This is a genomic window from Mycobacterium lehmannii (genome assembly GCF_002245535.1).
Classification (GTDB): domain Bacteria; phylum Actinomycetota; class Actinomycetes; order Mycobacteriales; family Mycobacteriaceae; genus Mycobacterium; species Mycobacterium lehmannii.
In genome coordinates this window covers 1-57671 of sequence record NZ_NKCN01000020.1, presented here as the reverse complement: position 1 = coordinate 57671, position 57671 = coordinate 1, and the positions used below count along the sequence as shown (strand labels likewise).

The window sequence follows — 57671 nt, the reverse complement described above, 5'->3', positions numbered from 1 at the left end:
CGGCGCTATGCCCTAAGCTCCGCCGCCGCCACAACCTCCACCGCCACAGCCGCCGCCACCGCAACCTCCGCCGTCCCAGCCGCCACCGGAGTCGGTGTAGCCGAGACCGGCTGCCGCCGCAGTTCCCGCCGCCCAACGCTTTCGACGCCGTTGCGCCTTTGTCATCCGCCTGTTGCGCAGACTGTGGAGATCCCCCATCTCCCTGCGGTATCGGTCCCCCGCCGACTCAGCGCGGCGCTGGCCGACGCGACTAGCTACGAGCAAGATCACCGCCGCGCCAACGAGGATCACCGCCACCAACGAGACGGTGATCACTACCACCGCTGTACTCATAGAGGGATGCTACGCCGCGCCCGGTCCCCGAGATGCTCTCGATTTGGTGTGGATTCGGTGAGGAACACCATCCGCCAGAGTGGCGGCCCGGCCACCGCTTATGTTCAACGGCCCACGCCGCGCCTACAGTGATTCTGTGCTGCGGTCACGCAGGAGTGACTCCGATCGGCTATATGCCGCCGTCGCCCGGCTCGAGTTGCCCGAGGCGGTGTTCAAGACGTGCCCGTGGCAACCGCGTGAGCTCATAGCGGTCGGTCTGCGGCAGTGGCTGCGATGTTGCGCGCCTGCGCTACGTGACGACCAGGTGATCGGGATGCCCTCCCGCGCCGTCGACGAGGCATGGCACGGTCTGATCCTCTGCACCGCAAGGTATTCGACGTTCTGCACGGATGCATACGGCCGATTTCTACACCACCACCCCGACGGTGGTGCGCCCCCGAATGCTCTTGTCGACCCGCCGGGCGAACAGCTCCGCAGAACCGTCGTCGCGTGGTCGATGGTGGCGATGCCGGGCGAGAAGTGCGTCCTGTGGGATCTCGACGAGCGTGTCGGGGTGGACAAGCCATGGGGCGTCGATGCCGCCCTGGTCAGCACGGTCGAGTCGGCAGTGACCAATCGAAGCTGAGGTGAGACCAGCGGTGGCGGAGGGATTTGAACCCCCGGACGGTGTTAGCCGTCTCTCGCTTTCAAGGCGAGTGCATTAGGCCGCTCTGCCACGCCACCGCCGACAAGAGTACGGGGCGGCTCACACCGTCGCGACGGCGAATCCCCTCAGACGCGGCCGAGCTTGGCGTTCATCGACCCGTTCTTGAGCCCGACGCTGATCCGCCTGCAGTTCTCACCGATCGCCGCGACCTGGGGCCGCGACAGCCGGTCGAGAAAGTGCGCCCGCACGCTCTCGCCGTAGGTGACCATCGCGTCGCGTACCGCGGTCCGCCCCTCGTCGGTGATGCTGGCGAGCACGCCACGGCCGTCGTCGGGACTGGCTCCCCGGCGAACCAGGCCCTGCATCTCCAGGCGGCGGATCTGCCGGGTGACCCGGCTCGGCAACGACATCAAGCCCTCGGCGAGATCGCCCATGCGGGCCGATCCCGTCGGTGACTTGTCCAGGATGTCGAGCAGTCTGACGTCGTTGAGCGTCAGATGATGCTTATCCACCAGCGACCGATTCAAGGTCGCATACAGCCGGAGCGCGGCATCCAAAAAATTTTGCCAGGACCGCTGCTCCGCGATGTCCAGCCCCGGCATATCCCCCGCGGTACGACCCGCAATAATCCCCTCCATGCGGCCATAGTAAACGGCCATCACATTGCTGGCGACTAATTCGTGAGACTGTCGACGCAGGCTAGTAGCGTTATCGGGATGCATGCAATCGTCGCCGGCCCGGAGGGCCGATTGACCTGGCAAGAGGTTCCCGACATCACGCCGGACGAGGGCGAAATTCTGATCAAGGTCGCCTCTGCCGGCATCAATCGGGCCGACCTTTTGCAGGCCGTGGGCAAATACCCGCCGCCGCCGGGCGCCAGCGAAACCCTCGGCCTCGAAGTCTCGGGAACGGTCGCGGCGGTCGGCGAGAAGGCCTCCGATTGGACGGCCGGACAACAGGTCTGCGCGTTGCTGGCGGGCGGGGGCTACGCCGAGTATGTGGCTGTGCCGGCCGGGCAGGTGATGGCGGTTCCGGAGTCTGTGCCGCTGCACGAAGCTGCCGGTTTACCCGAGGTGGCCTGCACCGTGTGGTCGAACCTGGTGATGACCGCGGGCTTGACGGCGGGCCAGCTCGTCCTCATACACGGGGGTGCCAGCGGCATCGGCACCCACGCGATCCAGGTGGCCCGCGCGCTCGGCTGCCGCGTGGCGGTAACCGCCGGGTCCGCCCACAAGCTGGACCTGTGCGCCGAGCTCGGGGCCGAGGTGACGATCAACTACCGCGACGAGGACTTCGTCGAACGCGTCAGGGCCGAGGGCGGCGCCGACGTGATCCTCGACATCATGGGCGCGGCCTACCTCGACCGCAACATCGATGCGCTCGCCAACGACGGTCGGGTGGTGATCATCGGGATGCAGGGCGGTGTGAAGGCCGAACTCAACATCGGCAAGCTGCTCGGCAAGCGCGCGGGCGTCATCGCCACCGCTCTTCGCGCGCGCCCGGTGAGCGGCAAGGGGAGCAAGAGCGACGTCGTCGCCGCGGTGGTGGCCAACGTGTGGCCGATGATCGAACGCGGTGAGGTGGGCCCGATCATCGGTGCGGAGTACCCGGTGCAGGAAGCCGGGGCGGCGCACGAGCTTCTGCAGTCGGGCGAGGTATCGGGGAAAGTGCTTCTGCGCGTAGCGGATTAGCGCGGCCGTCAGCCCAGCGAAGCGAGCGCGCGCACCAGCTGATCGACCTCGGCGGTGGTCGTGTAGTGCGCCAGTCCGACCGTCACCGCGCCGCCGATGTCGTTGACGCCGATGACGTCCAGCACGCGCGAACTCGCATTCGATATCGCCAGGATGCCGTTGTCGGCCAGGCGCTGAACCACCCGCTCGGCGGGCACGCCGTTGACCGCGAAACTGAGCACGGGGATTCGCGATTCGGGCGCACCGATGACCATCACCGTCGACAGCGATCGCAGCGAGATCAGCAGATAGTCGAAAAGCCGGCTCATATAGGCGTTCGCGGAGTGCATCGAGATCGCGAGGCGTTCGCGGCGCGTACCGCGCGCGTTCTCGTCCAGGGACGCAAGGTACTCGATGCTGGCCACCACTCCGGCCAGCAGACCGAACTGGTGCGCGCCGACTTCGAGCCGCGCCGCTCCGCTTGCGTCCGGATCCAGCGATACCGAACCGAAGGAGTCGATGAGCGAGGGATCGCGAAAGACCAGGGCTCCGATGGGCGGACCGCCCCACGCCAATGCGTTGACCGCCACCACGTCCGCGTCGATCTCGTCGATGTCGATCAACTGGTAGGGCGCGGCCGCGGAGTGGTCGACGACCACCAGTGCGCCCTGATCGTGTGCCAGTTTCGTCACCGCGCGCAGGTCGGTCACGGTACCCAAAGTCGAAGAGGCAGAAGTGATTGCGACCAAGCGGGTCGGCTTGGTGACCAGGCTCTCCCATTGCCAGCTGGGCAGTTCGCCGGTCTCGATGTCGACCTCTGCCCACTTGACCTTGGCGCCATAGCGATTCGCGGCGCGCAGCCATGGCGCGATGTTCGCCTCGTCATCCAGACGGGTGACCACCACTTCGTAGCCGAGGCCGACACGCGACGACGACGCGTCCGCCAGCGAGGTCAGCAGGATCGCCCGGTCGGCGCCCAGAACCACACCGCGCGGATCGGCGTTGACCAGATCGGCCACGGCCAGCCGGGCGGCCTCCAGCACTGCGGCGCTGCGCTGCGCCGAGGGGTGCGGACCGACCGGGGTGGCCATCGACCCGCGGAACGCCGTGGACACCGCGCGGCCGACGGTGTCGGGCAACAACATGCCGTGCTGGGCGTCGAAACGCACCCACCCGTCGCCCAGAGAAGGGTGCAAACCGCGCACCCGGGCGACGTCGTATGCCATGCCAGCCCACCTTCGAGCATCCGTGAGTTCGCGAACCCACACGATTCTGGCCGATACTCGGCCCGACCCGCCATGTCGGACTGGGTCTGCTGGGCAGCCATACTAGTCCAGTGACCTTGGCGTTCGGAGTGCTAAACCCGTTGTCGTTGCTGCTCACGCCCGCCACTCCGCCAGAAGGCCGTGTCGAGTTAACTTGCCTGCATATTCGCGACGGTGGCCGCCGGTGAAGCCGTTTGCTGAGTTGCCGAAGTTGTTCGAGCGACCGGTTTGCGGTCACCGACCGGGGTTCGCCTGTGCGCAGCGTGGGGACCGCCCCGCGCACGACCCGACTAGTGTCGCTAGTTGGTTCGCGGTCGAAGGCAACGCGAGGCTTGCGCGACGAATGCCGTGGAGATTAGAGGGAACGCAGGGAGTATGACCGACGACGACAACATCGAGATCATCAGCGGAGCCGACACCGGAGCCGAGACCGACGAGGAAAAGGACGGCAGGTCGCTGACCGACCTCGTCGAGCAACCGGCGAAGGTGATGCGGATCGGCACCATGATCAAGCAGCTCCTCGAGGAGGTGCGCGCAGCTCCGCTCGACGAGGCCAGCCGCAATCGGCTCCGGGAGATCCACCGCACGAGCATCACCGAACTCGAGGACGGCCTGGCCCCCGAGTTGCGCGACGAGCTCGAGCGGCTCACGCTGCCGTTCACCGAAGAGGCCGTACCCTCGGACGCCGAGCTGCGCATCGCGCAGGCCCAGCTGGTGGGCTGGCTGGAGGGCCTGTTTCACGGCATCCAGACCGCGCTGTTCGCCCAGCAGATGGCGGCGCGACAGCAGCTGGAGCAGATGCGGGGCCAAGGCGCGCTGCCACCGGGAGTGGCGATACGCGGCGGCGGTCCGTCGCATCCGGGGACCGGGCAGTACCTGTAGGGGCATGCGTTGGTCCCACATATCGAGACCCGCAACGCGTGGGTGGAGTTCCCGATCTTCGATGCGAAGTCACGCTCGCTGAAGAAGGCCTTCCTCGGTAAGGCCGGCGGCGCGATCGGGCGCAACGACTCCAACGTCGTGGTCATCGAGGCGCTGCGGGACATCACCATGTCGCTGGAACTCGGCGACCGGGTGGGTCTGGTGGGGCACAACGGTGCGGGCAAGTCGACGCTGCTGCGCCTGCTGTCGGGTATCTACGAGCCCACCCGGGGGGTGGCGACCGTGAGCGGCCGGGTGGCGCCGGTGTTCGACCTCGGCGTCGGGATGGACCCGGAGATCTCCGGCTTCGAGAACATCATCATCCGCGGCCTGTTCCTGGGACAGACGCGCAAGCAGATGATGGCCAAGATCGACGAGATCGCCGAGTTCACCGAGCTCGGGGACTACCTGTCGATGCCGTTGCGCACCTACTCCACCGGTATGCGCGTGCGTCTGGCGATGGGCGTGGTGACCAGCATCGACCCCGAGATCCTGCTGCTCGACGAGGGTATCGGCGCGGTCGACGCCGAGTTCCTGAAGAAGGCGCAGACCCGGTTGGCCGAACTCGTCGCGCGCTCCGGGATCCTGGTGTTCGCCAGCCACTCCAATGAGTTTCTGGCCCGGCTGTGCAACACCGCGATGTGGATCGACCACGGCACGATCAAGATGACCGGCGGCATCGAGGACGTCGTGCGGGCCTATGAGGGCGAGGACGCCGCCCGGCATGTCAGGGAAGTGCTCGAAGAGACGCGCCAGGGATGACGGCCGACGAGGGCTTGCCCGAGGAGCCGACCAGCCCCGTCATCTGCGCGGTGGTGGTCACCCATCGTCGTCCCGACGACCTGGCGAAGTCACTGGAGTCGGTGGCGGCCCAGACCCGCGCGCCCGACCACCTGATCGTCGTCGACAACGACGACGATTACCGCGTCGCCGAACTGGTTGCCGGACAACCCATCCCCACCACCTATCTCGGATCACGCCGGAACCTGGGCGGTGCGGGCGGTTTCGCGTTGGGCATGCTGCATGCTCTGGCGCTCGGCGCGGACTGGGTGTGGTTGGCCGACGACGACGGCCGCCCGGCCGACTCGGAGGTGCTGGGCACGCTGATCGCATGCGCCGCGCGCCACGGACTTGCCGAGGTGTCGCCGATGGTCTGCGACATGAACGATCCCGGGCGGCTGGCCTTCCCCCTGCGTCGCGGACTGGTGTGGCGTCGCCGTGTCGACGAGTTACGCACCGAGTCCGCTTCAGTGGGGGCACCTCCCGCTTGCGGGGGACTGTTGCCGGGCATCGCATCACTGTTCAACGGTGCGCTGTTCGCCGCGTCGACGCTGGAGGCGACCGGCGTGCCCGATCTGCGCCTGTTCGTGCGCGGCGACGAGACCGAAATACACCGCAGGCTGGTGCGCTCCGGGTTACCGTTCGGCACCTGCCTCGACGCGGTGTACCTGCATCCGCAGGGCGGTGACGAGTTCAAACCGATCCTCGGCGGCCGAATGCACACGCAGTTTCCGGAAAACGCTGCCAAGCGCTTCTATACCTACCGCAACCGCGGATATCTGCTGTCCCAGCCCGGGCTGCGTCGTCTGCAGTTGCAGGAGTGGGCGCGCTTCGGTTGGTTTTTCCTGGTGTCGCGCCGCGACCCCGCCGGGTTGATGGAGTGGATTCGGTTGCGGCGCATGGGCCGCAAGGAGAGGTTCGGGAGGCTTCAGCCGTGACGTTCACCGATGCCGCTGCGCAGTCGAAGACCATGCGCCGGGCCTGGGGCGACCTGGTTGCCGGCTTCGGCAAGCACGAACTGTGGTTGCACCTCGGCTGGCAGGACATCAAACAGCGCTACCGCCGCTCGGTTCTCGGCCCGTTCTGGATCACGATCGCCACCGGTGCCACCGCTGTCGCCATGGGGCTGCTCTACTCGAAACTGTTCAAACTCGAGCTGTCCGAACATCTTCCGTACGTCACCCTCGGTCTGATCGTGTGGAACCTGATCAACGCGGCGATCCTGGAGGGCGCCGACGTGTTCGTCGCCAACGAGGGTCTGATCAAACAGTTGCCGACTCCGCTGTCGGTGCACGTCTACCGGTTGGTGTGGCGACAGATGATCCTGTTCGCCCACAACATGATCATCTTCGTGATCATCGCGATGATCTATCCCAAGCCGTGGAAGTGGACGGACCTGGCGGTCATCCCGGCGCTGGGTCTGATCGTGCTCAACTGCATCTGGGTGGCGTTGTGCTTCGGCATCCTGGCCACCCGCTACCGCGACATCAGCCCGCTGCTCGTCAGCCTGGTGCAGTTGCTGTTCTTCATGACCCCGATCATCTGGAACGAGTCCACCCTGCGACAGCAGGGCGCCGAGCAGTACACCAAGATCGTCGAGCTCAATCCGCTGCTGCACTATCTCGACATCGTGCGGGCCCCGCTGCTCGGCGCCGACCAGGAACTGCGCCACTGGGTGGTGGTGATCGTGCTGACCGTGGTCGGCTGGACCTTCGCGGCGTTCGCCATGCGGCAGTACCGCGGCCGTGTCGCCTACTGGGTGTAGCTTCCTCGCCGCGGAACTCAGGCGTCGCTCGCGACCGTTATGCGGATATGAGCATCCCGCCATATCAGCCGCCGTCGTCCACGCCGTCCGCACCGACGAGCACGCTGACCTGCCCGAAGTGCGCGGGCTCGATGCGGACCTACGAACGCAACGGCATCCACTTGGAGCAGTGTGACACCTGTCGCGGCATCTTCCTCGACTTCGGCGAACTCGAGTCGCTGACTCAGATGGAGAACCGGTTCGTGCAGGCCGCACCGCCTCCGCCACCTGCCCAGCCGGGATACGGATATGGCCCGGGCTGGGGCCATCGCGGCAACAAGTACTACCGTAAACAGGGGTTCGGCCGGCTGTTCTTCTCGAGCTAGCCCATCCGCGCGCAGGCCGCCACCAACAGTTCGTCGTCAGGATGGTGGGCCGCCGCCTGCACCACGGCCGCGCGCGCGTACGCGTCGAGCACCGGCCACGGGTCTCCATCGGGCAGCGCGGGGCCGCCTGCGGCGCGATAGGCATCGACGAAGCTGTGCCAGTCGGCGTCCGGGATCAGTCCTGCCGCCCAGAATCCGGCCGGTCGAGCCAGGTCCCACGCCGGATCGCCGGCACCCAGGTCGTCGACGTCGAGAAGAATCCAGGGCCCGTCTGCGTGCGGGCGCGCGAGTTGACCCAGATGCCAGTCGCCGTGCACCAACGTGTGCGGACGGTCCGGTGAGCCCGGTCGCCACACCGCGTCGGGCAGGGCGGCCGCGGCCCGTCGCACCGTCGGATCGCCGTCGGAGCGCAGCACGTCGACCGCGCGCCGCAGCCGTTGCGGCCAGCCGTGCGGGGGCACTCGCGACGACCATGGCTCCCGGTGCAGCCGGGCCAGCAGCTGTCCGGCTTCCGACCACGGCACCGACTCTGGTTGCGGGGCAAGGGGTTGCACGCGCGGCCACCGACTGCGCCAGCGCGCTGCGACCGGCTCGGGAACCGTCGACAGCGGCGAGAGAAGGCAATCCGAGCCCGCAGCGATGCCGAGTCGGACCGTCAGTGCCCGCGGATTGGTACCCGGCCGGTGCAGCTTGTAGACGACGTCGCCGTCGACGACGATCTCTGCACCGGACCGGGTCTGCACACCTGAAACCTAGCGACGTGACGGCTGCACATGCCGCTAAGCTGCCCGGGTGGCCGAGCCCCCGATGCAGCCGACCCTGAGCCTGGGCACCCAGATCTGGCGGTTCATCGTCACCGGTGGTTTCTCCGCGATCGTCGACTTCGGCCTGTACGTCGCCCTGCTCGCCGCCGGTCTGCACGTCAACGTAGCCAAGACGCTCAGCTTCATCGCGGGCACCACCACGGCATATCTGATCAACCGCCGGTGGACCTTTCAGGCGCCGCCGAGCACCGCGCGGTTCATCGCGGTGTGTGCGCTCTATGCGGTGACCTACGCCGCGCAGGTCGGCATCAACTACGTGCTGTACGTGGCGTGGGACGACAAACCGTGGCGGGTGCCGGTCGCGTTCGTCATCGCCCAGGGCACGGCGACGGTGATCAATTTCGTCGTCCAGCGTGCGGTCATCTTCCGCCTGCACTGACGCGACACCGCTGCCGGCCGCGTGATATCCAGCGGTCATGGCGCCGGCTGTCCGCACGGTACCCTCGTCACGATGTCCGAGAACTTACCGACGACCTCGCGTGCCCTGACCGGCTTCGGTCGCACGGCACCGTCGGTCGCTCAGGTGCTGAGCACGCCGGACGTCGACGTGATCGCCGCTGCGGTCCGTGAGGCCGCCGACCGCAGCGCATCCAGCCCGTCGTTCCTGCACCGGGGCGTCCTCGCCCGCGGCCTGGGTCGCTCCTACGGCGATCAGGCATGCAACGGCGGTGGCCTGGTCGTGGACATGACCGCGCTGCACAAGGTCCACTCGATCAGCGCCGAGACGGCCGTGGCCGACGTCGATGCGGGCGTCAGCCTCGACCACCTGATGAAGGCCGCGCTGCCGTTCGGGCTGTGGGTACCGGTGCTGCCGGGCACGCGGCAGGTCACCGTCGGCGGCGCGATCGCCTCCGACATCCACGGCAAGAACCACCACAGTGCAGGCAGCTTCGGCAATCACGTGCTGTCGATGGACCTGCTGATGGCCGACAGCGAGGTTCGTACCCTCACCCCCGACGGGCCGGACGCCGAACTGTTCTGGGCGACGGTCGGCGGTAACGGGCTCACCGGGATCGTGGTGCGCGCCCGAATCGCGATGACGCGCACGGAAACCGCGTACTTCATCGCCGACGGTGTGTCCACCAGCGACCTGGACGAGACCGTCGCCGTGCACCTCGATGGCAGCGAGGACCGCTACACCTACTCCAGCGCGTGGTTCGACCTGATCAGCCCGCCGCCGAAACTCGGAAGGGCCGCGATCAGCCGTGGCAGCCTCGCGACGCTCGATCAGCTTCCTCCGAAGCTGGCCAAGGATCCGCTGAAGTTCGATGCGCCACAACTACTTTCGGTGCCGGATATCTTCCCGGTCAGCGCCATGAACAAGCTCTCGTTCATGGCGATCGGCGAGGTGTACTACCGGCTCGGCGGCACCTACACCGGCAAGATCATGAACTTGTCGCAGTTTTACCACATGCTGGATCTGGTCAGCGGGTGGAACAACGCTTACGGCCCAGCGGGTTTCGCGCAGCACCAGTTCCTGGTTCCGCCCGATGCGCTCGAGGAGTTCAAGTCCATCATCCGCTGGATTCAGACGCGCGGGCACTATTCGGCACTGAACGTGTTCAAACTGTTCGGTCCCGGTAACCGCGCGCCGCTGAGCTTTCCGATGGCGGGATGGAACGTGGCGATGGACTTCCCGAACAAGCCCGGTGTCAACGAATTCCTCAACGAGCTCGATGAGCGGGTCATGGAGTTCGGCGGCCGGGTGTACACCGCGAAGGACTCCCGGGTCAGCGCGGAGCGGTTCCACAAGATGTATCCGAGGATCGACGAGTGGATTGCCGTGCGCCGCAAGGCCGACCCGAACGGCGTCTTCGCATCCGACATGGCACGACGCTTGGAGCTCCTGTAGATGGTTCTCGACGCTGTAGGTAACCCCCAGACCATCCTGCTGCTCGGCGGGACATCGGAGATCGGGCTGGCGATCTGCGAGCGCTACCTGCGCAACGCGCATGCCCGCATCATCCTTGCGGACCTGCCGAATCACCCCCGCAAGGACGAGGCGATCGCGGCGATGACGGCCGCGGGGGCCAAGTCCGTCGAATGGATCGACTTCGACGGCGCCGACACCGCCGGGCATCGCGCCGTGATCGACAAGGCCTGGGGCGGCGATGATGTCGATGTCGCGATCGTCGCCTTCGGGCTGCTCGGCGACGCCGAGGAGCTGTGGCAGAACCAGTCCAAGGCCGTGCAGGTCGCCCAGATCAACTACACCGCAGCGGTTTCGGTCGGCGTGCTGATCGGCGAGAAGATGCGCGCCCAGGGCTTCGGGCAGATCATCGCGATGAGTTCAGCGGCCGGTGAGCGGGTGCGGCGGTCGAACTTCGTGTACGGGTCGACCAAGGCCGGCTTGGACGGTTTCTACCTCGGCCTCGGAGAGGCGTTGCGGGAGCACGGAGTTCGAGTGTTGGTGATCCGGCCCGGTCAGGTGCGCACCACGACCACCATCGAGCACTGGAAGGCCACCGGCGCGAAGGAAGCGCCGTTCACCGTCGACAAGGAAGACGTCGCCGAACTGGCCGTCACGGCGGCAGCCAAAGGCAAGGAACTGGTATGGGCGCCGGGAGCGTTCCGGTACGTGATGATGGTGTTGCGCCACATCCCGCGGCCGATCTTCCGCAAGCTACCCATCTGATGCGCGGCGGCGCGCGGGCCCTGCCGATCAAGGTCGCCGGCCAGATGGTGGCGGCCGCCGCGGTGGCGATCGTCGTCGCGGTGGTCTCGCTGGCCGCGATCGCGCGCGTGGAGTGGCCCGCCTACAACTCGTCCAATCAACTGCACGCGCTGACCACGGTGGGCCAGTTCGCCTGTCTGGCAGGGTTGTTGGTGAGCGGATGGGTCTGGCGGCGCGGCCGGCAGCTGCTCGCGAAGGTGGGGGCGACGCTGTTCCTGTCGGCGTTCTCGGTGGTGACGCTGGCGATGCCGCTCGGTGCGACGAGGCTGTATTTGTACGGCATCTCGGTCGATCAGCAGTTCCGCACCGAGTACCTCACCCGGCTCGCCGACAGCGCCGCGCTGCGCGATATGACCTACATGGGTCTGCCGCCGTTCTATCCACCGGGCTGGTTCTGGATCGGGGGCCGCCTGGCCGCGCTGACCGGAACTCCGGCGTGGGAGATGTTCAAACCGTGGGCGATCATGTCGATCACCGCCGCGATCGCGGTGGCGTTCGTGTTGTGGGCAGCCATGATTCGCTTCGAGTACGCGCTCATCGTGACCACCGCCACCGCCGCGGCCACGCTCGCATACTCACCGGCCGAGCCCTACGCCGCGATCATCTGCGTACTGCTGCCGCCGGTGTTCGTGCTCGCGTGGTCAGGTCTGCGCGGGGGTGACCCGGATGGGGTGGCGGGCGGGAGGACGCGAGCCGGCTGGCCCGCCGTCATCGGCACCGGCCTCTTCCTCGGCGGCGCCGCGCTGTCCTACACGCTGCTGTTCGCCTACGCGGCATTCACATTGGCGATCATGGGGGTGCTTCTGGCCGTCGCGCGCAGACGCATCGAACCGCTGCTGCGGCTGGTGGTCATCGCGGTCATCTCGGGCGCCATCGCGCTGATCGGCTGGGCGCCGTACCTTCTGGCGGCGTTCTCCGGCGAGCCCGCCGACTCCGGTACCGCGCAGCACTATCTGCCGACCGACGGCGCGCAGCTGGAGTTCCCGATGCTGCACTTCACACTGCTGGGAGCGCTGTGCATGCTCGGCACGCTGTGGCTGGTCTGGCGCGCGCGCTCCTCCACCAGGGCCGGCGCTCTGGCGATCGCGGTGCTCGCCGTCTACGCCTGGTCGCTGCTGTCGATGCTGACCACGCTGGTGGGCACCACATTGTTGTCGTTCCGACTGAATCCGACGCTGACCGTGCTGCTGACGGCCGCAGGTGCCTTCGGCTTCATCGAGGTCACCCGGGCCGTCGCGGCGCGGGTGCGACCCGAGAACGCGCGCCGCGTCGTCGCCGCGGCGGCCACGCTGGGCGCCATCGGCGCCGTCACCTACAGCCAGGACATCCCCGACGTGCTGCGGTCCGACATCGTGGTCGCCTATACCGATACCGACGGCTACGGTCAGCGCGCGGACCGGCGACCGCCCGGCGCCGAGCGCTACTACCGCGAGATCGACGCCAGGATCACCGAGGTGACCGGTCGTCCCCGTGACGAGACCGTCGTGCTGACCGCCGACTACAGCTTCCTGTCTTATTACCCCTATTACGGCTTTCAGGGCTTGACCTCGCACTACGCCAACCCCCTCGCGCAGTTCGAGAAGCGTGCCGAGGCCATCGAGAGCTGGGCCACGCTGACCGACGCCGACCAGTTCATCGAGGCACTCGACACGCTGCCGTGGGAGCCGCCGACGGTGTTTCTGATGCGCCGCGGCGCCGACGACACCTATACGTTGCGGTTGGCCTCCGACGTATATCCGAACCAGCCCAATGTGCGCCGCTACCACGTCGCCCTCGACGAGGCGTTGTTCGACGACCCCCGCTTCGAGGTCTCCAGCATCGGACCGTTCGTGTTGGCGATCCGCAAGCCCAATTAAGATCGAACCCCGTGGTCGGTGAAGCCGGTGTCGGGTCGAACCATCGGACGGTGCGGCTCATCGCCATCGTCGCGGGGTTGCTCGGCGCACTGCTGGCCATCGCGACGCCGTTGATGCCGGTCACGCAGACCACCGCCGAATTGAACTGGCCGCAGAACGGCGTGCTGCGCAGCGTGGACGCCCCGCTCATCGGCTACGTCGCGACCGACCTGGAGATCTCAGTGCCGTGTCGCGCGGCGGCCGGCCTGACCGGTCCCGGTAGCCAGGGCCGCACGGTGCTGTTGTCGACCGTGCCCAAACAGGCACCCAAGGCCATCGACCGCGGCCTGCTCATCGAGCGGGTCAACGACGACCTGCTGGTGATCGTGCGCAACACCCCAGTAGTCAGCGCGCCGCTGGATCAGGTGCTCAGCCCGCAGTGCCAACGGCTGACCTTCACCGCGCACGCCGACAAGGTGACCGGCGAGTTCGTCGGCCTAGTCCAGGGTCCGGGACGGATTCCGAACGACGACCCCGGTGAACCGCTGCGCGGTGAGCGCGGCGGCTACGACTTCCGCCCCCAGATCGTCGGCGTCTTCACCGACCTCAGCGGTCCGGCGCCCCCGGGTCTGGAGTTCTCCGCGACGCTCGACACCCGCTACAGCACGTCGCCGACGCTGCTCAAAACCCTGGCGATGATCATCGGGGTGGCGATGACCGTCATCGCCCTGGTCGCGCTTCATCTTCTCGACATCGCCGACGGCCGCGGCGTCAGACGGTTCCTGCCCCCGCGGTGGTGGACGCTGCGACCGCTCGACGGCGTCGTGACCGCGGTGCTGGTGTGGTGGCACTTCGTCGGCGCCAACACCGCCGACGACGGCTACATCCTGACGATGGCGCGGGTCTCCGAGCACGCCGGCTACATGGCGAACTACTACCGGTGGTTCGGCACGCCGGAGGCGCCCTTCGGCTGGTACTACGACCTGCTGGCGCTGTGGGCCCACGTCAGCACGCACAGCGTGTGGATGCGCCTGCCGACGCTGGTGATGGCGCTGGCGTGCTGGTGGGTCATCAGCCGTGAGGTGATCCCGCGCCTGGGCCACGCCGCGAAGAAGACACCTGCGGCGGCGTGGACGGCGGCGGGCCTGTTCCTGGCGTTCTGGCTGCCGCTGAACAACGGGCTGCGCCCCGAACCGATCATCGCGCTCGGCATCCTTCTCACCTGGTGCTCGGTCGAGCGGGGTGTGGCCACCAGCAGGCTGCTGCCCGTGGCGATCGCGATCATCATCGGTGCGCTCACGCTGTTCTCCGGGCCGACGGGCATCGCCGCCGTGGGCGCACTACTGGTGGCCGTCGGGCCACTGAAAACCATTGTCGCCGCGCATGTCTCACGCTTCGGCTATCTGGCGTTGCTGGCGCCGATCCTGGCCGCGGCCACCGTCACGATCATCCTGATCTTCCGGGACCAGACGCTGGCCTCCGAGATGCAGGCCAGCACCTTCAAGTCCGCGGTCGGGCCGAGCCTGAGCTGGTTCGACGAGCACATCCGCTACGAGCGGTTGTTCACGCTGAGCCCCGACGGTTCGGTGGCGCGCCGGTTCGCGGTGCTGACACTGTTGCTGGCGCTGGCCGTTGCGGTCGCGATGTCGTTGCGCAAGTTCAAGATTCCCGGCACGGCATTGGGGCCCAGCCGTCGCATCATCGGCATCACGGTCATCTCGTTTTTCGCCATGATGTTCACGCCGACCAAGTGGACCCATCACTTCGGGGTCTTCGCCGGGCTGGCCGGCTCGTTGGGCGCGCTGGCCGCCGTCGCCGTCACCGCCACGGCGATGCGCTCGCGGCGCAACCGCTCGGTGTTCGGCGCCGCGGTCCTGTTCGCGATGGCGCTGTCGTTCGCCACCGTCAACGGCTGGTGGTACGTGTCGAACTTCGGTGTGCCGTGGTCGAACGCCATGCCGGAGTGGAAGTTCGGCTTCTCGACGATCCTGCTCGGGCTGGCCGTGCTGGCCCTGATCGCCGCGGCGTGGTTCCACTTCTCCGGGCGCGACTCGTCGCCACCCGGACCGCAGCGGCGCTGGCAGCGAATGTTGCAGGCGCCGTTGGCCATCGCCACATGGCTGCTCGTGGTTTTCGAGGTGCTCTCGCTGACGCTGGCCATGATCGACCAGTACCCGGCCTGGAGCGTCGGCCGATCCAACCTCGAAGCCCTGACCGGCAAAACGTGCGGGATGGCCGAGGACGTCCTCGTCGAGGAGGACCCCAACGTCGGCATGCTGAGGCCGATCGGTACTCCCGTCGGTGAGGCGCTCAGCGCAGGCACCGCGCAGGGGTTCAACCCCAACGGGATACCCAGTGACGTCTCCGCCGACGAGACGATGAGCGGTCAGGGCACCTCGAGCAACTTCGCCGATACCGACAACGAAGACGACCAAGCTGGAAACGGTGGGACCGAGGGCGGCACGACGGCCGCCGCCGGTGTCAACGGTTCACGGGCCCGGCTGCCCTACAAACTCGATCCGGCCACCACCCCGGTGATGGGCAGCTGGCGGGCCGGCACGCAGCAGCCCGCGCAGTTGCGCTCGGCGTGGTACCAACTGCCTTCCCGCGACGACGCCGGCCCGCTGCTGGTCATCTCGGCGGCCGGCCGGTTCGACGCGGGTGAGGTCACGGTGCAGTGGGCGACCGACGAGCAGGCCGCCGCCGACGAGCCCGGGGGTGGGATCGGGTTCGCCGACGTCGGCTCCTCCCCCGCATGGCGCAACCTGCGGGCGCCGCTGTCCGCGATACCGCCCGAAGCCACTCAGATCCGACTGGTGGCCTCCGACGAAGACCTCGACCCGCAGCACTGGACTGCGGTGACGCCGCCGCGGATCCCGGAATTACGCACGCTGCAGGACGTCGTCGGGTCGTCGGATCCGGTGCTACTGGACTGGCTGGTCGGGTTGGCGTTCCCCTGCCAGCGGCCGTTCGGCCACCAGAACGGCGTCGTCGAGGTGCCCAAGTGGCGGATCCTGCCCGACCGGTTCGGGGCCGAGGCGAACTCCCCGGTGATGGACTACCTCGGCGGCGGGCCGCTCGGCATCACCGAACTGCTGGTGCGGGCCACGACGGTGCCGACGTATCTGGACGACGACTGGTTCCGGGACTGGGGCTCGCTGCAGCAGCTCACGCCGTGGTACCCGAACGCCGCGGAGGCCCGCCTGGACCTGGGCACGGCGACGCGCAGCGGGTTGTGGAGCCCGGCGCCGCTGCGCCTGTCCTGAGCTGCGGGCCTTAACGGGTTGGTCGCACCCACCTGGTGCGTGGGATCAACCCGTTAGAGCGATCGCGGGACGACAGGTCGAGCAGCTTCGCGGCCGACCGGTCCAGCCGCGGCGGCGGAACAGGTCGCCGATCAGTAGAGCCGTGCGGCACGCGCCGCCGAAGACGAGTCCATAGGTGACCCTGATCGTGACGAGGTCCGACCGGCTCAGCTCTGCGAGGTCACGCAGCGCATCCCGATCGCGATCGCGCGGTGACTCGTGAATCGCGCGACCGTCCAGCTCGACGACGACTCCCTGGCGCTTGTAGCGCACATCCTGGAATGTCGACCGGCCGGTCGCGGTGCTGCGGATCTGGCGCTCCCCTCGCGGCAGCCCGTGCGCCCGCTCGACTCGATGCAGGTAGCCACGCTCCAGCACCGAACACGCGCCGTCGCGGACGTCGGTGAGCATCGCCTCCACCGTCCGCCGACCCGCGACACGGCGGCGTGAAGGGTCTGCAGGATGCGCTGGGGGGTGGTGCGCCGCGCGGCACCCACCCGCGCCAATACGGCGAAGGCGGCGGCGACATCTTCGTCGCGAAGTTCACTGCTGATCACGTCGATCAGTGCGTGTTCCAAGCGGATCGCCGGCGGGCTGCGGTCGAGATCGGCGCGCTGAGCGAAATCCGGCATTCGATGCAGCACCACCCGTCGCAGTGGCCGCAAATTGCGCGACGGGTCGACGGCGACGTGCACGACGGTCATCGGCGGATCGGGCAGCGCCGACGCGTGGGCCAGCGCGGCGGGCCAGAATGCCAGCACCGCGGCCCAGTGGCGCTGCGTCTGCGTGAGGCGGCCGCTGTGATTCACGTAGACGCCGCGCTCGAGCGGTATCAACTCGCGACGGCGTACCAGTCTGGCGATATCGAAGTCGCTACCACCGGCGGCCAGTACCTGGCGGCGAGCGACGACTCCGTCCTGCGCGACAGTGAGGTCCGCGACATGTCCGAGGTGCCAGCGCGTCACGCAAATAAGCGTGAACGAGACACCGCCCGCGAACCAGTCGCCACCGAGGCCGCTGTGGATAACCCCTTAACCGGTGGGTCGCACGCACGTGGTGCGTGGGATCAACCCGTCAGAGCGCAGGAGGCGTTTGCCCATATCGGCCCGGGGTCACCGACTCCGATGATCGAGTCGCCTACCATCGACGCTCGTGCCTGCCCATCGGATCGCGCGACTGATCGCCGTCGTCGCGGGCATCGCCGGTGTGCTGTTGTGCGGGCTGGTCCCGCTGCTGCCGGTCAAACAGACCACCGCGACCATCCTGTGGCCGCAGGGCACCGGACCCGACGGGTTCGTCAGCGACATCACCGCCCCGCTGGTCTCCGGCGCCCCGCAGGCCCTCGATATCTCGATCCCCTGCCGGGCCGTCGCCACGCTGCCCGCCGACGGTGGGCTGGTGCTGTCCACCGTCCCGCCGGGCGGCATCGACGCCAGCCGTAACGGGCTGTTCGTGCGCGCCACCTCCGACCTCGTTGTCGTGGCGTTCCGCGACTCCGTCGCCGCCGTCGCACCGCGGCCCGCCGTCGAGGACGGCGCCTGCAGCACTCTGCACATCTGGGCCAACCCCGGCGAGGCCGGCGCCGACTTCATCGGGCTGCCCGGGGCCGTGGGAACGCTGCCGGCCGAGGAGAAGCCGCAGGTCGCGGGCGTCTTCACGGATCTGGAGGTCGCACCACAGGAGGGGCTCGAAGCGCGCGTCGACGTCGACACCCGCTTCATCACCTCCCCGACCGCGCTCAAGCTCGCCGTGATGGTGCTGGGGGTCTTGTGCGTGATCGCGTCGATCGTGGCGTTGGCGGTGTTGGACCGCCGGAGCCGCGCCTGGCGGCGTGTCTGGGGGGTGGGCTTCTGGCACTGGGTGGCCGACCTGGCCGTCGTGGGCACCTTGCTGCTGTGGCACGTCATCGGCGCGCTGTCATCGGACGACGGCTACAACCTCACCATCGCCCGCGTCTCGGCCGACGCCGGCTACACCGCGAACTACTACCGCTTTTTCGGCGCCACGGAGGCCCCGTTCGACTGGTATCAATCGGTGCTCGCGGCGTTCGCCTCGGTCAGCACCGCCAGCGTGTGGATGCGGGTGCCCGCGACGCTGGCGGCCATCGGCGCCTGGTTGATCGTCAGCCGCTGCATCCTGCCGCGCCTCGGCCGTCGGCTTGCGGCCAACCGGGTGACGGTGTGGACGGCGGGGGCGGTGTTCCTGGCGGCGTGGCTGCCGTTCAACAACGGCCTGCGGCCTGAACCGTTGATCGCGTTCGGCACCGTCGCGGTGTGGGTGCTGGTGGAGAACGCCGTGGCCACCCGGCGGACGTGGCCTGCCGCGCTGGCGATCGTCATCGCGGTGTTCAGCGTGACGTTGGCGCCGCAGGGACTGATCGCGATCGCGCCCCTTCTGGTCGGCGCCCGCGCGATCGTCCGCACCATCCGCGCGCGTCGTCCCGTCGACGGTGTGCTCGCGCCGCTGGCCGCGCTGCTGTCCGCGCTCGCGCTGATCTTCGTGGTGGTGTTCCGCGACCAGACTCTGGCCACGGTGGCGGAGTCGGCCCGCATCAAGTACGTCGTCGGCCCGACGATCGCCTGGTACCAGGAGTTCCTGCGCTACTACTTCCTCACCGTCGAGGACAGCGTCGATTCGTCGCTGACCCGACGCTTCGCGGTGCTGGTGCTGTTGCTCTGCCTGTTCGGGATGCTCGCGGTGCTGCTGCGGCGCGGCGGTGTCGCCGGCATGGCGCGCGGGCCGGTGTGGCGGCTGATCGGGTCGACGGCGATCGGCCTTCTGCTGCTGACGTTCACGCCCACCAAGTGGGCGGTGCAGTTCGGCGCGTTCGCCGGTCTGGCGGGTGCGCTCGGTGCGGTGACGGCGTTCGCGTTCAGCCGCGTCGGGCTGCACAGCCGTCGCAACCTCGCGCTCTATGTCACCGCGCTGTTGTTTGTATTGGCTTGGGCGACATCGGGGATCAACGGCTGGTTCTATGTCGGCAACTACGGTGTGCCGTGGTTCGACAAGCAGCCGGTGATCGCCGGTATCCCGGTCACCGGGATCTTCCTCGCGCTGGCGATCATCACCGGCCTGCTTGCGGGGTGGCTGCACTTCCGCATGGACTACGCGGGGCACACGGAGGTCGCCAACACCAAACGCAATCGCGTCCTCGCCTCGACGCCGCTGCTGGTGGTGGCGACGATCATGGTGGTGCTCGAGGTCGGCTCCATGGCCAAGGGCGCCGTGCAGCGCTACCCCGTCTACACCACCGCCAAGGCGAACTTCTCGGCGCTGAAGTCCGGGCTCTCGGACACCAGCTGCGCGATGGCCGACGATGTGCTCGTCGAGGCCGACACGAATGCCGGTATGCTGCAACCGGTTCCGGGGCAACGCTTCGGCGAGTACGGCCCGCTCGGCGGGGAGGACCCCGTGGGCTTCAACCCGAACGGCGTCAGCGACACCCTCGAACCGCCCGAGCCGATCACCGCCAACCCCGGCACCGTCAACTCCGACGGCTCACCGAACGAACCCAACATCGGGATCGGCTTCGCCGCAGGCACCGGCGGTGGATACGGACCCGTCGGCGTAAACGGTTCAAATGTGTTCCTGCCGTTCGGACTCGACCCCGACCGCACGCCGGTGATGGGCAGCTACGACGAGAACACCGTCGCGGCCAAGGTGACCTCGGCGTGGTACCAGCTGCCGCCACGCACCCCGGACCGGCCTTTGGTCACCGTCGCGGCGGCGGGGGCGATCTGGTTCTACGAAGAGGACGGTTCGTTCAACTACGGGCAGTCGCTGAAGCTGCAGTGGGGTGTGCACCGCCCCGACGGCAGCTATCAGCCGCTGGCCGAGGTGCAGCCGATCGACGTCGGCCCCGGTCCTCAAAAGGCCTGGCGCAACCTGCGTTTCCCGCTCGCCACGGCGCCGCCGGAGGCGAATGTCGCGCGCATCGTCGCCGACGACCCGAACCTGTCCACCGACCAGTGGTTCGCGTTCACCCCGCCGCGGGTGCCGGTGCTCGTCACGGCGCAGCAGTTCCTCGGCTCGCAGACACCCGTCCTGATGGACATCGCGACCGCCGCGAACTTCCCTTGCCAGCGCCCGTTCTCCGAACATCTCGGCATCGCCGAGTTGCCGGAATACCGCATCCTCCCGAACCTCAAGCAGGTGGTCGTGTCCTCGAACCAGTGGCAGTCCGCCGAGGACGGCGGTCCGTTCCTGTTCATCCAGGCGCTGTTGCGCACCTCGACCGTGCCCACCTATCTGCGCGACGACTGGTACCGGGACTGGGGTTCGATCGAGCGGTACCTACGGGTGGTCCCCGAATCCGAGGCGCCGGACGCGGTCGTCGAGCAGGGGGCGGTGCGCGTGTTCGGTTGGAGCCGTAGCGGACCCATCAGGGCGCTGCCATGAGCCAGACATCGAGTTCCGACGTGCGAATCGCCCGATGGGTTGCCGCGGTCGCCGGCCTGATCGGCTTCGTGCTGTCGGTGGCAACTCCCCTGCTTCCCGTGGAACAGACCACCGCATCGCTGAACTGGCCGCAGCAGGGCGAGTTGAACAGCGTCACCGCGCCGTTGATCACGCAGACTCCGGTGCGGATGTCGGTGACCGTGCCGTGCGAGGTGATCCGCTCGATGCCGCCGCGCGGCGGAGTCGTGTTGGGCACCGCGCCCAAGGACGGTAAGCAGGCCGCGCTGCAGAGTCTGTTCGTCACGGTCAACCCGCAGCGTGTCGACATCACCGACCGAAACGTGGTGGTGGCCAGCGTCCCCCGAGCCCGGGTGGTCGGCACCGGGGACTCCCCGGGATGCTCTCGCATCGAGATCACCTCCTCGGAGGAGGGCACCTTCGCCGACTTCGTCGGGCTGACGAAGGCGGACGGTTCGCCGCAGTACACCGGTTTCCCGGACCCGAACCTGCGCCCCGCGATCGTCGGCGTGTTCACCGACCTGACCGGTCCTGCGCCGTCGGGGCTGAGCCTGTCGGCAGAGATCGACACCCGGTTCACCACCAATCCGACACCGTTGAAGTTGACGGCGATGGTGCTGGCCATCGTGTCGACGGCGATCGCACTGCTCGCGCTGTGGCGCCTGGATCGTTTGGACGGCAGGCGAATGCGGCGGCTGATCCCGCAGCGGTGGCGGACGTTCAGCCCCACCGATGTGGTGGTGGTCGGCGGCTTCGCGGTCTGGCACGTGATCGGGGCCAACTCCTCTGACGACGGCTACATCCTCGGGATGGCCCGGGTGGCCGGTCACGCGGGGTACATGTCGAACTACTTCCGATGGTTCGGCAGCCCCGAGGACCCGTTCGGCTGGTACTACAACCTGCTGGCGATGATGACCAGCGTCAGCGACGCGAGCATCTGGATGCGACTTCCGGACCTGGTGTGCGGAATCGTGTGCTGGCTGTTGCTCTCTCGTGAGGTGCTGCCGCGCCTCGGTCCCGCTGTTGCCGCGAGCAAGCCTGCGCTGTGGGCGGCGGGGCTGGTGCTGCTGGCGGCATGGATGCCGTTCAACAACGGCCTGCGCCCCGAAGGCCAGATCGCCACCGGCGCGCTGATCACCTACGTGCTGATCGAGCGGGCCATCACCTCAGGACGACTCACTCCCGCGGCGTTCGCGATCATCACGGCGGCGTTCACGCTCGGGATCCAGCCGACGGGTCTGATCGCGGTGGCCGCGCTGCTGGCGGGCGGTCGACCGCTGTTGCGCATCCTGGTGCGTCGCCGCCGGGTGGTGGGCGTCTGGCCGCTGGTGTTGCCACTGCTGGCCGCAGGAACGGTGATCCTTACGGTCGTCTTCTTCGACCAGACCATCGCAACGGTGTTGGAGGCGACCAGGATTCGCACCGCCGTCGGCCCGAACCAGGAGTGGTACACCGAGAACCTGCGCTACTACTACCTGATCCTGCCGACGGTGGACGGATCGCTGTCACGTCGCTTCGGCTTCCTGATCACCGCGCTGTCGCTGTTCGCCGCGATGTTCATCATGTTGCGACGCGGACGCGTGCCCGGGGTGGCACGGGGTCCCGCGTGGCGGCTGATCGGGATCATCCTGGGCACGGTCTTCTTCCTGATGTTCACCCCCACCAAGTGGGTGCACCACTTCGGACTGTTCGCCGCGGTCGGGGCGGCGATGGCGGCGCTGGCCACCGTGCTGGTGTCGCCTGCGGTGCTGAAGTGGTCACGCAACCGGATGGCTTTCCTGGCCGCTGTGTTGTTCGTGCTCGCACTGTGCTTCGCGACCACCAACGGCTGGTGGTACGTGTCGAGTTACGGCGTCCCGTTCAACAACGACGAACCCGCCATCGGCGGCATCACCGTCAGCACGGTCTTGTTCGCGCTGTTCGCGATCGCGGCCATATGGGCGGCCTGGCTACATTTCTCGTCGCGGACCCGCGGCGAAGGGCGCATCGCCCGGGCGCTGACCGCGGCGCCGATCCCGGTCGTCGCGGGCTTCATGGTGGTCGTGTTCGTCGGATCGATGCTCGTCGGCGCGGTCCGCCAGTACCCCACCTACTCGAACGCGTGGGCCAACCTGCGCGCCTTCGCCGGCGGTTGCGGCCTGGCCGACGACGTGCTCGTCGAACCCGACGCCAACCAAGGCTTCCTGACAGCGCTGCCCGGGCAGTACGGGCCGTTGGGCCCGCTTGGTGGAGACGGGCCGGTCGGGTTCACCGCCGATGGTGTGCCGGAAAAGATTGTCGCCGAGGCGATTCGGATGAATCTGCCGATGCCCGGCACGGACTACGACTGGGACCAGTCCACCGAGCTGGACGAGCCCGGTGTCAACGGGTCGACGGTGCCGCTGCCGTACGGGCTCGACCCGAACCGGGTTCCGGTGGCGGGAACCTACGTCGAGGGACCCCAGCAGCAGAGCAGGTTGACGTCGGCCTGGTACGAACTGCCCGCCCCCGACGACGGGCATCCGCTTGTCGTCGTCACCGCCGCCGGAACCATCACGGGCGACAGCGTGTTCAACGGGCGCACCGAGGGCGAGACGGTCGAATTGGAGTACGCGCGCCGCGCTCCGGACGGTGCCATGGTGCCCGCCGGCCGGATGGTGCCCTACGACCTGGGTCCGATCCCGTCGTGGCGCAACCTGCGCTTCCCCCGCGCCGACATCCCGACCGATGCGGTCGCCGTTCGCGTTGTTGCCGAGGATCTTTCGCTGACGCCGGGCGACTGGCTCGCGGTGACTCCGCCCCGGGTCCCCGAACTGCGGTCGGTTCAGGAGTACGTGGGCTCGGAGCAGCCGGTGCTGATGGACTGGGCGGTCGGTCTGGCATTCCCGTGCCAACAGCCGATGCTGCACGCCAACGGCGTGACGGAGATTCCGAAGTTCCGCATCACCCCGGACTACAACGCCAAGCGCAAGGACACCGACACGTGGCAGGACGGCCTCAACGGTGGTCTGCTGGGGATCACGGATCTGCTGTTGCGCGCGCACGTGATGGCGACGTATCTGTCGGAGGACTGGGGTCGGGACTGGGGCTCGCTGCGCCGGTTCGAGCCGACCCCTGAGGCGCAAGGGGCGACGCCTGCGACGCTGGACTTCGGGACGGCCACCCGCAGCGGCCTGTACAGCCCGGGCCACATCCGCATCAAGCCGTAATCGTCGACGCGAGCAAGCTCTGCGGCAGTTGTCGCGCCCTCGGCGATCTAGGTCTGAGCCGCCTAGTGGTGAGGGCGGTCCGACGTGGTTCTCCCACCTGGTCGCCGGCGACGAGATCGACGAGTTGTGTCTCACCAGATCGGCATGCGGCGCAAGGTGTACTGCTCGGCGACGACGGCACCGTCATCGTCCGATGGGTTCGGCGCTGAGCGCCCGCTCGCGCGATTTTGAATCGAGGTCAGCCCGTTGTTGCGTTGCGCGGCTGATCTGCTTTTCTCGCATCAGGCGCAGCGACTTGCACAGCAGCCGGGTCTCGCACGGGCCAGATAACCGCGACGCGTGGTCGACCACGCGACGTTCAGCTCCGCCGACAGCTGCGTGGACCCATCACCGCAACGACACGATTCCGCGCCACGGGCCTCTGCTTGCGCTCACAAGGAGTTTGGTGGTGTCCAGGTGCTCGGGTTCGACAAACTGGGCGCTCGCCAGGCCTCCGATGTGAGACCCTCGGAGAAGGTCTTCGTCCAATTCGGCAGTTCGGCGCCAACCACGGGCGCATGAAGGTGAGGACGCATATGGCAGATGAAGTCCGCTAGATAAACCTCTCGGCCGAGCGCCCGGGTACGCGCTCTGATGTGACACCAGGCAATATGCGTGCCGACCGATCTCGGCGATGACCGTCGGCGACCCCACTTGGAGGGCGCAGGTCGCACGTCTCTTATTCGCGACAGACAGCAATGAACTTAGGAACTGACCATGACAATCCGTCGCCAAACCGCCCACCCCTTCCTACTCAGGTGTGTTGTGATGCTGGCCGCCGCGCTCGGATGTGTCGCACTCGGGTGCGGCACGATCGCGAGTGCCGAGCCCGTATGGGACATCGAGGAGTTCGACAACTGCACCCAAACCCTGGACGAGGGCCTCGACAACACGCAGAACTGGATCGATACCGCCAACGAGTACTGCTGTAAGCACAGCGGCGGCGTGTGGAACGACAATCGAAAAGAGTGTGTGGCGCCGCCGGCCGAGGGCCAGGGCGCCGGGCCACAAGTGCCGCCGCGGGAGGTACTCCCGACGGTCCGTGTCAATCCGCCCAACATCGGCGAGCCCATTCCGCCGATGGCGCCCCCGGTGTTGGCACCAGGGGTTCCGTTGCAGCCCCCAGCGGGGTGACCACGGGCGCGGGGGACTAGATCGGGGTGAGGCCGTGCTTGCGTTGCACGCGGGTGATCTGCTTGTCGCGCAGCAGGTTCAGCGACTTGCGCAATAACAGCCGGGTCTCGTGCGGCTGGATCACCGCGTCGATGAAGCCGCGCTCGGCGGCGATCCACGGCGTGGCCATGTTGAGGTTGTAACCCTCAATGAAGTCGGCGCGGATCTTCTGCACCTCCGGCGCCGTCGGATCCGGGAACCGCTTCACCAGCAGCTGGGCGGCACCCTCGGCGCCGATCACCGCGATGCGCGCGGTCGGCCACGCGAAGTTCAAATCCGCCGACAGCTGCTTGGATCCCATCACCGCGTATGCCCCACCGTATGACTTGCGGATGGTGATGGTCACCTTCGGCACATCGGCCTCGACGACGGCGTTCAGGAAGCGGCCGCCGCGCTTGATGATGCCGCCCTTCTCCTGCTGGACACCCGGCATGAATCCCGGCGTATCGACGACGAAAACCAAAGGCAGGTTGTAGGAATCGCAGAACCGGATGAACCGCGCGGCCTTGTCGGAAGCCTCGTTGTCGATCGACCCGGACAAGTGCATCGGCTGGTTGGCGACCACCCCGACCGGGCGTCCGTCGACCCGCGCGAACGCGGTGATGATCGCCGGACCCTGCTGCTCGGCCACATCGAAGACGTCGCCGTCGTCGAAGATCCGCAGCAGGATCTCGTGCATGTCGTAGGCCATGTTGTCGCTGTCCGGCACGATCGAGTCCAGCTCGTAATCATGCGGGGTCAGCTCCGGCTCCAGCCCGGGGTTGACGATCGGCGGATCGTCGAACGTGTTGGCGGGCAGGAACTCCAGGTAATCGCGGACGTACTGGAACGCCGCGGCCTCGCTCTCCACAACCTGGTGGATGTTGCCGTAGCGGGCCTGGGCATCGGCGCCGCCGAGTTCATCGAGCGAGACGTCCTCGCCGGTGACGTCCTTGATGACGTCGGGTCCGGTGACGAACATGTAGCCCTGATCCCGAACGGCCACGACGAGATCGGTCTGGATCGGTGAATACACCGCTCCCCCAGCGCATTTGCCGAGGATGATCGAGATCTCGGGAACCAGCCCGCGGAGCAGCTCGTGGCGGCGACCCAGCTCGGCGTACCACGCCAGCGACGTCACCGCGTCCTGGATCCGCGCGCCCGCCGAGTCGTTGATGCCGATGATCGGGCAGCCGACCATCGCCACCCACTCCATCAGCTTGGCCACCTTGCGGCCGAAGATCTCACCGACCGAGCCCTGGAACACCGTCTGGTCGTGGCTGAACACGCCGACCGGCCTGCCGTTGATCCTGGCGTGCCCCGTCACCACGCCGTCGCCGAACAACGCGTTCGGATCACCGGGCGTCTTCGCCAACGCGCCGATCTCCAGGAAGCTGCCCGGATCGACCAGGGCGTGGATTCGCGCGCGGGCGCTCGGAATGCCCTTTCTCTCCCGCTTGGCGACCGCCTTCTCCCCACCGGGCTCCTTGGCCTGTTCCAGCTTCTCGCGGAGTTCGGCGAGCAGTTCTGCGGTGGTCCTGGTGCGGATGGGCGGCAGAGATTCCGTCGTCACTTGCCCTGCTTCTCCTGATCGGTGTTGTCGGCCTCGATCTGGCTGATCGACTCGCTCATGTGCGCCCCGACCTTCGCAATGTACGGCTCGTCGATCACCTGGATGTGCTCGCCCCCGATCGGGACGACCTCCAGGTCAGAAACGAACTCCCCCCAGCCGCCGTCCGGCTTGCGGGTGGCGTAGCGCGGCTCGAAGTAGATCGCGTCGTCGTGGTAGCGGTCAGCCATGTACAGCGTGACCTTGCCGTCGTACGGCTTGATCTCGGCGGTATCGATGGCCCGCTGATCGAGATACGAGGTGCGCTGGTGCTCGATGATGCCGCCGGGGATCTGCACCCCGCTCTGGCTCACCACGTCGAGGACGTAGCGCACCTGGCCCTCGTCGTCGAGGGCCTCGAGTTCCTCGTAGGGGATCTCGGGGATCTCGACGTTGAACGTGCGCTCGGCGAAGCGGGCGTAGCGATCCCAGCGGGCGCGGGTCTCCTCCTTCGTCTGGGGGATCTCCTCACTCGGACGGACCGCGTCGATCAGACCGACGAACCGCACATCGGCGCCCGCCTGCTTGAGACCGATCGCGCACGCGTAGGCGAGCACACCGCCCAGCGACCAACCGGCCAGGACGAACGGGTGACCCTGCTTGTCTCCCGTCCAACCGTTGAGCTCCAACAGTTTCGGCACGTACTCGCGGGCGCGCTCCTCGATGGTGCCCTCGACGCGCTCGATGCCGTACATCGGTGTGTCCGCGGGCAACCGGTTGAGCAGCGGCTCGTAGACCACCGTCGAACCGCCGGCGGCGTGGAAGACGAACACCGGGATCCGGTCCGAGTCTTGGGACGGGGCGCGCAGGGTCCGCACGAAGCCGTCGACCTTGCCGCCTTCGAGGTAGTCGCGGACGGTGGTGGACAGCTCCTCGATGGTCTTCGCGGAGCGGACGTCGTCGGCGGTGATGGTGCCCTCGTCGACCCGCTCGGTCAGCCGCTCGGCGATCTTGGTCGCGGTCGCGTCATCGACGTCGGGCAGGTCGTTGAAGATGCCGCCCGGCGACTTACCGGTGACGATCGCCCACGTCGCGAACGTGACGCGTTCCGCGGCGTCGCGCGGTGGCACGTCGGAGCCGAGCGCTTCGGTGACCGCCTCCTGGGTGAGTACCTTGCTCGCCGCCGCGACCGTCGACTGTGACGGGCCGCCTGCGGCGGTTTGGGGCGTGGGGCCGCTCGGATCCGTCGGCGGCGGCGGAATCACCGGGCCGCTCGGGTCGGTCGGCGGCGGCGGGATGTCGGATTCCGTCGCCGTGCCCGCACTGGTCACCTCGGAGGCGACGCCGGTCTTCTCGGCCAACACCTGCTCGAGTTCGGCGACGGTGGTCGCACCGCCCATCAACTCGGCCTGTTCGGCCGCGATCTCCTCGGCGGTCTTGGTCTTCTGATGCTCGGCAAGCTGATCGACCTCGTCGCGGTGTTCGATCGCGTACTGGATCAGCTTCTCGACCGCATACAGGTTGGCGTCGCGCACCGCGGTCAGCTGGATCGGCGGCAGGTCGAAGTCGTACTCGACGCGGTTCTTGATCCGCACAGCCATCAGCGAGTCCAGGCCGAGCTCGATCAGCGGCACCTCCCACGGCAGGTCCTCGGGCTCGTAACCCATTGCCCCGCCGACGATCGCGCCGAGACGGTCGCGGATCGACTCACCGGAGTCCGGCGACCACTTCGCGAAGCCGGCGGCCAGGCCCGCACCCGCAGTCAGGTTGTCCTGCAGGATCTCGGCCGCGTCTTCTTCGGGATCGTCTGCGGGCGCCGCCGAAACCTGCTCGGCCACAGTCGCTCCCGTCGCCACCGCGACGGGCAGCGCCGCCGCGGCGCCGGTGCGGCTCACCACGGCGTCGTACACCAGGGTGAACGACTCGTCGATGCGCGCGTGCACCTGCACGCTGGCCCCTCCCGGATGGCGGGTCAGCGTCGTGACCAGCCGTGCGCCCTCACCGGGCACCGCGCGCTGTTCGGAGGCGACCGACTTGGCGTCGGGAATGACCTGAGCGGCAGCGGCTTTGACCAACCCGGCCAGATCCGGCTCACCCTTGGGGGCGTACTCCCAGACGTGCCTGCCGTCCGGGGTGGCGACGTGGTTGCCCGGCATCATCACCGAGCTGTCTCCGGTGAACCGCGCGTCGAGCCAGTGCGGTTTGCGCTTGAAGCGGGTCGGCGGGATGTTCGCGAAATCCAACGCCCCGGCCAACCCCTTGGACCGCCGGGGGAACAGCGTGCGGAAGTCCAGATCGTGGCCGTGCACGAACAGCTGGGCCATCGCCGCGGTCATCGAGTCGACCTCGTCCTGCTTGCGCGCCAGCGTCGCGATCAGCTGGGCGTCGTGCAGGCCGGTCGCCGCCGTCGTCAGGCCGACCTGCATGAGCGCCACCGGGTTCGGCGCTAACTCCAGGAAAGTCGTATGGCCGTTGTCGACGGCGTTGCGGATGCCGTGGGTGAAGTAGACGCTGTGACGCAGCCCCTTCTTCCAGTAGTCGACATCGTGGATGGTCTCACCGGGGCGCAGGTAACGACCCTCGTGCACCGTCGAGAAGTAACCGATCTTGATCGGATGCGGTTCGATCCCGACGAGTTCGGCGGCCAGCTCACCCAGCAGCGGATCCATCTGGGAGGTGTGGCTGGCGCCCTTGGTCTGCATCTTGCGGGCGAACTTGCCCTCTTGTTCGCAGCGCTCGATGATCGCGTCGACCTGGTCGGGCGGGCCGCCGATGACGGTCTGGGTCGGCGCGGCGTAGACGCATACCTCGAGATCCTTGAAATCGGCAAATACGGTATCGATCTCGTCGGCCGAATACTCGACCAGCGCCATCAACCGGATCCATTCGCCGAACAGCATGGCCTCGCCCTCACCCATCAGGTGAGCACGCGAACAGATGGCCCGGGTGGCGTCCTCCAGTGACAGGCCGCCCGCGAAATACGCGGCGGCGGCCTCGCCGAGCGACTGGCCTACCACCGCAGCGGGTTTGGCGCCGTGGTGCTTGAGCAACTCACCGAGCGCGATCTGCAGGGCGAAGATCACGGTCTGGACGACTTCGATGGGGTACTCGCAGGTCTCATTGGTGTAGTCGACCGCGTCATCGAGGATCAGCTCGAGGATCGAATAACCCCGTTCATCCTGGATGAGCGCATCGACCTTGTCGATCCACTCTGCGAACACCTCGTTGCGCAGATACAGGCTCTTGCCCATCTTGCGGTGCTGGGCACCGAAACCCGCGAGCACCCACACGGGCCCGTTCGTCACCGGGCCGTCGGCGCTGAACACGCTCGGGTGCTGCTTGCCCTCGGCCACGGCGCGCAGGCCCTTGATGGCCTCGTCGTGGTCGTGGGCCAGCACCACCGCGCGCGAACGCCCGTGGTTGCGCCGCGACAGCGCGCGGCCGATCGACTCCAGCGACGACGCGCGTCCCTCGGGGCTGTCGATCCAGTCGGCCAGCTCGGCGGCCGTGGCCTTTTTCCGCGATGTCAGGAAACCCGAAACCGCCAGCGGTACAACCGGTGCCGGCTGCTCACCGGCCTCCATCTCCTCGCGGGCTGCCTCGAGCAGGCGCTTGGCCTCGTCCGTCAGGCCGGGCAGTTCGGGCTCGTCCTGCTGTGCGTGCGCGGGACGGTCCAAGGCGTCGTCGTCATCGAGGCCTGATTCTCTTCGCGCAAGCGGCTCATCGACGAATTCGCCGTACTCGTCCATCCGCACCCCGCCGATGTAGACGGCGTTCGCGTCAGACGACTTGTCTTGCCCGGTTTCGGGTTCCGGCTCCGGTTCGGGCTCGACGAGGTCCGACGGCAGCACCTCGCGCAGCACGAGGTGGGCGTTGGCGCCGCCGAAACCGAACCCCGAGACGCCGGTAATCGCATAGCCGCTGTAGCGCGGCCAGTCGGTGACGGTGTCGGCGACCTTGAGGTGCACACCGTCGAAGTCGATGTAGGGGTTGGGGCCTGCGTAGTTGATCGACGGCGGGATCTTGTCGTTGCGCAGGGCCAACGTCATCTTCGCCAGGCTCGCCGCGCCCGCCGCCGACTCCAGGTGTCCCACATTGGATTTGATCGCGCCCAGCAGCGCCGGCTTGTCGGCCGCCCGCCCCCTGCCCACGACGCGGCCGAGCGCGTCGGCCTCGATCGGATCACCGAGGATGGTGCCGGTGCCGTGCGCCTCGATGTAGTCGACGAGGCGCGGGTTGATGCCGGCGTCCTTGTACGCCTTGCGCAGCACCTCGGCCTGCGCGTCGGGATTGGGCGCGAGCAGACCGTTGGACCGGCCGTCGTGGTTGACCGCGCTGCCCGCGATCACGGCGAGGATCTCGTCGCCGTCGCAGCGGGCATCCGAAACCCGCTTGAGCACAAGCATTCCGCCGCCCTCGGAACGGGCGTAGCCGTCGGCGTCCTGCGAGAACGACTTGATCCGGCCGTCCGGCGCGAGCACCCCGCCGACTTCGTCGAAGCCGACCGTCACCAGCGGGGTGATCAACGCGTTGACGCCGCCGACGACAACGACGTCGGCCTCACCCGAGCGCAGCGCCTGCACACCCTGGTGCGCGGCGACCAGCGAACTCGAGCAGGCGGTGTCGACGGCCACCGAGGGGCCGCGGAAGTCGTAGAAGTACGAAACCCGGTTGGCGATGATCGAACTCGCCGTGCCGGTGATCGCGTACGGGTGGGCGATCGACGGGTCCGACATGGCCAGGAAGCTGTAGTCGTTCAGCGAGCTGCCGATGTAGACACCGACGTTGCCGCCGCGCAGGCTCGATGCGGGGATACGGGCGTTTTCCAGTGCCTCCCAGGTCAATTCGAGCGCCATCCGCTGTTGCGGATCGATGTTGTCGGCCTCCATCTTCGACAGCGCGAAGAACTCGGCGTCAAACCCCTTGATGTCGGTCAGGTAGCCGCCGCGGGTGCGGGCCTTGGCGACGCGCTCGGCGATGCGGGGTTCGCCGAGGAACTCCTCCCAGCGGCCCTCCGGCAGATCGGTGATCGCGTCACGGCCCTCCATGAGCGCCTGCCACGTCTCGTCGGGGGTGTTCATGTCCCCGGGGAAGCGGGTGGCCAGGCCGACGATCGCGATGTCCTCGACGTCGCGCGTCCGCGTCCAGTCCTCGTCATCATCGCCGGCATCCTCGACCTCCGGCTCACCCTCGACGATCACCGTGGCCAGCGACTCGATGGTGGGATGGCGGAACGCCACGGTGGCGGTCAACGTGACGCCGGTCAGGTCCTCGATGTCGCTGGCCATCGCGACGGCATCGCGCGACGACAGGCCCAGTTCGACCATCGGCGCGCTCTCGCTGATGGAGTCGGGCGACTGTCCGGTCGCGTTGCCGATCCAGTTGCGCAGCCACTCGCGCATCTCGTTGACCGTCATATCGGTGCGCGGTGCGGTGAGCGGCTTTTCGGGCGCGAGCTGAATCTCGTCGCCGGACGGCATCTCGGGTTGCTGCGAATCGTCTTGTGTATCAGCCATATTCGGGGAGAGTCTCAGTCTGTCTCGTCGGGGAACGCGTTGGCGATCTTCCCGCTGCGCAGACTGCCGTCCAGGTAGGCCGCGCGGCACGCCCGGCGACCGATCTTGCCGCTCGAGGTGCGCGGGATCGCGCCGGCGGGGGTCAGCAGCACGTCGCGGACGGTGACGCCGTGGCGCACCGCGATCGCCGCGCGGATGTCGTCGGAGATGGGACCCATGTCGAGCTTGTGGGCGCCGGGTGCCCGCTCACCGACGATCACCAGTTGCTCGGAGGTGTCGTCGGGATCGCGCTTGAGTCCGGAGTGGGCGTTCTCGAACACCTCGTCAGGCAATTGATTGGCGGGCACCGAGAACGCCGCGACGAACCCGGTGCGCAGCGCCTTGGTGGCCTCCTGCGCGGAGTACTCCAGGTCCTGCGGGTAGTGGTTGCGCCCGTCGATGATCACCAGATCCTTGACGCGACCGGTGATGTAGAGCTCGCCGTCGTAGTAGGCGCCCAGGTCGCCGGTGCGCACCCAGGTCGCGTCGTCGGTCGCGCCTTCGGCGTGCGACGGGTTGGTCCGCGACTTGAGGATGTTCTGGAACGTCGCGATGGTCTCCTCGGGCTTCCCCCAATAGCCCGTGCCCATGTTCTGGCCGCTGATCCAGACCTCGCCGATCTGCCCGTCGGGCAGCTCGGTGGCGGTGTCGTTGTCGACGATGACCGCCCACTCGGCGATGCCGATCTTGCCGGCGCCGGCCTGCGGAACGGCCTTGGGCGAATCCTCGGACACCGGAACGAAGCGGCCGACGTTGAGCTCGTCGCGGTCCACCGGAGTGATCGTCGGTTCGGCGTCCATCGGCGTGGTCGACACGAACAGTGTGGCCTCGGCCAGGCCGTAAGAGGGCTTGATCGCCTTGGGCTGGAAGCCGAACGGGCCGAAGGCCTCGTTGAACCGCCGCACGGTTGCCGCCGAGATCGGTTCGCTGCCGTTGAGGATGCACTTGACGTTGGACAGGTCGAGCGGCGGCTCGCCGTCCTTGGGCACGCCGCGGGCAGCGGCATGGTCGAACGCGAAGTTCGGAGCCACCGAGATGGTCCCGCCGGTGTCGCCTTCCTTGCGGGCCATTTCACGGATCCAACGGCCGGGGCGGCGCACGAACGCGGCCGGGGTCATGAACGTGATGTAGTGGCCGAGCATCGGCGAGAGCAGCACGGTGATCAGGCCCATGTCGTGGAAGAACGGGAGCCACGACACGCCCCGGTCGCCTTCCTGGCCGTCGAGTGCCTCGATCACCTGCACCACATTGGTGGCGAGGTTCAGGTGGGTGATCTGCACGCCGGTGGGGATCCGCGTGGAGCCCGAGGTGTACTGCAGGTAGGCGATGGTGTGCTCGTCGACCGGGACTTGTTCCCAGGTGGCGCCGACCTCGTTGGGCACCGCGTCGACGGCGATGACGCGCGGACGCTGGTTGGCGGGGCGAGTGCGGAAGAACTTGCGCACACCCTCGGCCGCATCGGTGGTCGTCAGGATCGCCGACGGATGGCAGTCGTCGAGCACGGCGTGCAGGCGGCCCACGTGGCCGGGTTCGTTCGGGTCGAACAGCGGCACCGCGATGCGGCCCGAGTACAGGGTCCCGAAGAACGCAACGAGGTAGTCGAGGTTCTGCGGGCACAGGATCGCGACGCGGTCACCGGGCTGGGTGACCTGTTGCAGACGCGCACCGACCGCGCGGTTGCGGGCACCGAAGTCGGCCCAGCGCAGATCGCGGGCGACTCCGTCGCGCTCGGTGGAGAAGTCCAGGAAGCGGTAGGCGAGCTTGTCTCCACGCACCTTCGCCCATCGTTCGACGTGTTTGACCAGGCTCCCGTTGTCGGGAAACTTGATCAGTCCGTCCTTGATGAACGGGTTATGGAACCCCATCGCACTCTCCTGTCAGCGGCACACGCTTCTCGATGCCGATTGCACTTAACTTTTCCGAGCCGCCCTCAAGCCCCGCACCCCGCAAAATGGTACCGGTCGGCTATTCGCTTACTGCTCTTAGTTTTTTCTTAATGTTAGGTGACGTGGTGGCGCCGTCCAAATCAGGTCTGGTCACAGGTCAGCCATGTTTTGGCTGCGGAGCGTTATCGATCTTTTCCTGTGCCCAGCGCTGCGTCCACTGGGTGGCCGACAGCCCGTCGAGACTCCAGAACTGCGTGGTGGCGTACATCGCGTGAATCGGTTGTCCCGCACCGCCGAGCAGGATGTCGATGGTCTTGGGCAGGTTCATGATGTTGAACGCCTCCGGCGGCGCCGAGCAGATCAGGTCACCGGGAGCGCAGATCTCGTTGACGCGGTCGTTGAGTGCGCCGAACCCGCCGGGCCGGGGACCCGTCATGGCCAGGCCCATCCCGTCGAGCATGGGCACGTCGCGCAGCGTGATCTCGGCGCCCTGACCCGGCGGGTTGGGTCCGACGTCCACGCCAACGCCGGTCTGCCGTCGCCCGTCAGCGATCAACGTCACACCCAGCACCAGATCCTCGTCAACGGGGCCGCGTCCGTTGCCGATATCGCTGGCGATGTCACCGGCGATGACGGCGCCCTGGGAGAACCCGGCGATCACGTAACTGGTCAGCGGGCAGCGCTCGTTCATCTCCGTCATGGCCTTGACCGTCGCGTGGAAGCCCTCGGCGCGGCTGTCGTTGTAGGTCATCTGTCCGTCCTGCGAGAACGGATTGTGGAACTGCGCGGTGTACGGGACGGTGAACACCTCGAGCCGGTCGTTCGCGAACTGTCCGCGGATCGGGTTGGTGACATTGAGCAGCAGCGCGATCGGGAACTGAGTCGGGTTGAACGGGTCGAGTTGCGGTGAGGACTCCCACGTGCCAGGAACCGAGATCATCTGCACGTCGGGGCAGCTCGCATCCTGGAACTCCGGCCGCGGCTTCTTGGTCGGGCTGATCCCGGTCGGTGGCACGGCCGTCGGCGGGACGCCGGCCGGACCGTCGGGTTTTCGCAGGATCACGACGACGATGATGATGAGCAGCACCACCACGAGCGCCATCGCGCCGGCCGCGACGAGCGCGAGGATACGGTGGCGTTTCCGCCGGTTGGTAGTGGCCATGTGTCGGTTGGGCTCCTGCTAGCAGAGTCGTTCGGTTGCGATGCGAATGTAATCGGCGGTCGCCGCATCGACGTTGACGGTCGGGGCCCTACCGGAGATGTGATCCATCGCATCGCCGCGCACCAGCGGATAGATCGAATCCCAGACCTTCTGGTCGTCGTGCCTGGCGGCACGGGCCTGGCATACATACGACCCGACACGCAGCGCCAGCAGCTCGCTGGACGGCTTCACCCCGGCGGCGGTGAGTGCGTCGAGATAGCCACGCTGGCGATCGGTCAGCACGAGCGTGTTGGAGTGCCCGGTCGCCGACGGCGGGGCCATGGGCTCGGCGGGCTGCCCCGGCGCGGGCGCCGTCTCTGACGTCGGCAATCCCATGGCCGCCATGACGTCGGGGCCCGAACACCCGGTCAGCAACGCCGTCGCCGAAGCTATCAGCAGCGAGCCTGCCGCAGTCGTCCGTACCGAGCGTTGCACTCCTCCAAGGTACCGGCTGCCGACAGGCGGTCCCGGTTCGGAAACAGCGGGTCTTCGGCTAAGCGATCGTCGCCGCCAACTCGCCGCTCATGGCCGCGAGCTGACCGCTCCAGGAACCCCAGTCGTGGTTGCCGCTGGTCGGGAAGTCGAAGTGGCCGTTCTTGCCGCCCACGGAACGATAGTGCTGGTAGAACTCGCGATTGGTGCCCGACGCGATGTCGCAGTAGCCGATCATCGCGGGCGGATCGGTGCACCCTCCGACCGGACCGCTCCACACCCACAGCCGAGTGTTGTTGTCGGCCAGCAACTGGACATGGACGTTGGGCGAATGCCACTTCCACCGGCCCAGCTGTGGCAGTCCCCACATGTTGCGGGTCTCGACGCCGCCGAACTGCGCGAGCCCGGCGGTGATAGCACCGTCGACGCCGGTGCGCTCGGGGGTGAGGAAGCCGGACAGGGAGCCGGCGAAGCGGTAGCGGTCCGGGTGGAAGGTGGCCATCGCCATCGCGCCGTAGCCGCCCTGTGCGGCCCCCACGATGCCGTGCCCCGACGGTGCCAGGCCCTTGTTGGCGGCCAGCCAGTTCGGCAGCTCGTCGGCGAGAAAGGTCTCCCACTGGCGGCTGCCGTCGGCCTCCCAGTTGGTGTACATGCTCCACGCGCCGCCCGCGGGCGCGGCCACCGAGATGCCCTTACCCGCCAGAGTGTTCATCGCATTGCCCGCGGTGACCCAGTTGCTGACGTCGGGTGCGGCATTGAACGCGTCGAGCAGCACGACCGCGTGCGGGCCGCCGCCCTGGAAGGCGACGGGGATGTCGCGTCCCATCGCCGCCGAAGGCACCATCAGCATCTCGACTTGCGCCTCGGCCTTCGGCGCGACGGCCGTACCCGCGGTCCACAGACCGGCGGCCAGCGCCACGGTCAAGATCGCCCGGAAGATCCCCTGCATCGGCTCGCCCACCTCACATTGGTCTGCTGTCCCCGCGCGAGGTAGTCAATCACACACCGGCGCGGGCGTGGTCGGAAAAGGCCGACGGCGGCGACCCCGAAGGATCGCCGCCGCCGACTATGAACCTATTGCCGTACCAGTCAGTTACCGGCGTCCGTCGTCGTGACCGAGGCCTCGGTCGCGATCGGGGTCGACGGCTGCGGCGTGGCGCCGAGCACGCGCTGGATGTCCGGCTTCATCTGCTGGAGCTGCTGACCCCAGTACGGCCAGTCGTGCGTGCCGCCCTGCGGGAAGTTGAACACGCCGTTCTTACCGCCCGCGGCCAGGTACTGCTCCTGGAACGTCTCGTTGGTGCGCAGCGTGAAGCTCTCCAGGAACTTCGCGTTGAAGTTGTCACCGGCGACGCGGCCGTTGATCTCGGCCGGCTTGCCGTTACCGCAGAACACCCAGATGCGGGTGCCGTTGGCGACCAGCTTGTCGATGTTGACCATCGGGTCGTTGCGCTTCCACGCGGGATCGCTCGACGGGCCCCACATGTCCTCGGACTCGTAGCCGCCGGCGTCACCCATCGACAGCCCGACCAGCATCGGCCACCAGCCCTCGGACAGGTTCAGGAACCCGGACAGCGACGCGGCGTACTGGAACTGCTGCGGGTAGTAGATCGCCAGCGTCATCGCGGCCGATCCGGCCATGGACAGCCCGACTGCGGCATTGCGGTTCGGGTTCACGCCCTTGTTGGCGGCGAGGTATGCGGGCAGTTCCTGGGTCAGGAACGTCTCCCACTTGTAGGTCTGGCAGCCTGCCTTGCCGCAGGCCGGCTTGTACCAGTCGCTGTAGAAGCTGGACTGGCCACCCACCGGCATGATCACCGCGAGGCCGGAGTCCAGATACCACTCGAAGGCCGCAGTTTCGATGTCCCAGCCGTTGAAGTCATCGCGGGCACGAAGACCGTCGAGCAGATACACGCCCGGCGCGTTCGGCCCGCCGTTCTGGAACTGAACCTTGATGTCACGGCCCATCCCTGCGGACGGAACCATGAGGTACTCGACCGGCAAACCCGGACGAGAGAAAGCCTCCGCGGTGGCCGAGCCTCCGATGGCGCTCACCAAGCCCGGCAGCACGGCGGCCGCCAGGGCGGCTCCCGCCAGCCGGCGGACCCAGGCACCCCGGATCTTGCCAACGAACTTCATGCGTCATCTATCCCATCTGTTGTATGCCGCACGCGGAAATGCCGCTCAGGCAAGCCGCGTAACCCGTGCAGTCAACCACACGTCGGCGTGATCTACCCATTCGAGAGATGTCCACCCTGGTCACGCCGCTCCACCGCGGAGTGTTGTGACCAGGTCGGGTTTCAGGGTTTGCAGCTGCGCACCCCAGTCCGGCCACGCGTGATTTCCCTGAGGAGGGAATTCGAACGTGGCGTTGTTTCCTCCGGCCGTCAGGTAGGCCGTCTGGAAGTCTTTGCTGCTCTTCAACGTCATCGATTCCAGGCTGCGGGCATCGAAGGTCTGGTTCGGGTCGGTGTCGGCTTCTCGCGGTGCGGATCCGCTTGGGGCACAGTGAATCCACAGGCGAGTGTTGTTGGCCACCAACCTGGCCGCCTGGTGGACCGGGTCGTGACGCTTCCACGCCCCGTCCCACGGCGCGCCCCACATGTTGTCGACGCTGTAACCGCCGGCGTCGAGCATGGCCACCCGGATGGCCTGCTGCATCGACGGCGCCGACGGGCTCAGGGGACCCGAAAGCGACGCAGCATAAGCGAACTGATGTGGGTGGTGGGCCGACAGGATCAGCGCCGCGCTGCCCGACATCGACACGCCCACGACCGCATTGCCGGTGGTGGAGACGTCTTTGTTGGCGGCCAGCCACGCGGGCAGCTCGTCGGTCAGGAAGGTTTCCCATTTGTAGGTGTAGGGCTGGCTGTTGAAACTCGAGGGCGTGTACCAGTCGGCGTAGAAGCTGGCCTCCCCGCCCACCGGCATCACGGTGGCCACCCCGGACTCGAAAAACCACTCGAATGCGGCGGTTTCGATGTCCCAGCCGTTGTAGTCGTCGCGGGCCCGCATGCCGTCGAGGAGATACACCGCCTTCTGGTCGCCCGATTCCGTTCCGGCAGGCTGGAATTGGACGCGCACGATGCGGCCCATCGACGGGGAATAGACGTCGAGGTACTCGACGGGAAGTCCCTCGCGGGAGAACGCGCTGGCCGGCGCCGCCGCGCCGACCGCGGCGGCCCCGCTCGGCAGCGCCACGGCCGCGGCTGCCGCCGCCAGCACACGGCGAAGCCAGGTTCGCACAGGTCGATCCATCCGTTCGTATCTCGGGCGCCGCGAAAAGAGCAGTTCGCGTCCGTCTATCGGTCCGGAGGGGTCGCGGCGTTACGGACCCGTGGCGGGCATGCCCCTGTACGGCTCGGATACCGGTTCCGGCACGGGCAACCCACAGCGTTGGAGCTCATAGAGGGGTACGCGGTCGATCCGGTACTGCGTGAACTGGTAGGCGTGCACGAGATTGGACAGGAACCGACGCGGGCTCATCGGGCCGCGCACCGAGTTCAGCATCGCGTCGGTCTCCGGACACTTCAGCGCCGCCTCGGCCTGTCTGACCCAGTCCTCGTCGATGTAACCCGGAATGAACGGCGGCTCTTTGAGGAACGGTCCCTCCGCGATCGCCCAGTCGGCGAACAGGTTCTTGTCGTGGCCGATTCGGCCGTCCTCGAGGCGTTCGGTGTGTGCGGCCAATGGATTGGCCAGCCCGATCTGGTCGATGACCCGAACGTCGAGTCCGACGTTCATGCCCAGCATGCCGAGGTTGGTGAAGAAGACCGTATGTGGACCTCGGTAGTCGGCCGGCGCGTCCGGTGGCGGTGGCAGCGCGGGAACCACGTCCCACTGGTCATAGTTGCCCGACGGCAGCAGCAGTGCACCGTCGGGGGTGTTCTCCAACGCCTCGAGCACCGCGCGCATCCGCGGATAGTCCAGGTAGTCCGCGGCGGTCAGCGGGTGCGCATGGCCCGTGGCCTGGGAGTAGAACCGCCGCTCGTCGACGATGCCGGAGTACGTGACGCGGGTGGCGTCCCGGCCCATTCCCGGCGAATTGGCCGCCCACAGCGCCCACCCCGCGACCGCCACCCACAGCACGGTGGTGGCGCCCACGAACAGATAGCCCGCGCCGCGGGCCATCCGGGTCTCGTCGGGAAGGACGACGGGGATCACCGCGACCGGCGCCAGCATCACGAACAGCGGGGTCAGGAGCACCCTGCCGTGCATGAAGTCCCCGCCCTGACGGATCCAGTAGATCGCCTGCAGCAGACCGCTGACGAGAAAGAAGACCACCACCGCGGCGGGGCTCTGCACCATCCGCGCCAGGCGTCCGGAGCCCGGGGCCATCGCGGCGCGGTTCGGCCGGGGACGCCCGCGGATCACCCACACGACCCCGGCGAGTCCGGCGAGCAGGATCGCCGGCGCCCACAGCAGATACGGCTGGTTGAAGTTCGCCAGGTAGACGAAGCCCTGCGACCATTTCGCTCCGCCCGCGTCCTTGGCCACCGCGGTATTGGGAACCACCAGGCCGTAGTAGCCCATCCGGAAGATCTGATACGCCACCGGAAGCAGGCCGCCCGCGACGATGATCACCGCGCGGCGACGCCAGTCGCGCACCGCGATCAGCATCATCACGAGTGCCGACCCGCCGATCAGGGCGAGCTCGGGCCGAACCAGCACGCTCAGACCCGCAACGAAAGCCAGTGCGATGTCGAAGGTTCCGCCTGCCGGGGGTGACGCCGGGGTCCCGAGGGGTTGTCTGCGGATTGTCGGTGCGCCTCCGCGCAGGACAGGGGCAGAAGTCGCCCGGTGGCCGCGCGGCCGCTGGGCCCAGCACACCATCATCCACCACAGCAGGCCCAGATATGCCAGTACCAAACCGTTTTCGAGCCCGGAGGTGGCGAAGTCGCGCGCGGGCGGAAGCGCGATGTAGACGAGCACGCCCGCGGGCAGCATCAGCGCACGCCGGCCTTGCAAGCTCGGCGCATACAACCGGCCGGTGCCCAACATCACGAACGCCACACCCAAAAGGCTGAGCACCAGCGCCAGCACGAGCACGACGTACTCCAGCCGCACGGAGCCACCCACCAGCGCGCCGAAGTAGACCAGGTAGGTCCACGCGGTCGAAGTATTGGCCTCGACCCGCTCACCGGCGTTGAACACCGGCCCGTTGCCCGCCAACAGGTTTCGCACGGTGCGCAGCACGATCAGGCCGTCGTCGGCTATCCAGCGCCGCTGCCATGCGCCCCAGCCGAACAGCACCACGACCAACACCACGTTGATCCACAGGCTGATCCGGACCGTGTTGTCGTAACGGAACGCGGGCCAGCGGGCGAGGTTGCGTTCGATCTCACCGACCCACCCGCCCGGCACCGGTCGGCGGAGGGTCTCAGCTGAGGAAGACGGCGGCACCGATGGTCCCGATCCACGCCAGCAGCAACAGCTGCAGTACCCGGTCTTTGAGCGCGATCTCCTCGGGCTCCCCGGCCAATCCGCCGTCGACGTCGACCGCGTACCGAAGGATTGCGATGGTGATCGGAATGATCGTGACCGCATACCACGACGCGGTGGTGCCATCACGTTCGAAGGCCCACAGGCCGTAGCAGAGCACCATCGCCGTGGCCGACAACGTCCACACGAAGCGCAGATACGACGCCGTATAGCTCTCCAGTGACTTGCGGATCTTGGCACCCGTGCGTTCGGCGAGCTGTAGTTCGGCATACCGCTTGCCGGCCACCATGAACAGCGAACCGAACGTCATCACGAGCAGGAACCATTGCGACAGCGGGATGCCCGCCGCGGCGCCGCCGGCGATGGCGCGGATCAGGTACGCCGACGACACGATGCAGATGTCGAGCACCGCTTGGTGTTTGAGGCCGAAGCAGTACGCCAACTGCATGCCGATGTAGACCGCGATGACCACCGTCAGGTTGGTCGAGGCGAGCACCGAGATGGCCAGTGCCGCGGCCGCCAACACCACAGCTGCGGTGTAGGCCAACCATTCCGGGACCACACCGGCAGCGATCGGCCGGAACCGCTTCGTGGGATGCTGACGATCGGCTTCCACGTCGCGGGCGTCGTTGACCAGATAGATCGACGAGGCGGCCAGCGAGAACGTCACGAACGCGATCAGGATGTTGATCGCGACGCTGCCGTAGTCGTATTGGACGTCGCCGCCGAGGGAGGCGATCGGCGCGGCCAGCACGAGCAGGTTCTTCACCCATTGGCGCGGTCGGATCGCCTTGATAAGACCCGTCGCGGCGTTGCGCGGCGGGCCCTTCTGCGGTGCCGGTTGTCCATTCATCGGCTGTACGCTCTCTGCGCTGCTGTCACTGGAGATGCTCATGCGTTCCCTTCGGCGCGGTCGGCCACCGTGCCGACGGCCTTCGCGACGACTGCCCCGACCGCGACGCCGCTGAGGACGTCGCTGGGGTAGTGCACGCCGAGTACCAACCGCGACAACGCCATCGGCGGCACCAGCAGCGCAGGCAGCGGCAGCCCGGTGACCCTGGCCATCAACACCGACGCCGCCGTCGTCGACGTCACGTGCGCGGACGGGAAGCTCAGCCGGCTCGGCGTGCCGACATTGACCGAGATCGCGGGATGGTGCGGCCGTTCGCGGCGGACCACCCGCTTGATCAGCACCGCGGCGGCGTGTGCGGCGAACGCACCGGCGCCCACGGCCAGCCAGTCACGCCGACGGTCGGCCTGAAACAGCGCCCCCAACAGGGCGATTGCCAACCAGCCGAGGCTGTGCTCGCCGAAATGGGACAACGCGCGCGCCGTCGAAAGGACCGCGGGGCGGTCACCGAGCGCGGACTGCACGGCGACCAGAGCGGCCTCCTCGCCGCGCTGGTCCCGCGGGCGAAGAGCGGCGTCCCCGACCGCAGGGCTCAGCAGGGAGCTCTCATCCATGTGCAGACGACTCCAAGAGGACCGTCTCCCACTTCTGCTTGCTCGTCAGAGTCGGCAACGCCTCGCGGTAGACCTTGCGCATCCGGTTGAACTTGCGCGCGAGGCGCGCCTGGCGCTTGAGTGATTCGCGCAGCAGCTCGAACATCTTCTCGCGGTCGCGCTGGCGGTACACGACACCGCGGCCGTCGGCGGTCGTCACTGTGACGCCGTCCACCCGGCACAGCGAGAACCACCGGGCATCCTGGGTCGCGACGTTGATCTGGGGCCGCCGGTGGTGTTCGGGGTCATGCGGCCGCAGCTGGTGAATCACGCCGCGCGACAACCGCGTCGAGATGGCCACCGCGTTGGTGGGGATCCGCACCTTCTTGCGCCAGCGCTTGTCCGACGGCGTCGGCAGCTCGGCCGCGCTCGGCAGCACCACCGCGTCCGGGTACTGCTGACGCATCTTGCGCACCTCGGGCAGCGCCGACTCCAGGATCGAAAACAGGTGCTCGGGCCCGGCCAGGAAATCGTCCATCGCCTTGTTCTGGATCGCAACGGTCGAATACTCAAGGCACAGAAGGTGTTTGAGTGTTGCCTTCAGATGGCTGGCGATCAGCCCGCTGACATTGCCGTCCCAGTGCAGCGCGGCGACGACCAGCCGGTTGCGCAAGTGGAAGTAGGCCTGCCAGTCGATCGCGTCGTCCTTGTCGCTCCATGCCATGTGCCAGATCGCGGCGCCGGGAAGCGTGACGGTCGGATAGCCGTGCTCGCCGGCGCGCAGGCCGTAGTCGGCGTCGTCCCACTTGATGAACAGCGGTAGCGGCTGGCCGAGCTCCTCGGCGACCTGACGCGGGATCATGCACATCCACCAGCCGTTGTAGTCGACGTCGATGCGGCGGTGCAGCAACCTGCTACGCTGTGAATCTTCGTCCGCCAGAGCGTGCTTGGCGAAGTTGTGGTCGTACTCGGTGTTGACCGCGTTGGTCCACATGAAATTCTCGGAGTCCACCATCTCCCCCATCACGTGCAGGTGCGAGGGCTCCTGGAGGTTGAGCATCTGGCCGCCGACCAGTGTTGGTGTCTTCGCGAACCGGTTCATCGCCAGCGCCCGCAGGATCGAGTCGGGCTCGACGCGGATGTCGTCGTCCATGAACAGGATCTGTTCGCAGTCGGTGTTCTTCAGCGCCTCGTACATCACCCGGCTGTAGCCGCCGGAGCCGCCGAGGTTCGGCTGGTTGTGAATGGTCAACCGGTTCCCGAGGGCGGCCGCGGCCTCACCGAAGTTCGGATGGTCCTTGGCCTTGTTGTTCCCCTGATCGGAGACGATGACGGCGCTGATCACCTCGTCCACCAACGGATCCGACGTCAGCGCCGCCAGCGCGTTGACGCAGTCCGCGGGACGGTTGAAGGTCGGGATGCCGACGGCGATGTTGGCTCGGCTCGGTGCGGGCACCGGCGCGTACCAGCCGGCGTGGTGCAGTGTCGAGGCCGCATCGGTGGCGATGTCGAACCAGATCCAGCCACCGTCCTCGAACGGGCCCAGCTCGACCTCGAACTCGACATGGGCGGGTTCACCCGCGCGCTCGCTGACGATCGGAGCGCCACCGACCGTGATCCGCGCGCCGGTGGCCTTCGACCGGTAGACGTCGACCCGCGCGCTGCCGGTCAACTCGACCCGCAACACCACCGACTGCAGGATCGACCAACGCCGCCAGTAGCTGGCCGGGAACGCGTTGAAGTAGGTCGCGAACGACACCTGCGATTCGGTGCCGATCTCGAGTTCGGTGCGCGACGGCGCGTGTGCGCGCTTGGCGTTGGTTTCCGCTTCCTCGATGTAGAGCTTGCGGACGTCATGGGGTTCGCCTGGACGCGGCAGAATCACGCGGGCCAGCAGGCTGACCGCCTTCGATTCTGCGGATTCCAGTGCGCCGGAGGGAATCTCGCTCATGCGCTACTGCTTTCTGGGCCTGGTTCGGTCAGTGGCGCACCGTCACGCAGGTGCGGTGCGAGTGTGTTGTCGTACATGCTCAACGCGCTGGCGATGGCCATGTGCATGTCCAAGTACTGGTAGGTCCCCAGCCTGCCCCCGAACAACACCTTGGCAGAAGCGGTTTCGGCCTTGGCTCGGGCCCGGTAAGCGGCCAGCAACGCGCGGTCGGCTTCGGTGTTGATCGGATAGTAGGGCTCGTCGTCGTTGTCGGCGAACCGGGAGAACTCGCGCATGATGACCGTCTTGTCGGTCGGATACGTGCGCTCGGGGTGGAAGTGCCGGAACTCGTGGATCCGGGTGTATGGCACATCGAGGTCGTTGTAGTTCATCACCGGTGTGCCCTGGAAGTCCCCGGTGTCGAGCACCTCCATCTCGAAGTCGAGGGTGCGCCACCCCAGCCGTCCGTCGACATAGTCGAAGTACCGGTCGAGCGGACCGGTGTATACGACCGGCGCATCGGGGTTCTCCGCGCGCAGTTGGTCGCGGACGTCGAACCAGTCGGTGTCCAACCGGACCTCGATGCGGTCGTCGGCGGCCATGTTCTCCAACCACTTGGTGTAGCCCTCGGCGGGCAGCCCCTCGTAGGTGTCGTTGAAGTAGCGGTTGTCGAACGTGTAGCGCACCGGAAGCCGGGTGATGTTGGCCGCGGGCAGGTCCTTGGGATCGGTCTGCCACTGTTTGGCCGTATAGCCCTTGACGAACGCCTCGTAGAGCGGGCGCCCGATCAGCGAGATGGCCTTCTCTTCGAGGTTCTGCGCGTCCTCGGTCTTGATCTCGGCGGCCTGCTCCCTGATCAGTTGTCGCGCCTCATCGGGGGTGAAGTACTTGCCGAAGAACTGCGACACCAGCCCAAGGCCCATCGGGAACTGATAGGCCTGACCGCCGTGCATCGCGTACACCCGGTGCTGGTATCCGGTGAACTCGGTGAACTGACGCACGTAATCCCAGACCCGCTTGTTGGAGGTGTGGAACAGGTGCGCGCCGTACTTGTGCACCTCGATACCGGTCTGCGGCTCGGCCTCGGAGTAGGCGTTACCGCCGATGTGCGGGCGACGCTCGATGACGAGCACCCGCTTGTCCAGCACGGTCGCCACGCGCTCGGCAATCGTCAGGCCGAAGAATCCGGAGCCGACGACAAAGAGGTCAAAACGGGCTCCGGAGAGCGGAGCGACCGGAGAAACAGGCGTGGTCATCGGCAGCAAGGGTATCCGACCGCGAGCGCACTGCCCGAATCCGACAGGAGCCGAATATTGCGATCGGCTCACGATTACATATCGTCACTTTCGCCTCAGAAGTCACACCAGTACCGTCGATCACGTCGGTCCCGACTACCGACAGCGCACGACCTGGGCTGTTCACCTGAATCGCCTAGCCGAACCACAAAGCGACCACTAATAGTCGTAGCCCATGTATTGAGGAGACTTCCGTGCCGAACCGACGTCGACGCAGGCTGTCGACAGCCACGAGCGCAGTCCTGGCCTTGGCAGTCGCGAGTCCCGCTGCAGTAGTCGCCGTGACCGAGCTGACGGAGGCCACCAAGCCGGCCCCCCAGCACCGTGAATTCGTCCAGGCGGCGACGATCACCGATCTTCCGAATGAGCTGATGTCCGCCTTGACCCAGGGCCTCTCGCAGTTCGGCATCAACCTTCCGCCGATGCCGACCGGCATTCTGACCGGAACGGGCTCGAGCTCGCCCACCACGCTGACGTCTCCGGGCCTGACCACGCCGGCGCTCACCACCCCCGAGCTGACGTCGCCCAGCCTGACGGCGCCCGGGCTCAGCACACCCGGCCTGACGGCTCCGAGCCTGACGGCCCCGAGCGCGACGGTTCCCGGTGTGACCGCGACCGCGCCCTCACTGACCGATCCGGCCCTGACCAACCCCGCGCTGACCAGCCCGGCGCTGACCAGTCCGACCGGTGACGCGGGCCTGTCCACGCCGGGGCTGACCACGCCGGGACTGTCGACGCCGCCGGCGCTGACCGACCCTGCGCTGGGCGCCACGCCGATCTCGTCGGCCACCGGGCTGCCCGCTCCGAGCGAGGTGCCGATCGCGGCACCGATCGGGCTGGACCCGGCCGCGGGCACCTATCCGATCCTCGGCGACCCTTCGCTGGCGACGATGCCGGCGGCGACTGGCACCTCCGGTAGCGGCGGCATCATCGGCGAGCTGTCCAGCATGGCCGATCAACTCGGTGCGGGGCAGGCGATCGACCTGCTCAAGGGCATGGTGATGCCGGCGATCATGTCGGCGGCCAAGCCGCCCGGCGCGCCGGCGGTGCCCCCGGTCCCGGCCCCCGTGCCGGCACCCGCACCCGGCGCCTGAGACCTGTCACCAGACGGCACCGCAGAAGCCGCTTCGGCTCTGCGGTGCCGGTGCCGGTCTGGCGATCGATTAGTTCTGCTTCGAACCGTGTCGCACCACTAGCATCACCTGGCACATACGTAACATCAGTCCGTGCCGACTCGCCGTCCCACGCCGTCACTGCTGTTCACCGCGCTTGCGGCGACGGTCGTGACGTTGCCGATGGCCCTCTTCGGCTTGCCCGGCGACGGTGACGACGGCGCGATCGCCGAGGCGCCGCACCTGGCGCAGCGTCCGCTGACGGGGCTGGGCGGCGGGGAGACGATCCGCGAGATCCACCAGGACACGCCGTTCTCGTTGGTGGCGCTGACCGCTCAGGACTTCACCGGCACCACCGCACGGGTGCGCGCCAAGAAGGCCGACGGCACCTGGGGACCCTGGTACGACGCCGAACCCCTGGAAGGTGTCGGCCCGGACACTCCGTCGGCGGGACCGGCAGGCACCGAACCCGTGTTCGTGGGCCGCACCACCACGGTGCAGATCGCAGTGACCCGTCCGCCCGATGCGCCCGAGATTCCGGAAGCGGCGCCCCAGTCCGCCCAGGAACTGGGCTACGTCCCGGCGAACACGCAACATTCCTTCGGCCAGAACCTCAACGCGGTGTTGATCAGCCCGCCGGAGGCACCGCCGGTGGACACCCTGCCTCCGCCGTCGGCGGTGAACGCACCCGGAGTGCCGCCCAACATCATCAACCGCGCGCAGTGGGGCGCCGACGAATCCATGCGGTGCGGAGACCCCCGGTTGGACGCCGGAGTTCGGGCGGGGGTGGTGCACCACACCGCAGGCAGCAACGAGTACGCCCCGCAGGACTCGGCAGGCATCATCCGATCGATCTACGAGTACCACACCCGCACACTGGGCTGGTGCGACATCGCCTACAACGCACTCGTCGACAAGTTCGGACAGGTCTTCGAGGGCCGCGCGGGCGGTGTCACCAGACCCGTCGAGGGGGCGCACACCGGAGGATTCAACCACGACACCTGGGGTGTCGCGATGATGGGCAACTTCGAAGTGGTGCCGCCGACGCCGATTCAGCTGCGCACCACGGCCCGGCTGCTGGGATGGCGGCTCGGCCTCGACCACGTCGACCCCCGCGGCGCGGTGGTGCTGGCGTCAGGGGGCGGGTCGTTCTCGAAGTTCCCGACCGGGGCGACACCGCGGCTGCCCGCGATCTTCACCCACCGCGACGTCGGCGCCACGGAGTGCCCCGGCAACGCGGCGTACGCCCTGATGGACCACATCCGCGACATCGCCGCGCGCTTCAACCAACCGCCGGGACCCGACGACCTGGCCGAATCACTGCGCGGAGGCGCGATATTTGCGAAATGGGAAGCAATGGGCGGGATGAAGAGCCCGCTGGGCAGGCCGACGTCGCTGGAGGCGTCGGGCCAGGATGGCGCCCGCTACGTCACATTCGAACGCGGCGCGATCTACTGGTCACCGGTCAGCGGCGCCGAACCGGTCACCGGTGAGATCTACAAAGCTTGGGGCACATTGGGTTTCGAACGCGGTGCGCTCGGACTGCCCACCAGCGGCGAGATCCAGGAGCCGCTGTGGATCGTGCAGAACTTCCAGCACGGCACGCTGAACTTCGACCGCGAAAAGGGCACGGTGACACGCGTTTTCGACGGTATCCCCGTGGAACTGCCGAAGCCGGACTTCGACACCCCGCCCGTGCAACTCGAGCGATTCACCCCGCCGATCAGCACCTGAGGTCTACGCCCACCACCGCTCGAGCACACGCGCGACACCGTCGTCGTTGTTGGTCGAGGTGACCTCGTCGGCCGCGGCCAGCGCGGCCGGATGGGCGTGGCCCATGGCGACCCCCAGGCCGGCCCATTGCAGCATCGGCACGTCGTTGGGCATGTCACCGAATGTGACGATCTCATCGGCGGTGATGCCCAGCGGTTCGGCCACCTCGGCGACCCCGGTGGCCTTGCTGATGCCGACCGGCATGATCTCGATCAGGCCGTTGTTGGTCGAGTACGTGATATCGGCAACGTGCCCGACGTGATCGGCGAGCTCGGCCGCCATCTCCGAGCTGCGCGCGCCGGCCTTCCTGACGAGGAGTTTGATCGCGGGTGCGCTGAGCAGGTCCTCGAACGACACCTCGGTGTTGTCCGGATTGAGCCACGCATGTTCGTACCCGGGCGAGCTGACGAACTGCGGGGTCGCGGCGTCGTGAGCGCTTTTGCCCACCCGCTCGACGGCCAGGCCCGCCCCCGGGATCACTCGGGTCGCGATGTCGGCGAGCTCACCGAGCACGTCGGTGGTCAGCGTGCGCGCGGACACGATGCGGTCGGTGGCCGGGTCGTAGAGCACTGCACCGTTGGCGCACACCGCCATCGGGGCGAAACCCAACGCGTCGACGACCGGTTGCACCCACCGCGGCGGCCGTCCCGTGGCGATCAGGAACTCGGTGCCCGACTCCACCGCGGCGGTGACCGCCGCCCTGGTGCGCGTCGAGACCTTCTCGTCGTCGTCGAGCAGCGTCCCGTCGACGTCGGAGGCGATCAGCAAGGGCCGGTTCATCGCGGGGACCGCCGCGGGAATCCGCGTTCGCCGGTGTCCGGGCTCACCGGTGACTCTTGGCTTCGCGCAGGGCACGCTTGCGGGCACGCTCGGCCAGTTCGGCCTCGTCGAGAGCCTTCGCCTCGTCCAGGGTGGGTGCGGAGCCGCCGAGTCGGCGCGGAACCCAGTACGCCCCTTCCGGGTGCGGATAGTCGCGTTGCGCCTCGTGCAACAGTTCGGTCATCGCCGAACGCAATTCCTGCAACGTCTGCTCCATCGTCTCGCCGGCTCGTAGGGGACTACCCACCTGCACCGTGATCGGAATCCTGTTGCGGCTCAGACGACGCGGATGGTCCTTGGTCCACAGCCGCTGCGCACCCCAGACGATGAGCGGAACGATCGGCACATCGGCGTCGCGGGCCATCCGGGCCGCGCCGGTCTTGAAGTCCTTGAGCTCGAAGCTTCGGCTGATGGTCGCCTCCGGGTAGACGCCGACGAGCTCGCCGGCGCGCAGGCGTTCCACCGCGACGGCGTAGGCGCCCGCACCGGCGCGGCGATCCACCGGAATCGTGCCGGTGTGGCGGATCAGGAAGTTGACCACCTTCACGTCCTGCATCTCTTCTTTGATCATGAACCGCAGGCGCCGCTTGCGATAGTGCACCGCCAGCGCGGCGGGCAACCAGTCGACGTAGCTCGTGTGGTTGATCGCGATCACCGCACCGCCGCCGGCGGGGATGTTCTCCAAGCCGCGGTAGCTGATCTTGTAGCCATTGATCCTGACCGCCGCCTTGACCAGAACCTCGAGCGTGTAGAAGACCGGCTCCATGGCGGCTACCCGGTTGCTCCGCTGGGGTCGGGACGCTGGGCACGCGTGGCGGCCTTCTCTGCGGCCTCCTCCGCGTCCATCAGGTCGGCCTCGGCGAGCGTCGGCGCGCCCCCGCCCAACCGGTGCGGCACCCAGAACTCGCCGGCGGGGTGCGGGCCGTAGCTGTCTTGGACTTGCTCGAGCAGGTGCTGCATCCGGGAGTGCAGCAGAGCCGTCAGGTCCGCCGCGGGCAACGTCGGCTCGATCGGTTCGCCGACGGCCACGGTGATCGGCACCTTGGGGCGCCACATCTTCTTCGGGTGGCCCTTGGTCCAGATGCGCTGCGCACCCCACACGATGTGCGGAACGATCGGCACGCCCGCCGCGATCGCCATGCGCGCGGCGCCGGACTTGAACTGCTTGATCTCGAAGCTGCGGCTGATCGTGGCCTCGGGATAGACGCCGACGAACTCGCCCTCCTTGAGCCTCTGACAGGCCTGCTCGAACGACTCGGCGCCGCTGTCACGGTCCACCTCGATGTGGCGCAGACTGCGCATGACCGGGCCCGAGATCTTGTGGTCGAAGACCTCTTTCTTCGCCATGAACCGCACCTTGCGCCCCATGCCCTGCCGGTAGGCGGGCAGCCCCGCAAAGGTGAAGTCGAAGTAGCTCGTGTGGTTGATGGCGATGACCGCGCCGCCGGTTCTCGGCAGGTTCTCCACACCGGTGACGGTGAATTTGAGTCCCTGCACGCGCCAGATCAGCCGCGCCAGCTGAATGACGGTGCCGTATACGGGTTCCACATCAGGCAGCCTAGTCGCGCGACCACACGACCTTCGAGGTCGGCGGTGCCGAGTTCGTCGAGGCCCGCCGAGATGCCGGCGCCACCTGCCGGCTCCGCGGCGCGTGGGATGGGGACGAGCCTGCGGCGGGCTAGACTCGCGGCAGGCATCCACATTCGCAGGAAGGGTATTTGTGCAGGTCACCAGCATCGGCCACGCGGGTTTCCGCATCGACACAGCGGCCGGGAGCATCCTGTGTGACCCCTGGGTGAACCCTGCCTACTTCGCGTCGTGGTTCCCGTTCCCCGACAACAGCGCCCTGGACTGGGATGCGCTCGGCGACTGCGACTACCTGTACGTCTCGCACCTGCACCGCGACCACTTCGACCCCAAGCTTCTGCGCGAGCACGTCAACAAGGACGCCATCGTGCTGCTGCCCGACTATCCGGTGCCCGACCTGCGGCGCGAACTCGAGAGGCTCGGCTTTCACCGGTTCTTCGAGACCGTCGACTCGGTGCGCCACACCGTGTCCGGCCCCAAGGGCGACCTCGGCGTGATGATCATCGCGCTGCGAGCCCCCGCCGACGGCCCGATCGGCGACTCGGGACTCGTCGTCGACGACGGTCGAACCGTGGCGTTCAACATGAACGACGCACGCCCGGTCGACCTCGACGTCGTGCACGCCGACTTCGGCCACGTCGACGTGCACATGCTCCAGTACTCCGGCGCCATCTGGTACCCGATGGTCTACGACATGCCCGTGCGAGCCAAGGAGGCGTTCGGCATCCAGAAGCGCCAGCGCCAGATGGACCGCTGCCGCCAGTACATCGCGCAGGTCGGCGCCACCTGGGTCATCCCGTCGGCAGGCCCGCCGTGCTTCCTCGATCCGGAGCTGCGCGACCTCAACGACGACCACGACGACCCAGCCAACATCTTCCCCGACCAGATGGTTTTCCTGGAGCAGATGCGTACACACGGCCACGACGGCGGGCTGTTGCTGATTCCGGGCTCGACGGCCACTTTCACCGGCTCGCAACTGGACGCACTGAACCACCCGCTGCCCGACGACGAGGTGGAGTCGATCTTCACCACCGGCAAGGCCGACTACATCGCCGACTACGCCGAGCGGATGGCGCCGGTGCTGGCCGCGGAGAAGGCGAGCTGGGCCGACGCGGCGGGCGAGTCGCTACTGGAGCCGCTGCGCACCGCGTTCGAGCCGATCATGATCCAGAGTGATCAGATCTGCGACGGTATCGGCTATCCCGTCGAGCTGCGGCTCGGGTCCGAGACCGTGGTCGTCGACTTTCCGAAACGCGTTGTTCGCGAACCGATCTCTGCAGAGAAGTTCCGTTACGGCTTCGCGATCCCGCCGGAGTTGGTGCGCACCGTGCTGCGCGACAACGAACCCGACTGGGTCAACACCATCTTCCTGTCCACCCGATTTCGGGCCTGGCGAGTGGGCGGATACAACGAGTACCTGTACACGTTCTTCAAGTGCCTGACCGACGAGCGGATCGCGTACGCCGACGGCTGGTTCGCCGAGGCGCACGACGACTCCGCGTCGATCACGCTGGACGGCTGGGAGATTCAGCGGCGCTGCCCGCATCTGAAGGCCGACCTGTCGAAGTTCGGCGTGGTGGAGGGCTCCACGCTGACCTGCAATCTGCACGGATGGCAGTGGAATCTGCAGAACGGCCGCTGCCTGACCACCAAGGGCCACGAGTTGCGGAGCGAGCGAAAGTGAGTGTGCCGCAACAGCTCTACGACGACGGCATGATCCAGGTCGACCGGGAGGCGGTCACGCTGCGCCGGTACCACTTCCCCTCTGGCACATCGAAAGTCATTCCGCTGCCGGCCATCCGCGGGTACACCGCCTCGCCGCTGGACTGGATGCACCGCTACCGGTTCTGGGGCAGCTCGGATCTGCGCCGCTGGCTGCCGCTGGACGTGCGTAGGCCGCTGAAGGCCACGCTGGTCACCCTCGACGTCGACGGCAACCGGTGGCGACCGGCGTTCACGCCCGAACACCCCGACCAGCTCATCGAGGTCCTCGACGAGCTCCTTCAGCCTTAGCGCCGGTTGCGGCGCAACCGGCGCGCCGCCAGCAGCCCGACCCCCGCCGTCGCTACCCATGGGCCACCGACGATCAGCGGGTCGAGCCACATGTGATTGGCGTCCGCCCGTTTACTTTTCGCGCGCGCGGCCAGACCGTTGTGCGTCAACTCGGTCTTGACTCCGGTCTGAGTGATGGGGTTGTCCGGGCGACGGCTGACCAGCGACTGCAGGTGGTGTTCTACGGCGTCGACGCGGTCGGCGAGGATCAGCAGCAGCCAGTGCGCGGCACGGCCCTCGCTGTACGTGCGATACGAGTAGCGCCGGATCGCACCCGAGAGCCCTCTCGGCGGAGTCGACGTACCGAAAACCGGTGTCAGGAACCTGTGTTCGATGGACCGCTCCCGCGGCCACGTCTCGGGTTGCCGGTCGGGAAAGTCCCAGTGGGCGCCGGTCTCGACCGCCTTGAGCTTGGGCACCGAAGGCCGGTCGGCCGGGTCGAGGTCGGCGCCCCACCCGGGGATGCGGGCGCGCAGGTCTTCGGATGTCGGTACGGGCGGATGGTCGGCGGTGTAGGTCATGATGATTCCCCTCAGGCGGCGTTGGCCACGATGACCGGTTTGATGCAGTCGTCGAGCTTGGCGGAGAAGATGTGATACCCCTCGGCGATGTGCTCGAGCGGAATACGGTGAGTGACAATGTCATTGGGCTTGAGATAGCCGTTCTGGATATGCGAGAACAGCCTGGGCCACTGGCGTTTGACGGGGCACTGGTTCATCCGCAGCGTCAGCCCCTTGTTCAACGCGTCGCCGAACTTGACCGCGGAGAAGATCGGTCCGTAGGCGCCCATCACCGAGATGGTGCCGCCTTTGCGCACCGCGTCGATCGCCCAGTTCAGCGCCACGGGCGAACCGCCCTGCATTTTGAGCTTGGCGCCGGTGACGTGCTGCAGCAGGTTGCCGTCCGCCTCGGCGCCCACGGCATCGATCGCCACGTCGGCGCCGAGATAACCGGTGGTCTTCTTCATCTCCACGACGATGTCGTCGCATTCGGCGAAGTTGAGGGTCTCGGCATGCGCGAACGTGCGGGCCTTCTCCAACCGGTACTCGAGGTGGTCGATGACGATCACCCGGCCAGCGCCCATCAGCCATGCCGATTTCGCGGCATACAGACCGACCGGGCCCGCGCCGAAGACCGCGACGACGTCACCCTCGACGATGTCGCCGAGTTGCGCGCCGAAGTAGCCGGTAGCCAGGGCGTCGGTGCACATCAGCGCGTCCTCGTCGGCCATCCAGTCGGGGATGAGCGCCGGGCCCACGTCGGCGAACGGCACCCGGACGAACTCCGCCTGCCCGCCGTCATATCCACCGCACGTATGCGAGTAGCCGTAGATCCCACCGACGGCGGTCGCGTTCGGGTTGACGTTGTGGCAGTTGGAGTACAGCCCGCGGGTGCAGAAGTAGCACGAACCGCAGAAGATGTTGAACGGCACCATGACCCGGTCGCCGACCTTGAGGTTGCGAACCGAGGGCCCGACCTGCTCGACCACACCGATGAACTCGTGGCCGAAGGTCATGCCGACCCGGGTGTCGGGCATCATGCCGTGGTAGTGGTAGAGGTGCAGGTCCGAACCGCAGATCGCCGCGAGGGTCACCCGCACGATCGCGTCGTTCGGATGCTCGATCGGCGGAATGTCTTTTTCTTCGACCCGTATCTTGTACGGGCCGCGGTAAACCATCGCCTTCACGGCGCCTCCTAGAGTCGGGATGCGAACGCGTCTACCCGTGTCCGGGCGCGCGAAACCACCTCTCCGCCCAGCGAGGCGCTTGCCCTACTTGGCCGGCGTCAGGACGTCGGTTCCGACATACGGCCTCAGCGCTTGTGGCACCCGGACGCTGCCGTCGGGCTGCTGATGGTTCTCCAGGATCGCCACCAGCCACCGCGTCGTCGCGAAGGTCCCGTTGAGCGTTGCCGCGGTCTGCGGACGCCCGTTCTCGTCGCGGTAGCGCACCGCCAGCCGGCGGGCCTGAAACGTGGTGCAGTTCGACGTCGAGGTCAGCTCCCGGTAGGTCTGCTGCGTGGGAACCCAAGCCTCACAGTCGAATTTGCGCGCCGCAGAGGAACCGAGATCACCGGCGGCGATGTCGACCACGCGGTACGGCACCTCGATATCGGCCAACATCTGGCGCTGCCAACCCAGCAGGCGTTCGTGCTCGGCCTCGGCGTCTGAGGGCTTGCAGTAGATGAAGCCCTCCACCTTGTCGAACTGGTGCACGCGGATGATGCCGCGGGTGTCCTTGCCGTGGCTGCCCGCTTCGCGCCGGAAGCATGACGACCAACCCGCATAGCGCAGCGGTCCGTCGGACAGGTCGAGGATCTCGTCGGCGTGGTATCCGGCCAGCGGCACCTCGGAGGTGCCGACCAGATAGAGGTCGTCGGACTCGATCCGGTAGACCTCCTCGCTGTGCGCACCGAGGAAACCGGTGCCCCCCATGATCTCCGGGCGCACGAGCACCGGCGGGATCATCAGCGTGAACCCGTTCGCGGTGGCGAGTTTGACGGCCAATTGGAGCAGACCCAGCTGCAGCAGCGCGCCGGCCCCGGTGAGGAAGTAGAAGCGTGAACCGGACACCTTCGCACCGCGTTCGAGGTCGATGAGACCCAACGACTCACCGAGTTCGACGTGATCTTTGGGGTCGTCGATGCGCGGTGGCTCACCGACCGTGTCGAGTACGACGAAGTCGTCCTCGCCGCCCGCGGGCACCCCGTCGATGATCACGTTCGAGAGCGCCATGTGCGCCTCGGTGAACGTCCGCGCGGCGTCGGCCTGAGCCGTCTCGGCGGCCTTGACCTTTTCGGCGAGCGCCTTGGCCTGCTCCAGGAGCGCGGGCCGCTCCTCGGGCGAGGCTTTGCCCACCTTTTTGCTCGCGGCCTTCTGCTCGGCGCGCAGATTGTCGGCCGCCGACACCGCGGCCCGGCGCGCGGCGTCGGACTCGAGCAACGCGTCGACGAGGCTCGGATCTTCGCCGCGGGCGCGTTGCGAGGCACGGACCACATCCGGGTTTTCGCGCAGCAACTTGAGGTCGATCACGGGCGCAACCCTACTGGTCGAGCACCCAGGCCAGCACAACCGCATAACTTTACAACTGCATCACTTGTCACAGCGCCTGACACGCCTGTCACAATGGAGCAGATGTTGGAGGCACCCGGTCGCCCGTTCGGCGAGCATGAACCCGCCGATCTGCAGCAAGGCGACGCACAGGCGCAGGAGCGGGTGGCGTGGTGGACCAGTTTGCACGCCACGCCGACGCGCCGAGCGCTCGTGTTGACGGCGCTGGGCGGGTTGCTGATCGCGGGCCTCATCACCGCGCTGCCGCAGAATGACAGCGCCAGCGGGCTGACCGCGAGCACGATCTCCCTCGGTCCCCGGGGCAATGCGACGTTCGAACACGCCAAGGCGGGCGACTGCCTCAACTGGCCCGACCGGACACCCGACGCCGCCGAGATCGTCGACTGCAGCCAGGAGCACCGGTTCGAGGTCGCCGAGTCGGTGGACATGCGGACGTTCCCGGGCAGTGAATACGGTCCGGACGCCGCGCCGCCGTCGAGCGCGCGTATCCAGCAGATCAGCCAGGAGCAGTGCTCGACGGCCGTGAAGAATTACCTGGGCCCGCGCTTCGACCCGAACAGCCGCTTCACCGTGAGCATGCTGTGGTCCGGCGAAAAGGCCTGGCGCCAGTCCGGCGAGCGCCGCATGCTGTGCGGACTGCAGCTGCCCGGCCCGAACAACCAGCAGCTGCCGTTCTCCGGCAAGGTCGCCGAGGTCGACCAGTCCAAGGTGTGGCCTGCGGGCACCTGCCTGGGCATCGATCCCACCACCAACCAGCCCACCGACATCCCGGTCGACTGCGCGGCGCCGCACGCGATGGAGGTCACCGGCGCGGTGAACCTCGCCGAGAGGTTCCCCGGCGGGCTGCCGCCCGAGCCCGAGCAGGACGGCTTCATCAAGGATGCGTGCACCCGGATGACGGATGCCTATCTGGCGCCCATCGAGTTACGCAGCACCACGCTGACGCTGATCTACAGCACCATTTCGCTGCCGAGCTGGGCGGCGGGAAGTCGTCAGGTGTCCTGCAGTATCGGCGCCACGCTGGGCAACGGCGGCTGGTCGACGCTTCTCAACAGCGCCAAGGGCCCGCTGCTGATCAACGGTCAGCCGCCGGTACCGCCTCCGGACATCCCCGAAGAGCGGCTGAACTTCCCGCCGATCCCGATCACGGACAACGAGCCGGTCAACACCTCGCAGTCCAGCAGCGGTCAGTCCTCCAACAACACCAGCAGCAGCGACAGCAGCAGTGGCAGCTCGAGCGACGACAGCGACCAACAGCAGTCGACCCATGGCCAGCAATCGCCGGACGTTCACCAGGGCGGTGCCCCGACCAACCCCGAGCCCGCCCCCGGCAACACCTTCCTGGGC

At 67.5% G+C, this 57671-nt stretch carries 45 protein-coding genes and 1 tRNA gene (1 of these 46 running past the window's edge); 21 read left to right on the top strand and 25 right to left on the bottom strand.

The window, feature by feature from the left end; genetic code table 11:
* Positions 1-16 carry the 3' end of a MocR-like pyridoxine biosynthesis transcription factor PdxR gene (pdxR, locus tag CEX87_RS20175; protein WP_255392418.1) on the top strand. The gene continues 1373 nt to the left of window position 1, outside the view, so only the last 16 of its 1389 coding nucleotides appear in the window; the start codon falls outside the window, past its left edge; it ends in the stop codon at positions 14-16.
* Here pdxR and CEX87_RS27860 read toward each other — a convergent pair.
* Positions 13-333 carry a hypothetical protein gene (locus CEX87_RS27860; protein WP_197506002.1) on the bottom strand — a complete coding sequence of 107 codons (321 nt, stop codon included), beginning with the start codon at positions 331-333 and terminating at the stop codon, positions 13-15. The two genes, pdxR and CEX87_RS27860, sit on opposite strands and share 4 nt — an antisense overlap.
* 136 nt (positions 334-469) lie before the next feature.
* Between CEX87_RS27860 and CEX87_RS20170 the strand changes: the two genes are divergently transcribed.
* Positions 470-958: a glycine-rich domain-containing protein gene (locus CEX87_RS20170; protein ID WP_082962053.1), complete on the top strand. Its 489-nt coding sequence runs from the start codon at positions 470-472 to the stop codon at positions 956-958.
* An 11-nt stretch (positions 959-969) separates the two neighbouring features.
* Here CEX87_RS20170 and CEX87_RS20165 read toward each other — a convergent pair.
* Both CEX87_RS20165 and CEX87_RS20160 read right to left on the bottom strand, forming a co-directional pair.
* A tRNA-Ser gene (locus tag CEX87_RS20165) sits at positions 970-1056 on the bottom strand.
* Between the two features lie 48 nt (positions 1057-1104).
* The gene (locus CEX87_RS20160; RefSeq protein WP_064394906.1) at positions 1105-1617 is read right to left on the bottom strand and encodes a MarR family winged helix-turn-helix transcriptional regulator; all 513 of its coding nucleotides are present in this window, start codon (positions 1615-1617) and stop codon (positions 1105-1107) included.
* Between the two features lie 78 nt (positions 1618-1695).
* On the opposite strand from CEX87_RS20160, the gene CEX87_RS20155 reads away from it, so the two are divergent.
* Complete coding sequence (locus CEX87_RS20155; RefSeq protein WP_068196212.1) at positions 1696-2670, top strand: NAD(P)H-quinone oxidoreductase; 975 nt, start codon at positions 1696-1698, stop codon at positions 2668-2670.
* Positions 2671-2678: 8 nt separating this feature from the next.
* On the opposite strand, the gene CEX87_RS20150 is transcribed toward CEX87_RS20155, so the two are convergent.
* Positions 2679-3875 carry a cysteine desulfurase-like protein gene (locus CEX87_RS20150; protein ID WP_068196209.1) on the bottom strand — a complete coding sequence of 399 codons (1197 nt, stop codon included), beginning with the start codon at positions 3873-3875 and terminating at the stop codon, positions 2679-2681.
* Between the two features lie 414 nt (positions 3876-4289).
* Here CEX87_RS20150 and CEX87_RS20145 point away from each other — a divergent pair, with 414 nt between their 5' ends.
* The 5 genes from CEX87_RS20145 to CEX87_RS20125 are packed head-to-tail and all read left to right on the top strand — an operon-like array spanning position 4290 to position 7745.
* Complete coding sequence (locus tag CEX87_RS20145) at positions 4290-4796, top strand: bacterial proteasome activator family protein (protein ID WP_064394860.1); 507 nt, start codon at positions 4290-4292, stop codon at positions 4794-4796.
* 9 nt (positions 4797-4805) lie between these two features.
* Positions 4806-5597 carry a galactan export ABC transporter ATP-binding subunit Wzt/RfbE gene (wzt, locus tag CEX87_RS20140; protein WP_064394861.1) on the top strand — a complete coding sequence of 264 codons (792 nt, stop codon included), beginning with the start codon at positions 4806-4808 and terminating at the stop codon, positions 5595-5597.
* A complete protein-coding gene (gene glfT1, locus CEX87_RS20135; RefSeq protein ID WP_064418456.1) occupies positions 5594-6553 on the top strand; it encodes a galactofuranosyltransferase GlfT1 in 960 nt (319 codons plus the stop codon). The genes wzt and glfT1 overlap by 4 nt, the downstream gene beginning before the upstream one ends.
* Complete coding sequence (wzm, locus tag CEX87_RS20130) at positions 6550-7380, top strand: galactan export ABC transporter permease subunit Wzm/RfbD (RefSeq protein ID WP_064394863.1); 831 nt, start codon at positions 6550-6552, stop codon at positions 7378-7380. The genes glfT1 and wzm overlap by 4 nt, the downstream gene beginning before the upstream one ends.
* A 47-nt stretch (positions 7381-7427) precedes the next feature.
* Positions 7428-7745 carry a TFIIB-type zinc ribbon-containing protein gene (locus tag CEX87_RS20125; protein ID WP_068196206.1) on the top strand — a complete coding sequence of 106 codons (318 nt, stop codon included), beginning with the start codon at positions 7428-7430 and terminating at the stop codon, positions 7743-7745.
* Here the strand turns inward: CEX87_RS20125 and CEX87_RS20120 are convergent.
* A complete protein-coding gene (locus CEX87_RS20120) occupies positions 7742-8488 on the bottom strand; it encodes a phosphotransferase family protein (protein ID WP_068196203.1) in 747 nt (248 codons plus the stop codon). The two genes, CEX87_RS20125 and CEX87_RS20120, sit on opposite strands and share 4 nt — an antisense overlap.
* Before the next feature lie 64 nt (positions 8489-8552).
* Here CEX87_RS20120 and CEX87_RS20115 point away from each other — a divergent pair, with 64 nt between their 5' ends.
* The 5 genes from CEX87_RS20115 to CEX87_RS20095 all read left to right on the top strand — a co-directional run bounded on the left by CEX87_RS20115 (position 8553) and on the right by CEX87_RS20095 (position 16344).
* A complete protein-coding gene (locus CEX87_RS20115) occupies positions 8553-8948 on the top strand; it encodes a GtrA family protein (protein ID WP_064425864.1) in 396 nt (131 codons plus the stop codon).
* A gap of 72 nt (positions 8949-9020) precedes the next feature.
* Complete coding sequence (locus tag CEX87_RS20110) at positions 9021-10421, top strand: FAD-binding oxidoreductase (protein WP_068196198.1); 1401 nt, start codon at positions 9021-9023, stop codon at positions 10419-10421.
* A complete protein-coding gene (locus CEX87_RS20105) occupies positions 10422-11204 on the top strand; it encodes a decaprenylphospho-beta-D-erythro-pentofuranosid-2-ulose 2-reductase (protein ID WP_064425847.1) in 783 nt (260 codons plus the stop codon).
* The gene (locus tag CEX87_RS20100; RefSeq protein WP_068196194.1) at positions 11204-13099 is read left to right on the top strand and encodes a galactan 5-O-arabinofuranosyltransferase; all 1896 of its coding nucleotides are present in this window, start codon (positions 11204-11206) and stop codon (positions 13097-13099) included. The genes CEX87_RS20105 and CEX87_RS20100 overlap by 1 nt, the downstream gene beginning before the upstream one ends.
* Before the next feature lie 11 nt (positions 13100-13110).
* Entirely contained in the window at positions 13111-16344 is a 3234-nt protein-coding gene (locus CEX87_RS20095) for an arabinosyltransferase domain-containing protein (RefSeq protein ID WP_064394869.1), read from the top strand.
* Positions 16345-16550: 206 nt separating this feature from the next.
* Here CEX87_RS20095 and CEX87_RS20090 read toward each other — a convergent pair whose 3' ends face one another.
* Positions 16551-17348, bottom strand: a complete 798-nt coding sequence (locus CEX87_RS20090) for a hypothetical protein (RefSeq protein ID WP_231984597.1) — start codon at positions 17346-17348, stop codon at positions 16551-16553.
* A 187-nt stretch (positions 17349-17535) separates the two neighbouring features.
* On the opposite strand from CEX87_RS20090, the gene CEX87_RS20085 reads away from it, so the two are divergent.
* From CEX87_RS20085 to CEX87_RS20075, 3 genes are all read left to right on the top strand, one after another.
* The gene (locus CEX87_RS20085) at positions 17536-20781 is read left to right on the top strand and encodes an arabinosyltransferase domain-containing protein (RefSeq protein WP_068196191.1); all 3246 of its coding nucleotides are present in this window, start codon (positions 17536-17538) and stop codon (positions 20779-20781) included.
* Positions 20778-23987 (top strand): arabinosyltransferase domain-containing protein, encoded by a 3210-nt coding sequence (locus CEX87_RS20080; protein WP_068196187.1) that lies wholly within the window; start codon positions 20778-20780, stop codon positions 23985-23987. Before CEX87_RS20085 ends, CEX87_RS20080 begins: the two co-directional genes overlap by 4 nt.
* Before the next feature lie 807 nt (positions 23988-24794).
* Positions 24795-25160 (top strand): hypothetical protein, encoded by a 366-nt coding sequence (locus CEX87_RS20075; RefSeq protein ID WP_133148123.1) that lies wholly within the window; start codon positions 24795-24797, stop codon positions 25158-25160.
* 16 nt (positions 25161-25176) lie between these two features.
* On the opposite strand, the gene CEX87_RS20070 is transcribed toward CEX87_RS20075, so the two are convergent.
* The 13 genes from CEX87_RS20070 to glf all read right to left on the bottom strand — a co-directional run bounded on the left by CEX87_RS20070 (position 25177) and on the right by glf (position 45872).
* Positions 25177-26727 (bottom strand): acyl-CoA carboxylase subunit beta, encoded by a 1551-nt coding sequence (locus tag CEX87_RS20070; RefSeq protein WP_094288866.1) that lies wholly within the window; start codon positions 26725-26727, stop codon positions 25177-25179.
* A gap of 20 nt (positions 26728-26747) precedes the next feature.
* Positions 26748-32207 (bottom strand): polyketide synthase Pks13, encoded by a 5460-nt coding sequence (gene pks13 / locus CEX87_RS20065; RefSeq protein WP_198957269.1) that lies wholly within the window; start codon positions 32205-32207, stop codon positions 26748-26750.
* A 50-nt stretch (positions 32208-32257) separates the two neighbouring features.
* Positions 32258-34147, bottom strand: coding sequence for a long-chain-fatty-acid--AMP ligase FadD32 (fadD32, locus tag CEX87_RS20060; protein ID WP_094288830.1), 1890 nt, complete (start codon positions 34145-34147; stop codon positions 32258-32260).
* Between the two features lie 178 nt (positions 34148-34325).
* Positions 34326-35330: a carboxylesterase Culp6 gene (gene culp6, locus CEX87_RS20055; RefSeq protein WP_094288828.1), complete on the bottom strand. Its 1005-nt coding sequence runs from the start codon at positions 35328-35330 to the stop codon at positions 34326-34328.
* 18 nt (positions 35331-35348) lie between these two features.
* Positions 35349-35804: a DUF732 domain-containing protein gene (locus CEX87_RS20050; RefSeq protein WP_064394878.1), complete on the bottom strand. Its 456-nt coding sequence runs from the start codon at positions 35802-35804 to the stop codon at positions 35349-35351.
* 58 nt (positions 35805-35862) lie between these two features.
* Entirely contained in the window at positions 35863-36750 is an 888-nt protein-coding gene (locus tag CEX87_RS20045) for an alpha/beta hydrolase-fold protein (RefSeq protein ID WP_064425866.1), read from the bottom strand.
* A gap of 140 nt (positions 36751-36890) precedes the next feature.
* Positions 36891-37940 carry an esterase family protein gene (locus CEX87_RS20040; protein ID WP_064394879.1) on the bottom strand — a complete coding sequence of 350 codons (1050 nt, stop codon included), beginning with the start codon at positions 37938-37940 and terminating at the stop codon, positions 36891-36893.
* 120 nt (positions 37941-38060) lie between these two features.
* The gene (locus CEX87_RS20035; protein ID WP_094288826.1) at positions 38061-39059 is read right to left on the bottom strand and encodes an alpha/beta hydrolase; all 999 of its coding nucleotides are present in this window, start codon (positions 39057-39059) and stop codon (positions 38061-38063) included.
* 69 nt (positions 39060-39128) lie between these two features.
* Positions 39129-41204 (bottom strand): flagellar motor control protein ZomB, encoded by a 2076-nt coding sequence (zomB, locus tag CEX87_RS20030; protein WP_416171923.1) that lies wholly within the window; start codon positions 41202-41204, stop codon positions 39129-39131.
* Positions 41182-42096: a decaprenyl-phosphate phosphoribosyltransferase gene (locus CEX87_RS20025; protein ID WP_064394909.1), complete on the bottom strand. Its 915-nt coding sequence runs from the start codon at positions 42094-42096 to the stop codon at positions 41182-41184. The genes zomB and CEX87_RS20025 overlap by 23 nt, the downstream gene beginning before the upstream one ends.
* Positions 42097-42134: 38 nt before the next feature.
* Positions 42135-42707: a phosphatase PAP2 family protein gene (locus tag CEX87_RS20020; RefSeq protein ID WP_094288824.1), complete on the bottom strand. Its 573-nt coding sequence runs from the start codon at positions 42705-42707 to the stop codon at positions 42135-42137.
* A complete protein-coding gene (locus CEX87_RS20015; protein WP_094288822.1) occupies positions 42700-44637 on the bottom strand; it encodes a glycosyltransferase in 1938 nt (645 codons plus the stop codon). Before CEX87_RS20015 ends, CEX87_RS20020 begins: the two co-directional genes overlap by 8 nt.
* Entirely contained in the window at positions 44634-45872 is a 1239-nt protein-coding gene (gene glf, locus CEX87_RS20010; protein WP_094288820.1) for a UDP-galactopyranose mutase, read from the bottom strand. Before glf ends, CEX87_RS20015 begins: the two co-directional genes overlap by 4 nt.
* A gap of 233 nt (positions 45873-46105) precedes the next feature.
* Between glf and CEX87_RS20005 the strand changes: the two genes are divergently transcribed.
* Together CEX87_RS20005 and CEX87_RS20000 are read left to right on the top strand one after the other, a co-directional pair.
* Positions 46106-47005, top strand: coding sequence for a hypothetical protein (locus tag CEX87_RS20005; protein WP_064418440.1), 900 nt, complete (start codon positions 46106-46108; stop codon positions 47003-47005).
* A 132-nt stretch (positions 47006-47137) separates the two neighbouring features.
* Positions 47138-48757 (top strand): N-acetylmuramoyl-L-alanine amidase, encoded by a 1620-nt coding sequence (locus CEX87_RS20000; protein WP_064394885.1) that lies wholly within the window; start codon positions 47138-47140, stop codon positions 48755-48757.
* Positions 48758-48760: 3 nt separating this feature from the next.
* Here the strand turns inward: CEX87_RS20000 and CEX87_RS19995 are convergent, their stop codons facing one another.
* From CEX87_RS19995 to CEX87_RS19985, 3 genes are read right to left on the bottom strand one after another with little or no spacing between them, the layout of a single operon-like run.
* Positions 48761-49576: a Cof-type HAD-IIB family hydrolase gene (locus CEX87_RS19995; RefSeq protein ID WP_064425859.1), complete on the bottom strand. Its 816-nt coding sequence runs from the start codon at positions 49574-49576 to the stop codon at positions 48761-48763.
* A 43-nt stretch (positions 49577-49619) separates the two neighbouring features.
* Positions 49620-50381 carry a lysophospholipid acyltransferase family protein gene (locus CEX87_RS19990; RefSeq protein ID WP_064425860.1) on the bottom strand — a complete coding sequence of 254 codons (762 nt, stop codon included), beginning with the start codon at positions 50379-50381 and terminating at the stop codon, positions 49620-49622.
* Positions 50382-50386: 5 nt separating this feature from the next.
* Positions 50387-51163, bottom strand: a complete 777-nt coding sequence (locus tag CEX87_RS19985) for a lysophospholipid acyltransferase family protein (RefSeq protein WP_064425861.1) — start codon at positions 51161-51163, stop codon at positions 50387-50389.
* Positions 51164-51335: 172 nt separating this feature from the next.
* On the opposite strand from CEX87_RS19985, the gene CEX87_RS19980 reads away from it, so the two are divergent.
* Entirely contained in the window at positions 51336-52886 is a 1551-nt protein-coding gene (locus CEX87_RS19980; protein WP_064418437.1) for an MBL fold metallo-hydrolase, read from the top strand.
* Positions 52883-53215 carry a hypothetical protein gene (locus CEX87_RS19975; RefSeq protein WP_066811776.1) on the top strand — a complete coding sequence of 111 codons (333 nt, stop codon included), beginning with the start codon at positions 52883-52885 and terminating at the stop codon, positions 53213-53215. The genes CEX87_RS19980 and CEX87_RS19975 overlap by 4 nt, the downstream gene beginning before the upstream one ends.
* Here the strand turns inward: CEX87_RS19975 and CEX87_RS19970 are convergent.
* From CEX87_RS19970 to serS, 3 genes are all read right to left on the bottom strand, one after another.
* Positions 53212-53775 (bottom strand): hypothetical protein, encoded by a 564-nt coding sequence (locus tag CEX87_RS19970; protein WP_094288818.1) that lies wholly within the window; start codon positions 53773-53775, stop codon positions 53212-53214. The two genes, CEX87_RS19975 and CEX87_RS19970, sit on opposite strands and share 4 nt — an antisense overlap.
* Before the next feature lie 11 nt (positions 53776-53786).
* Positions 53787-54941, bottom strand: coding sequence for a zinc-dependent alcohol dehydrogenase (locus tag CEX87_RS19965; protein WP_094288816.1), 1155 nt, complete (start codon positions 54939-54941; stop codon positions 53787-53789).
* 84 nt (positions 54942-55025) lie between these two features.
* Positions 55026-56285, bottom strand: a complete 1260-nt coding sequence (gene serS / locus CEX87_RS19960) for a serine--tRNA ligase (protein WP_064394893.1) — start codon at positions 56283-56285, stop codon at positions 55026-55028.
* A 93-nt stretch (positions 56286-56378) separates the two neighbouring features.
* Here serS and CEX87_RS19955 point away from each other — a divergent pair.
* Positions 56379-57671: septum formation family protein (locus tag CEX87_RS19955; RefSeq protein WP_099459198.1), on the top strand; the 1293-nt coding region annotated here is incomplete at its 3' end.

Excerpts from the sequence above, each read along its gene's own strand:
- CEX87_RS27860 (WP_197506002.1), bottom strand. The coding sequence starts at position 333 with ATGAGTACAGCGGTGGTAGTGATCACCGTCTCGTTGGTGGCGGTGATC.
- CEX87_RS20160 (WP_064394906.1), bottom strand. The coding sequence starts at position 1,617 with ATGGAGGGGATTATTGCGGGTCGTACCGCGGGGGATATGCCGGGGCTG.
- CEX87_RS20155 (WP_068196212.1), top strand. The coding sequence starts at position 1,696 with ATGCATGCAATCGTCGCCGGCCCGGAGGGCCGATTGACCTGGCAAGAG.
- CEX87_RS20150 (WP_068196209.1), bottom strand. The coding sequence starts at position 3,875 with ATGGCATACGACGTCGCCCGGGTGCGCGGTTTGCACCCTTCTCTGGGC.
- CEX87_RS20145 (WP_064394860.1), top strand. The coding sequence starts at position 4,290 with ATGACCGACGACGACAACATCGAGATCATCAGCGGAGCCGACACCGGA.
- glfT1 (WP_064418456.1), top strand. The coding sequence starts at position 5,594 with ATGACGGCCGACGAGGGCTTGCCCGAGGAGCCGACCAGCCCCGTCATC.
- CEX87_RS20125 (WP_068196206.1), top strand. The coding sequence starts at position 7,428 with ATGAGCATCCCGCCATATCAGCCGCCGTCGTCCACGCCGTCCGCACCG.
- CEX87_RS20115 (WP_064425864.1), top strand. The coding sequence starts at position 8,553 with ATGCAGCCGACCCTGAGCCTGGGCACCCAGATCTGGCGGTTCATCGTC.
- CEX87_RS20110 (WP_068196198.1), top strand. The coding sequence starts at position 9,021 with ATGTCCGAGAACTTACCGACGACCTCGCGTGCCCTGACCGGCTTCGGT.
- CEX87_RS20105 (WP_064425847.1), top strand. The coding sequence starts at position 10,422 with ATGGTTCTCGACGCTGTAGGTAACCCCCAGACCATCCTGCTGCTCGGC.
- CEX87_RS20100 (WP_068196194.1), top strand. The coding sequence starts at position 11,204 with ATGCGCGGCGGCGCGCGGGCCCTGCCGATCAAGGTCGCCGGCCAGATG.
- CEX87_RS20080 (WP_068196187.1), top strand. The coding sequence starts at position 20,778 with ATGAGCCAGACATCGAGTTCCGACGTGCGAATCGCCCGATGGGTTGCC.
- CEX87_RS20075 (WP_133148123.1), top strand. The coding sequence starts at position 24,795 with ATGCTGGCCGCCGCGCTCGGATGTGTCGCACTCGGGTGCGGCACGATC.
- pks13 (WP_198957269.1), bottom strand. The coding sequence starts at position 32,207 with ATGCCGTCCGGCGACGAGATTCAGCTCGCGCCCGAAAAGCCGCTCACC.
- fadD32 (WP_094288830.1), bottom strand. The coding sequence starts at position 34,147 with ATGGGGTTCCATAACCCGTTCATCAAGGACGGACTGATCAAGTTTCCC.
- culp6 (WP_094288828.1), bottom strand. The coding sequence starts at position 35,330 with ATGGCCACTACCAACCGGCGGAAACGCCACCGTATCCTCGCGCTCGTC.
- CEX87_RS20045 (WP_064425866.1), bottom strand. The coding sequence starts at position 36,750 with ATGCAGGGGATCTTCCGGGCGATCTTGACCGTGGCGCTGGCCGCCGGT.
- CEX87_RS20040 (WP_064394879.1), bottom strand. The coding sequence starts at position 37,940 with ATGAAGTTCGTTGGCAAGATCCGGGGTGCCTGGGTCCGCCGGCTGGCG.
- CEX87_RS20035 (WP_094288826.1), bottom strand. The coding sequence starts at position 39,059 with ATGGATCGACCTGTGCGAACCTGGCTTCGCCGTGTGCTGGCGGCGGCA.
- CEX87_RS20025 (WP_064394909.1), bottom strand. The coding sequence starts at position 42,096 with ATGAATGGACAACCGGCACCGCAGAAGGGCCCGCCGCGCAACGCCGCG.
- CEX87_RS20020 (WP_094288824.1), bottom strand. The coding sequence starts at position 42,707 with ATGGATGAGAGCTCCCTGCTGAGCCCTGCGGTCGGGGACGCCGCTCTT.
- CEX87_RS20015 (WP_094288822.1), bottom strand. The coding sequence starts at position 44,637 with ATGAGCGAGATTCCCTCCGGCGCACTGGAATCCGCAGAATCGAAGGCG.
- glf (WP_094288820.1), bottom strand. The coding sequence starts at position 45,872 with ATGACCACGCCTGTTTCTCCGGTCGCTCCGCTCTCCGGAGCCCGTTTT.
- CEX87_RS19995 (WP_064425859.1), bottom strand. The coding sequence starts at position 49,576 with ATGAACCGGCCCTTGCTGATCGCCTCCGACGTCGACGGGACGCTGCTC.
- CEX87_RS19990 (WP_064425860.1), bottom strand. The coding sequence starts at position 50,381 with ATGGAGCCGGTCTTCTACACGCTCGAGGTTCTGGTCAAGGCGGCGGTC.
- CEX87_RS19970 (WP_094288818.1), bottom strand. The coding sequence starts at position 53,775 with ATGACCTACACCGCCGACCATCCGCCCGTACCGACATCCGAAGACCTG.